The sequence below is a fragment of the Gemella haemolysans genome (assembly GCF_901873445.1).
Classification (GTDB): Bacteria; Bacillota; Bacilli; order Staphylococcales; family Gemellaceae; genus Gemella; species Gemella haemolysans_C.
Genome location: NZ_CABFLN010000077.1, coordinates 1 through 57,671 on the forward strand (window position 1 = coordinate 1; position 57,671 = coordinate 57,671).

Genomic DNA, 57,671 nt, shown 5'->3' on the forward strand with positions numbered 1-57,671 from the left:
TACATAATTTATATATCTATTTTTTTACATTCTTATTTATTCTTCTTAATATTTCACCACTAAACACCATTCCATATTTATCTTTTGGATTTAATACCCTCTTTATTGATTTACTCATTAAAATTCTAACTAGTTTGTTCATCATTATATCTCCTTCTCTTCTAATATTTTTACGTTATCTCCTTGGCTATTAAGCCACATTTTTATTCCATCACCATAGCTTTCTGCTACTATCGTATGAACTTTATCCTCTGTTTTTATTACCTTTGCTGTCGGCAATCTATCTAACATTGCTTCAAGCGATGGTCCACTAAATTCAAATGTAAATTTCTTTAATTTCCCTCCGTACATAAACTGAATTCTCTTACGAAATTCCCCGTCTTCAAATCTATCTCTATATGGAATATAGAAAGTTTCGTCTTTATATTTAACATTACTCATTCTATCAATTCGAAAAACTAGTGGTACATCTTCCTTACTGGCTATTCCATAAGCTATTAAATAAAAGTAAAATTCTGAGAACATAATAGAAATAGGACGTACTTCTTTTTTAGTTTGTTTTTTATCCATTCGAGTATAATCAAAAGTTATAACTCTAGTTTCTCTAATTACATTCGACAGATTCCACAATACCTCTAGTAAATCTTTCCCATGCTGAAGTTCGGTATAATAATAATCTTCATTATTAATTAACTCTCTAACATGTATTTTGCTTTCTCGACTTAATTGATTCTGTAATTTTTTTAGCAATAAAGACATTTCTTTTTTATTAAATGCTCTACTTTCTAATAAAATCTTACTCAATGCTAATATATCCTGTTGAGTAAGTGTATTATCACTTTCACTTACAGCTGTATAAATATACTCTTTGTTCTTTACTATTATTTCAAATTCGCCAATTTCATCTTTTTTCTCAAATAGATAAACGCGTAATTCATCAATATCCCTTTGGATAGTTTTAAGTGAAACTCCATATTCATTAGCTAGATTTTCTTTTACTAGTCTCTCTCCTCGTCTAAGTCTATCGTATATTTCTAATCCACGAAACTTTTTATCTCTTGAATCATTCAAAATTATTCTCCTCTTCTCGTCAACCACTTAAAGTCTTATTTTTCATTATACATTATAAAATATTCACTTTCAACGAATTCTTTTATTATTATTTTGATAATAACAACTATACTTTTTAAACATATTTTACATTAAATATTGGACATATTTTGTCTGTTTTTTTAAAAAATGCTGACTTTGCTCCCCTTATCAAAATAATAATTTCAACCTTAATTTTTCAAATTATCAATAATAATCTTATTCTACGGAACATTTCCAGTAAAAAACTGCCCACGCTTACACGTGACAACATCTTAAAATTTATAACTACTGACAACGAAGCTAAATTCTCAACCCTAGAAGAATACTTCTCAAATGTGTTAGACATACATTTAGCACATATATATTCAAAAAAGTACACTTTGTTTAAATCTGCTAGTATTTTTTTCAAAACAGATACTATTATTACTTTAATTTAATCAGTTAACCTGATACATGAAAATCATTTAACTTTTTACTTCTTTAGAAATTTTTTTATTTTTACCATAAAACTTTTATTTTTTTAGAATTTTTTTACTAATTGCTTTACTTTCTAATTGAGAATGATTATAATTTATAATAGAACAAATATTAATATTGAAAGTGAGTATAAATTAATGAAGAAAAACAAATTATTTTTAGCCCTAATGGCTGGAACTATCGTAATTAGCGGATGTTCTGCTAAATCAGATAAAAAGGAAGAAAATAAATCAGCTCAAGTTGATACATCAAAAGGAACAAAAGAACAACTTAAACAAGCTACTGAGCTTTACAAAAAATTCGTAGAAAATCAAGTAGATACTCTACTTAAAGATACTGAAAAATTTGCTGAAACTATTAAAGCAGGAAATCTAGAAGAAGCTAAAAAACAATATCCACTTATTCGTATGGCATATGAACGTTCAGAACCAATTGCTGAAAGTTTTGGAGAATTAGACGTAAACATCGACTTCCGTCTTGCTGACTACTTAGAAGAAAACAAAACTGAAGACGGATGGCGCGGATTCCACAGAATAGAAAAGATCATGTGGGAAAAAAATACTACTAAAGGTACTGAAGAATATGCAGACCAATTAGTAAAAGACGTAAAAGAACTAAAAGCTAAAGTTGCTACTGTTGAAGTTACACCTGACTTAATGGTAACTGGAGCTGTTGACCTACTTAACGAAGTTGCAACACAAAAAATTACAGGTGAAGAAGAAATCTTCTCTCACACTGACCTTTACGACTTCAAAGCTAATATCGAAGGTGCTGAAGAAATCTTCAAAATCTTTAAACCTTTAATCGAGAAAAAAGACAGCAAATTAGCAAAAGATTTAGTTGAAAAATTTGCTACAATCAACGGTCTATTAGATAAATACAAAACTGATGACAAACACTATAAACTATATACTGATTTAACTAAAGAAAATACGAAAGAACTTTCTGAAGCAGTAACTAAATTAGGTGAACCACTTTCACAAATGGGTGTAATTTTAGACGAAGAGGCTAAGTAATATGGAAGAATCTGGTAAAAAATGGATTGATAAAAAAATAACAAGACGTGATTTCCTTAAAAAAGCAGGAATGACTGGAGCTGGAGCTGTTGTTGGAGCCTCTGCTCTTGGAGGATTTTTTGCAAACAAAGCCGAAAATAACAGAGTTATTGCTGACGGTGATGAAAAAATTAGTTTCTATGGTAAACACCAAGCTGGAATTACTACTCTAATGCAAAAATGCGTTTATTTCGTAGTATTAGATTTACACTCTACAGAACGTGACGATGTCATCAACATGTTTAAAGAATGGACTAAATATAGTGAAAAATTAATGAACGGCGAATTAGTTGAACCTGCTCTTAAAAACCATTATTTACCACCAAAAGATACTGGGGAAACGATAGGATTAAATCCCTACCGCTTAACTCTAACTTTTGGAATTAGTCCAAGTTTTCTAAAAAAAATGAAATTGGAAAACAAAAATCTTGAAGAATTTAAAGATTTGCCACCATTTGCTAGAGAGCAACTTAAAGAAAAATATACAGGTGGGGATATTTGTATCCAAGCATGTGCAGATGATGAGCAAGTAGCCTTCCATGCTGTTCGTAATTTAGTAAGAAAGGCTCGTTCTACAGTAACTATGAAATGGAGTCAATCAGGTTTCGCAGCAATCGGAAATCGTGTTGAAACACCTCGTAACCTTTTTGGTTTTAAAGATGGTACTGCTAATGCTACTAAAGAAGAGCAATTTGACAAAATCGTATGGTGCGATAAAAACAACTGGATGAAAGATGGAAGCTATATGGCTGTCAGACGTATTCAAATGCACCTTGAAACGTGGGATAGAACAAATTTAAATGAACAAGAAAATACCTTTGGAAGATATAAAGAAAGTGGTGCTCCGTTCGGTGAGACTGATGAATTCGCACCTATAGACCTTAACAAAAAAGGTCCAGATGGAAAACCTTTAATACCTGTAACTTCACATGTCCATTTAGCACATAAACCTGGTGTTGAATTACTTAGACGATCGTATTCTTATTCAGACGGCATAAATGAAACTACAGGTCAATTTGACTCAGGTCTCCTATTTATTTCTTTCCAAAAAGACCCAAAACAATTTATTACAATTCAAAACAGCTTAGGAACTGAAGATAAAATGAATGAATACATAACTCATATAGGTAGCGGCCTATTTGCATGTTTTGGAGGAATTAAGGAGGGTGAATATATTGGCCAAAAACTTTTTGACTAAGATTATTTTAGCCTTTATCGTACTTTTTAGCTTTAATTCCCCTTATTTAAAAACTATTATAGCTAAAGAGTCATACAGTAATCTTTTTATTAAAATCACTGATGCTAATACTGCATTAAAAAATAATGAAAGTGATAAAGCTAAAAAATTAATACAAGAATTTAAAACAGAATTTGAATCTACAAAAAATTCAGATTCCGAAGCTGGAAAAAAAGTTAAACAAACTTTAAAATCAAATGATATAAATGAAGAGCAACTGAGAGAGCTATCAACTGCCTTACTTGCTTTTGAAAATGAACAAAATCCTCTTGATATCGAAGCAGAAAAGAAAGCTTTTAAAACAAAACTCTTTCCTGCTTTTGATAAATTAGAAAAAGCAATTGATACTAAAAATGTAGAAACTATGAAAGCAGAGTATGTAAAATACAACGCTGCTTGGGTTAGAAATGAAGGTATCGTAAGAACACTTGAACCTGCCTACTACGGAAAAATCGAAACAACGATGTCATTTCTTCGTAGTTCAATGGAAGTTGAGCCTTACGACTATCAAACTACAAAAATGTATTTAACAGATTTAAAAAACTACCTTGATGATTTTCTAGCTGGTAAAAAACTAGAACAATCTTCAGATGTAAAAACACTTGAACAAGGTATAAAACTTCTAGAAGAGAGTTACTCAGCATTCAAAGATGGTAACAAAGCTCAAGGTTCTCAAAAAATGAAGAAATTCATTGAAGTTTGGCCTGTTATCGAAGGAGAAGTTCGTACACGTAACGCTTCGTTATATACTAAAGTAGAGAGTGAAACTCCTATTATAATGGTTAAAGGTAACGAGCAAAAATATCAAGACCAACTTAAAAACTTGATTTCAGAGCTTTCTAAAATCGATACGAAGTCTAACTATACTGCATTAGATTCTATGCTGATTTTACTTCGTGAAGGTGTAGAAGCACTTATTATCGTTCTTTCTTTAGCCAGCGCTTTAAAAGCAGCAAAACAAAGAAAAGGATTAATCTGGATATACGCAGGTGCTGTAGTAGGTATTCTTTCTAGTATACTTGCAGCTGTAGTCTTAAAATACTCTTTCCCTGCTCTGTCATCTGGTACTAACAGAGAGATTATTGAAGGTGTCGTTGGTATCTTTGCAGTAGTAATGATGATAGGTATCGGAATTTGGCTACATAGTAAAAGTTCTGTTAAAGCATGGAAAAAATATATGGACACTAAACTAAATCTAGTACTTTCAACTGGAAGTTTTATATCTATGTTCACACTTAGCTTCCTAGCTGTGTTTAGAGAAGGTGCCGAAACTATACTATTCTACGCTGGTATAATGCCATTAATTTCAACAGCTAACCTATTAGTCGGTATAGCTCTTGCTGTTGTTGCATTGATTATTATCGGTATAATTATGGTAAAAGCATCAGGAAAACTTCCTATCAGTAAAGTATTCCTAGTACTATCTTGGTTAATCTATATTCTAGGATTCAAGATGCTTGGAGTAAGTATACACGCTCTACAAATTACTGATATTGTTTCAAATCATATTATAGACTACTTACCTACTATCGAAATCTTAGGAATTTATCCTAGTTACGAAGTAGTCCTAGCCCAACTAGCTTACATCATTGTTGTAGCTATTAGTATATTTTATGAAAAATCTAAAAATAAATAGGTAACGAATGATGAAATATGGAGATAAAATTTCTACCGTAGATCATCTTACTGAACTACGAAAGAGACTAATACTAAGCTTTGTGTTTTTTATTGTCTCTTTCATAGTTAGTTTATTGTGGTCTGCAGATATTTATAAATTTTTAACAAGTAATTTTAATAATAAATTGATTGTTCTTGGACCTAATGATATACTATGGATATATCTAACACTAGCAGGAATTTGTGCCTTTACCTTTTCGATACCATTTATCTGTTATCAAATTTGGGCATTTATAAAACCTGCTTTAGAAGAAAAAGAAGCTCGTGCTTTACTTGCTTATATACCAGCAGTATTCATTTGCTTCACAGTAGGTTTAATCTTCGGGTTCTTTCTAGTAACCCCTGCTATTTTAAATGTGCTTCTTTCTATTGGTAATGACTTGTTCAATACACAATTAACAGCTCAAAATTACCTATCATTTGTCATTAATACAACAATACCGATAGCTATACTTTTTGAATTCCCAGTTGTTGTAGCTTTTTTAACATCACTAGGTATTCTAACACCTACATTTTTAACACGTAATAGAAGATATGCATATTTTATACTAATTGTAATAGCTGTTGTCATTACACCTGCTGACTTTATCAGTGATATCGTTATGTCAATACCATTAATTTTAATATATGAAATTAGTATCGTTATTAGCAAGTATATTTACAACAAAAGAGGTGAAAAATAATGGGATTTTTACGTGATATCGGGGCTCCTGGAGTTATAGTTCTTATTTTAGCTGCTCTAATCATCTTCGGTCCTAAACGTCTACCTGAACTTGGAGAATCAATAGGAAAAATGTTCACATCATTTAAAAAATCAATTTCAGGACTAACTGAAGAAGAAAATTCAACTAAACAAGACGATAAAAAAGACAACTAAAAATAGACTTTACAATATGTTTAAAGCATATCTGTAAAGTCTATTGTTTTGGCTTTATTTTGATAATTCAGTTAAATCATAAGGTGTTTGTTGATAAACTTGGTTTAACCAGTTGTGATAGAATAAGTAAGCAACACCTCTCCATCTATTTTTAGGAGTTTTTGTATCATCATTTCCTGGGTAATAATTCACTGGAACTTCTATAGGTAAGTTACTATTTTTATCACGAACATATTCATTATGAAGTGTATCAGCATCATATTCAATATGTCCTGTCACAAATATTTTTCTTAAATCTTTAGTCGCAACAAGAAGCGTTCCAACATCTTCTGATTTAGCAAGAATATCTAATTCAGAAATAGTAGGCAGCTTCTCTTCCTCTATCTTAGTATGTCTAGAATGAGGAGCTAAGAAAGTATCTGTAAATCCTCGTGTTAATGTATGATTTTCAATTAATACATCATGTTCAAAAACTCCAAATATCTTATCATTAACTTGCTCTTTTTTTACCCCATAATGATAATATAAACTAGCTTGTGCTGCCCAACAAATATTTAATGTTGAGAATACATGTGTTTTACTCCAATCGAAAATGCTATTCAATTCTCCCCAATAATTAACTTCTTCAAATTCTAAATGTTCAATTGGTGCTCCTGTAATAATAAGCCCATCGTAAAACTTATCTTTTATTTCATCAAAGGTTTTATAGAATTTCTCTAAGTATGATTGAGCTGTATTTTTTGCTACATGACTAGTCGTATGTAAAAATTCAACAGTTATTTGAAGTGGAGAATTTCCTAGAAGTCTTAATAATTGGCGTTCAGTTTCTTCTTTCTTCGGCATTAAGTTCAAGATCAATATTCTTAATGGTCTAATATCTTGATTCTTTGCTCTATTCTCCTCAATTACTACTACACCCTCTTCTAACAGCTTATTTTTTACTGGTAATTCATTTTGTATACATATTGGCATTGTTCGTCTCCTTAACTACTCTTTTTCTTAAATAAAAAAACTCGCCACTATTACAAGCTTATGTAATAGGGACGAGTTTATCGTGTTACCACCCATGTTCGTGAATGAATTTATTCACCTTTATTGATACGTGTTCATATCGTTGTACTATATCGCGCACCTACGTAATTACCTATTAGATAATTATTACTCCGAGACCATTTCAATTATATCTTTTCTTACTTTCTTCCACCAACCGAAAGTTCTCTGCCTTGAATCAATTATAATCTACTTATCTCTTCAATGTTTTACATATTAATTTACTTAATAGTATAAAGAATTTAACACTATTTGTCAATAGAAACTACCTTAAAATTCTCAATTAAAAAAACTATTTTATTACTAAAAGTAAACTCCACTATATAGAAAAAATTAAAAATTACTTTAAATACTTGTCTTTAAAAAATATACCACTATGATTACTTATTAAACTCTATGAGTTCAAACTTCTCTCCATCATAGTCAAGAACACTAACAGAAGTATTTACTATTACTCCACGCCCTACCTCTTTAATACCTTTTTGAGTTAAGAAAGAGCGAATTAATCCACCATGACATACTGCCAACATAGTTTTATCTGGGTGTTCCTCATATTTTTCTTTAAAGAATGCTTCTACTCTGTCTGCGGCATCTGTATCTAATTCCATACCTCTTGTTTCACCCGCTTTAAGACCAGCACCATATTCAGCAAAAGATACGCCTTCATATTCTCCATATGATTTTTCTATTAATCTTTTATCTTTGATTACTGATAATTTCTTATTATCTTCACTATTTGAATTGTCTAGCATATATCTTGCTGTATCATATGCCCTACCTAAAACACTACTATAAGCTATATCAATATCATATCCTTCAATTTTCTTACCTGCAGCAATTCCTTGTCGAATTCCTTCTTCATTTAAAGGAATATCAGTGTGCCCTTGAACCATTTTATTCTTATTATAATCCGTCTCTCCGTGTCTCGCTAAAATTATACGCATATTCCCATCTCCTTTTAATAAATAAAGGAAACAACTAAATAAAATCAATTCCCTAAAAATCACGATTTTTCAGCCGTTCCCTACTTATATTTATATATTAAACTTCTCTAATATAAATTCTTGTCCATCATAGTGTACTACGTTTAATGCAGTATTGTTAATTAACATATTTGATTCAGGATATAATCCTAACGTGCGTAAGAATATACGGATTAAAGCACCATGACATACTACTAAAATTGTTTCATCTTTATGCTCTAAATATTGTTCATTGAAAAATGAACTCGCTCTTTCATACACCGCTTCATCTTTTTCAATAGACTCTAATCCTTGCTCAGCTTCAAGCGCAGAAAAATACTCTTCAAACGTACTACCTTCAAAATCTCCAAAGAACTTTTCTATTAAACGATTATCAGTAGTTATTTCTTTGGAAATATTTTGATTATTATTTGAGTTATCAAGCATAAGTCTAGTTGTTTCAACCGCGCGTTTTAACGGACTACTAAAAGCACAATCAATATTATGTTCAGTTAACTTTTTTCCTGCTTCTGTCGCTTGATTTCTACCAGTTTCATTCAATTCAATATCACTATGCCCTTGAATCAATCTATTTTTATTATAATCTGTCTCACCATGTCTTACTAATAATATTTTCATATCTTTTACCTATTCGAAAATGAAATCCTCATCTTCAATTGATTCCACATTCATACTAACTACGTATCCATCACCCTTAACACTGAAGAAGTCATGATTTTTAGTATTTGTATTCATCGCATTTTCAATAATTGGGTTAATCTCTTTATCTTCAAAGTACCCTGGGTATCCTAAATTCGCTAATGCACGATTAGCATTATACTCAACATAATCTTTTACTTCTTCATATAACCCTATTTCACTATATATGTCTTTAGTATATACTAATTCATTTTCATATAAATCTAATAATAATTTATACATTTCTTTTTCAGCACGTTCTTGTTCTTCTGGAGTTAAAGTTTTGAATAATTCTTGTGCATCAAATCCAGTAAAACTTCCGTGAATAGTTTCATCTAATAAGATTTTACGAATAATTTCTCCAGATGTCGTTACTTTACCTTGTCCAGCTAAATATAACGGGTAGAAGAATCCACTATAAAAAATATAACTTTCTAAGAATACTGAAGCAACACGAGCCATATATAAGTCATATTTAGGAACTTCTGGCTTAAATAACTTCATGTAATAATCTTCAATTAATTTCGCTTTATATTGAAGTTCTGGGTTACTAGGAACCCACTCATCTAATAAGTAGTCTGTTTCTTGTGAAGGGATTAAAGACGTGAATATTGTTGAGTAACTTTTCGCGTGAATTTGCTCCATCATTCCCATAAAGCTGTATACAGCTTGTTTTCTCATATCTTCAGTATGTAGAGATACAAGAGGCATACCTTTATCACCTTGTTGAGTATCAAGACCAGTTAAACCAGCTAATACTTTTTTGTAAGCTTCACGTTCTTTATCATTTAAATCTTCGTTCCAGCTCTTAATATCTTTTGACACTTTAAACTCAGTATCGACCCAAAATTGAGCAATATTTTGACGCCAATACATAAATGTTAAATCATCTTGTTTATTCCAGTTTACAGCTTTCATAATTAGTAATTTTTCCTCTCTTTTCTATATAGCACATGAAGTACATTCTTCTACAGAAAGTAATTTATTTCTTGTGTAATATAGTGATTTCAATCCTTTGTGATGAGCATAAATATAATATCTAGCAAGTTCTCTTGTTGTGATATCAGAATTTACGAATAAAATCACAGAAATACCTTGATCTACGTGTTCTTGAATAACTGCCATTAAATCAATAAGTTTCATTTGATCTATAGTAAATGCAGATTTATAGAACCATTGAGTTTTTGGACTTAAGTATGGCATTGGATAGAATGTTTCAGCATTCCCATAACTTCTACGCTCAATTTTATCAACAATCGGTAATACACTTGATGTTGAGTTTTGAACATAAGAAATACTTTGTGTTGGTGCAATCGCCATTCTATATGCGTGATATAGTCCATTTTCTTTTACTCTATTTTTTAGACTTCTCCAGTCTTCTCTTGTTGGAATGTGAATTCCTTCGAATAACTCTTTTACTTTATCAGTTACTGGTAAATAGTCATTTTCAATATATTTAGTGAAGTATCTACCATTGTAGTAATCTGATTTTTCAAAGTCTTTAAATGTTTCCTTACGTTTTTTAGCAATTTGCATTGAACGTTCTAATGTATAGTAGTTCATCATCATGAAGAATACATTTGCGAAATCTTTTGCTTCTTCGCTCTCATAAGCGATTAAGTTTTTAGCTAAGTATCCATTTAAGTTCATTGCTCCTAATCCAACAGAGTGGAACTCATCATTAGCTTTTACTACACCAGGTGCATTCTTAATCTTAGTAGAATTACTTACAAATGTTAATGAGTCCATACCAGAATAAATTGATTCTTTAATTTTCTTGCTTTCCATTACGTTTACAATATTTAATGAAGCTAAGTTACAAGAAATATCACGCTTAATAATATCTCCTTCACCATAATCCTTAATTACTGAAGTTTCTTGTAATTGGAAAATCTCAGTACATAAGTTACTCATCTTAACTTGTCCAATTTCACGAAGTGCGTGATTTTTATTAGCATTATCTTTGAACATTAAGTATGGGTACCCTGATTGTAATTGAGTTTGTGCGATTAAGTTAAGCATATCACGAGCATCAAATTTACGTTTCATGATGTTTTCGTTCGCTACAAATTCATCATAATATTTTGCAATATCAATATCATCAAGGACTAATCCATACTCTTCATAAATAGAGTGCGGTCCAAACATATAGAAATCTTTATTCTCACGAGCTAAATCGAAGAACAATGATGGTACGATAATACCTGTAGAAATCGTTGGAAGACGTAATTCTTCATCAGCATTAACTTTTTTAGTATCTAAGAATTCTAATACGTCATAGTGGAAAATGTTTAAGTAAACAGCTCCAGCTCCAGGACGTTGTCCAAGTTGATCAGCATATGCAAAACCTTGTTCTAAAGATTTAGCTACCGGAATAACACCTTTAGCTACTCCTTTAATACCTTTGATACTCTCACCACGTGCACGAAGTTTTGATAAGTTAATTGCAACCCCTCCACCAATTTTTGAAAGTTGCTTGGCTGTTGAATCGATGTAGTTGATTGAGTTAAGTGAATCACCGACTTCTAATAAGAAACATGATACTAGCTCACCACGACGACTTCTTCCTGAATTTAAAAATGTTGGTGTTGCTGGTTGTAATCTTTGTTCAAGCATAGAAATCATAAGTTCCTTAGCTAATTCTACATCACCATCCCCTAAATACATAGCTACAATAAATACATGTTGATTAAAGTTTTCTAAATATTGTTTTTTATCATTTGTTTTTAATGCATAATCTTTATAGAATTTACTTGCTGCCATATAACTTTTGAATTCAAATTTAAAGTTTGCAGCTAATTCTAAACATTCTAGAATTTCATCTTCAATATATTTATCAAAGATATTATAGTAGAAATTCTCCTCTACTAGATATCTAAGTCTTTTCATTTCTGAACTAAATTTTACAGTTCGAAAGTCTACTTCACGAAGAAATTCTTCAATAGCTTCAACGTCTTTTTCTAATTTGAAAAATCCATTGTCACCTCTTTTTGTTACTTCATTATTTAGTTCAATATGGTTAAATTTCTCCATTCTTTACACTCTCCAAATATATTTTTTTAAATTTTATTAAATCTTTTGTATTCCCGTGCAATTCAATCTTCATAAGTAATGGCACATTATACTTCTCGCTAATAATCTCTGAAGCCTTAGCAAATCTATTACCCCAGTTTTTATTACCGCTACCAACTACACCTTTTAAATGTTTGTGATTTAGTTCCAAAAACGCTTCTACATCTTCTGGAACTTTCCCAAATCCTATAGTTGGCGTTATTAAAATGTAGTCAAAATCAACTTCGTAATCTATATCCCACAAATCTATAATATCATCTTCAGGGATTTTACACATATTTACAAATCGCATACAATTCCCAGTCAATGAGAATACAATTATCTTCATTTTCCTCACACTCCCGCAAAAATATTTCCGAGAATATTTCCCGGAAATTTAAGAACTTATATCAATTATACACTTTATTTTATTATTTTTCAATGATTATTTTTCTTGTGAAAAGGCTTTAATTCTTTTTTGGAAATTTCTATACTTATTTAATATTTTAGAAATCTATTACCTAACTTAGGCATCTATAAACTAAAAAAATATTATAGTAAAAAAATTTTTTACCTTTCATTTTTATAATATTTTAAACAAAAAACTCTAAACAAAATTACTCTGTTTAAAGTTTTCTTCTATAATCGTATTAATTTATTCTATCGCTTTTTCTTCTCGCAAATTCAGAGAAATAGAACTTATCGACCCTATGTCGACTCTCTGTATAATGTAGGAAATCTGTTCCTTCTGTATACACATCACTTCGTAATACTGCAATATGCTTATGACCGTTTAAATCAATATATGTAGTATCTTCTTCATTAACAGGTTCAATTTTAAAATCTTTATTTCCATAAGAGATTTTAATTCCTAAATCCTTTTCTAGATATTCATATAATGATTCCTCTACACGATTGGTAGGTAGATCCCCTATTGTACTTTTTCTAATATAATCTTTATCTAGAATTACTGCTTCTCCATCCACTATTCTTTGGCGTACTAAGTAGATTAATTTTTCATCCGGTTTAACAAGACCAAGTCTTACTAAAAAATCTGGAGCATCTACTTCTTTATTCACTAACACTTTAGTAGTTGCATCTACATCTTGAAATTGGCGACGTTCTTTAAAACTTAAAATCCCTGTTACAGGTAATCTAAATCTATGAACATCTAGCACTATAGATCCTTTCCCTTGTATTTTGTGAATATAACCATTTTCTAATAATAGTAATAATGCTTTTCTTATAGTTTCCCTAGAAACATTATATTCTCTTGCGAGTTCATTTTCACTTGGTAAGAGAGAGTTAGACCTGTATTGCCTATGCTCTATTTTTTCTCTTAACTCTAAATAGATCTTAAAAAACTTATTCATGATTTCCCCCAAAGTAAATAACTATATGTGTATATTTTACCATAATTTACATAAATATTAAATGCTTTTTACTCAAAAACTTTTATAAATCCTTATATTTTTGTTAATTTGTGTAAATATGTAAACCAAATTTAAAGCAAACCTCATTTCTACAACTATGTTTATGTGTTATAATGTTTATTGGAGGTGCAATAATGAGAAAATATATTATACAGTTCCTTATTGTTATAGAAAATTTTTCACTATTTATTAGTAGCATACTTGCCATAATATTTTACAATTGTTTTAATTTAAATTCTTATAAAAATTTCTATAAAAAAGAAAATTTAGCCCCTAAAATTGGAACTACATATGAAGAATTAATAAAAAATACCACTAATTTACTAGATTATCTGAATCATAAAGCAATATTAAATCTTGACTGGTATACAGATAAAGATATACTTCATATGCAAGACGTAAGAACACTATATAGTTTAAGTTACAAAACAATGGTATTCTTCTTTGTATTATTCGTCGTTTCAACTATATTATTAGTGATTCTTTGCAAGAAAAAAATACTTTTTTATATCTCAAGAACATTTAATAAAGTACTACTATCGTTTATTATAGTAATTGGAGTTTTATCGTGTATTATTTCATACAATTTCACATCATTTTGGATAAAATTCCATCAGCTTCTATTTTCTAATGACCTTTGGTTATTAAGTCCTGATGAATCAAATTTGATTCAAATGGTTCCTGAAGAATTTTTCATAAGTCTAATTACTACAATAATCATACACATATTTATATTATTTATTACCTTATTTGTTCTAAATATTTTGGTGAGAAAAAGGTTTAAAAATAATTAGTCTTAAAGATGATATTTAAAATTTAATTTATTATGATTATGTGATATAATAAATTCTAGTTTCAAACGAATAAATTATGAAAGGATATAATATGGCTCAAAATGATAAAAATATTGTTACTGAAGATAAAGTAACATTTAGATTATGTGATGATTGCCTTGGTGTTAACCTTAAAACTTTAATTCCGAAATTAAAAAAGAAAGCACCAAATGCCGAATTTATCATAGGATGTCAATCTTATTGTGGACCTGGAAGAACTCAGACGTTTACACTTGTTAATAGTAGAATTTGTATAGCTGATACTGAAGTTGAGCTGATGCCTTTAGTTGATGAAAAACTTAGAGATCGAATGAGTGCAGAAGACGAAGAAAAATACAGAAAACGTCTTGAACGTCGACTTGAACGTACTTTCTACTTCATTATCCCTGAGAATGCAACAATAAAAGTTGGTGAAAAAGTAGATATTGACAAAGACGGAGTAATCGCTCGTAAAGCAGGAAAATCTTATTTAGATGATCTTATTATCGAAGGTGAAGTTGATAACACTAAACCTGGAACTTATGAATTAGTATACAAAGTAACTATAGATAATAAAGAACATAAACGAAAAAGGCTTATTACTGTTATTGATGAAAACGTATAATCAACATTCATAAATACATATAAATATAAACCTATGGGACAAACGTTGTATATACGCTGTCTCATAGGTTTTTTCTTAGTTTTTACAAATAATTTTTATACTGTTTTTTGAAAATAACGTTTACTTTTTTTGTAAATATGATATAATATAAGTAAAGACATAGAAGTCGGAGGTTATGATCATGGAAAATAAATATTCTAAAATTTTAGTCGCAGTAGACGGTTCAAAACAAGCTGAATGGGCTTTCAAAAATGCCGTTGCCATTGCTCAAAGAAATGAGGATGCAGAGTTATACATCGCGTCTGTTATTGATGCGACAATCGCAACTTCTGGTTTATCAGATCCTTACATTTTCAACTCTTTCTACAAACGTACTAAAGAATTAGTTGATAGCTATGTAGAATCTGCTAAAAAAGATGGGTTAACTAAAGTATTCGGTATCGTTGAACAAGGTATTCCTAAAATTGTTCTTAGTGAAGATATTGTTGACGAAAAAGGTATCGATCTTGTAGTTTGTGGATCTTCTGGTTTAACTGGATTCAAACGTATGCTTATGGGATCAGTGTCTGAAGGTATCGTTAGATATGCAAAATCTGACGTAATCATCATCAAACAACGTTCTATTCCAGCGGATTTCGAAGCAACTATCGCTAAAAAATTCCAAGAAGAACAAGATAAATAAGTATCTCTAAAAAAGATTTAAGTTAATATTCTTAATTTAAATTCATTTAAAATTTTTCCTTTTTTATAGTGAACGACGCATACATCGTATGCGCCGTTCATTTTTTATTAATAAATCTTTTTCACTTTTAAACTATCATAATTCAATGCTGCAAGTTGCACAGAATTCGGTCCAAAATACTTAGTATAATCATGAAGTTGTTGCTTATCATCATAAATATAAACCCTATCTCCGATACTTTCTCCTTCACCTATTTCTACTACTAAGTGACTCATCATCGTTGAGTAAATATTTCTCTCTTTACCCTTGATTAAACATGTTTTTCCTTTTAATCTGTCTCGTAGTATTCCATCGCCGTAGCCAATATTAACAACCCCTACTTTTTTATCAGCATCAGCTATATATGAATTAGAATACCCTATGCACTCACCTTTACCCAAGGTTACTATATTAATAATTTCACCATAAACAGTAATTGGGTTTTTAATAACTAAATTCTTAAGAGTAACTGGATTTTCCTTCACATTGTAAGGCATAGCTCCATAAAGAATTACCCCCAATCTCTGGTGTGTTGTTTTCTCAAACGCACCATCACGTAAAAACGAAGCACTATTTTGCAAGTGAACTACTTCAAAATCATGATGTTTCTGTGCTTCATCAAGAACTTTTAGCACTAATTCTTTTTCTTTTTCATAGAATCCATCAAACTCATCAGCAAATGAAAAATGAGACCAAAATCCTTTTAATTTTAGTTTGTTTTCTTTGCAGAAATTTATAATTTCTAGCACTTCTTCCAGATTTCTTGCTCCTGCACGTCTCATACTACCTGCAAATTCTAGCTGTAACGTTAAATCTCTCACATTATCAAGATTTTCTTTTAAATATTCAAGACTCGCAATATTTATCTCAACATTGTATTCTCTAACTAAATCAAAGTCATAAGTTGGATTTAGAAGAAAAATATTAACATCTTCTCCTAATGTTTCCCTTATTACTTTACACTCTTCTTCTTTTGTCGTTGCAAAGTAATTTATCCCTACTTCCGAGTACAATTTTACACATTCTCTTAAATCTAAATTATACGCATTGTTTTTAACTACAGCTATTATGTCCTGTGCTCGTTCTTTTAAATTTATTGCATTTTGTCGTATATTATTGTAATTTAACTCAATTGTTGCCATAAAAATCCTTTCTTAGATAAAAGGGAGTGACTCAAAAATTATGATTTCAAAGAAATCAATTTTGTAAAGTCACCCCCAAAATTTCATCAGATATCTATAAACCACTGCGTTTATGAATTCTCATACAAACTTTTTAGGACCTTTAAATCAGCCCTTTTTATTTTATTCAAAATCAACAAAGTTATTTGTTGTAATGATTCAATATTCCTAGGTAATATTTAATCCCTACTTTTAATATTTTTTCATCAAAGTTGAAAGTTGGTGTGTGTAATCCTGAAACATAGTTTTTCTCTTCATTTCTTAAACCTAAAAAACTATAATTTATAGGAGACAATCTACTAAAGAATGAGAAATCTTCTCCGTATAGATAAGCTTCTTCTAACTCAATATAATCAATGTTTTCTTTTTCTATAACTTCTTTAATTACTTTATAAGGAACTTCATCATTAATTACCGCTGGATAACCTTCAGCAAAGTCAACACGAATACTTGCTCCAGTAAGATGTTCAAGTCCTACACGCGTATTTTCAATTGCAGCTTTTATCGTAGCCAGATCTTCCATGCTGTATGTTCTAATAGTTCCTTCTAGGTAGGCATTCTCCGCAACAACATTCATAGCATCTCCGCCGTACATTTTACCGATATGGATAATATTAGTATTACGCGCTTTTGTATATAATGCATTAAGTTTTAACATCTCTTGGAAGAACATTGTAGCCACATTAAGAGCATCGATTCCAGTATTTTTCAAACCAACGTGAGCTGCACGTCCTTTAATATAGATTCTATATTCATTAGCACTAGCCATAATTTCTTTTGGTTTAGAAATTATATGACCTTCTGGATAATCTGGATTCATATGCAGGGCATAACTTGCTAAAATGTTATACGGTGAAAAATCAAAATCATTAATTAATAAATTACCACCACCGAAAGTTTCTTCAGCTGGTTGAAATACGAAAATACTATTCACCTTCGTATCATTATTTTTGTAATAATCTACCGCTTCTATAACACTACCTAAAAGCATAGTAGTATGTCCATCATGTCCACAAGCATGCATCACACCCTCATTATTTGATTTAAAATCAACATCATTTTCCTCCGAGATAGGTAACGCATCAATATCTGCTCTGAATAAAATCGTATCTTTAGTTTCTACGCTTGCTTTACAGATTACCACCAACCCTGTCTCAAGAGTTTCTTGATATTCTATACCATATTCTTTTAAGACACTAGCGATAAATTCTTTAGTTTTATGCTCTTCCAAAGATAGCTCTGGATTTTGGTGTAGGTGTCTACGCCATGATGTTAAATTCTCTTCAGTAATTACTTTCATCTTCTCTTCCTACTTTATTATAAGTTTCTTAATTCTGCGATAATATCTACTTTTTCTTCTGCAACTTCACTACGTGTTTTGATTACTCGTGCTGGAACACCCGCTACTACATCTCCACTAGCTACATCTTTCGTTACTACACTTCCAGCTGCAACAACAGCGTTGTCTCCAATTTGTACACCTTCTAAGATAACAGCATTAGCTCCGATAAGAACATTGTTACCTACACGTACTGGTGTAGCATTAGCTGGTTCAATAACACCCGACAACACAGATCCAGCACCAACGTGAGAGTTTTCTCCAACTTCTGCACGTCCACCTAAAATAGCATTCATATCGATCATAGTGTTTTTACCAATTTTAGCACCGATATTAATAACAGCACCCATCATAATAACCGCATTATCTCCGATACTAACGTGTTCACGAATCGAACACCCTGGTTCGATACGAGCGTTAAACTGAGTTAAATCGATCATAGGCACACCACTATTACGACGATCATTTTCCACACGGTGATTTACTACCACAGCTTTGTTAGCTTCGTAAAATTCCACCCAATCAGCAAAATCCGCAAAAATAACTCTTGAGTTTCCTTCACCATAAACTTCTAAAGTTTCTGGAAATTCTACATCAGCGTTAAAATTAACATAAACTTTAACCGGTGTTTTCTTTTTAGATGTTGCTATAAATTTAATAATCTCTTCTGTTGATTTCATTTCTTTCTCCTATTATCTATATGATTTTTTTCTATTTTATATCTAATTTTTACATATGTCAAACTAACTTTATTATAATATTCTTTGTTTAAGTGTTATACTAGATTACTTTCTTCATTTATCTAGATATAAACCGCTTAGAGATGACTCTGTTATCACCTCTATAGACTCATTTGAGTCGCTTCTGACTTTATTATTCTATACCTAGTACATCTTTCATAGAATATAATCTAGGTTCATCAACACTGTCAAGCCACTGTGCAGCTGTAACAGATCCTTTGGCGAACATTTTTTTACTTAGAGCTGTATGTTTAATCTCAATTACTTCATCCTCTCCAGCAAAAATCACTTCATGTTCACCTACTATAGTTCCACCACGAACCGCGTGTATTCCAATCTCTTTTTCTTGGCGTTTCATATCTCCGTGACGACCATAAACTCTATTATAATCTTCTACATCTTTAACCGCATCTACTAACATTTTTGCAGTTCCACTAGGTGCATCCACTTTTTTATTGTGGTGTTTTTCAATAACTTCGATATCATATCCTAATAACAATTCACTAGCTTTTTTCACTAATTCTACCAAGACATTTACTCCTAAGCTGTAATTCCCAGCGTAAACTACTCCAACATGAGTCGCTAGTTCATCGATTAATTCTAATTCTTCTGCAGTATGACCTGTTGTCGCTATTACAACCTTCGTTGTTGTACGTTTAGCGTACTCCACTAGTTCAGCAGTCCCAGCGTGATGAGAAAAATCAATAATCACATCAGCCACCTTTTCTAAAGGTTCATATGAAGTATAAGTAGGAAATTTCTCTTCTAATAATTCACGACCTACACCTGCAACAATTTCTAAATCAGTACTGTCTTGAATATAGTTTTTTAGAACTTGTCCCATAGTTCCATTATAACCACTTAATAAAACTCTCATTTTTACTCTCCTTGTAATGAATTAAGTCTTGCAATCTCTTGCTCTAATTTTGTCGCTAATGTTGGTGCAACGTGTGTCATTGGTAGGCGGTAGTGACAAGCTGATTTTCCAATTAATTCTACACATTTTTTAACTGGCATTGGGTTTGGTTCAGCAAATAACATGTGAATGAAGTCTAAATATTTAAGTTGAAGAGCGAAAGCTTTATCCACTTGTCTTTCTAAAGCATATTTACACATTAAGTGAGTTGCTTTTGGATAAATATTAGCTAAAACAGAGATTGTCCCTTTACCACCTGCTAAAATAATAGGTACGTTAATGTCATCATTTCCTGAGTAAATATCAATTCTATCCCCTACTAAGTTTCTAACTGCTAAAGTATGAGCAATATCCCCTACAGCATCTTTGTACGCCACGATATTTTTGTGTTGAGATAAGTGTAAAATAGTCTCAGGCGCCATAACTTGCCCTGTTCTTCCTGGTACATTATATAGTACGATTGGTAAATCAACACTATTAGCAATCGCTTCAAAGTGCTCGATTAAACCTTGTTGGCTAGTTTTGATGTAGTATGGAGTTACTACTAGTAATGCATCAGGTCCTAATTTTTCAATTTCTTTACTTAATCTAATTGAGTGAGCTGTATCGTTAACTCCACTTCCTGCGATAACTGGCACACGCCCTGCTACTCTATCGATAGCAAATTTAATAACCACTACTTGCTCATCGTCAGGCATAGTTGAACTCTCACCAGTAGTTCCAGCCACGATAATCGCATCTGTTCCCTCACTAATTTGGAATTCGATTAACTCTCCAAATGTTTCATAATCTACACTTCCATCCTCGAAAAATGGTGTTACTATTGCTACTCCGCTTCCTGTATAAATTGTCATAATCTTATTCTCCTTGTATCTATGTTATTTTTGTATATTTTTAATAATATTTTTTATGTTATTCTTTGAATTAAATATCTTGTCTAATTAAATCTTCTAAAGTCTCACCTTTTACTACTAGGCGACTAGTCCCATCTTTTACAAACACAACCGGCAATTTTGGTAATCTATTGTAATTACTACTCATACTGTAGTTATACGCTCCTGTAGATGATACTAACAGTAAGTCACCTTGCTCAGCTTTAGGTAATTTTGCATCCATTACTAACATGTCTCCAGACTCACAACACTTACCAGCAACAGTGTATGTTGTATCAGCTTCTTCATTCATCTTGTTAGCTAACATCGCCTCATATTTTGCTTTATACAATGCATAACGAGGATTATCTGCCATACCTCCATCAACGAACACATATTCACGACCTGCGAAAGTTTTCTTAACTCCACCTACACTATATAATGTGCTACCTGCGTTACATGTTAAACTTCTACCTGGCTCGATGACTACCTTAGTTAAATCTAAACCGAAATTATCACTTTCACGTTCCACTACTTCGATATACTCTCTTAAAAATTCAGCAAGTTCAAAAGGTCTATCTTCTTCAGTATAATAAACTCCGAACCCTCCACCTAGGTTAAGAACACTTATAGTTAAACCTAATTTTTCTTGAACTTTTTTCGTAAATTCCATAACCACTTTTACTGCTTCGAAAAATGAAGTTTTCTCAAAAATTTGTGATCCGATGTGTGAATGGAATCCTACGAAGTTAAGATTGCTTTGATTATTAATATCTGCGATTAAATCATAAATTGTTTCATCATATACTGAATAACCAAATTTTGAATCATCTTTTGCAGTTTTGATATATTCATGAGTATGCGCATCTATACCTGTATTAATTCTTAGAAGTACATCTACAGTATTCCCACTCTCTCTTACGATTTCATTAATCATTTCATATTCATAGTCATTATCTACAACGATAGTTCCTACTCCTACTTCAAGAGCATATTGTAGCTCCTCACGAGTTTTATTATTTCCGTGGAAATAAGCTCTCTTCATATTATATCCAGCTTTATATGCTGTGTGAATCTCACCAAGTGAAACCACATCTACACCTAAACCTTCTCTACTCGCAATTCTTAATACTTCTAAACAACTAAAAGCTTTCGATGCGTAAAGAACTTCTGTATTGAACTTCGAACTTTTAAAATTATTAATAAAAGTTCTACATTGGTTCACTAACATATTCTCATCATAAACATAAAGTGGTGTCCCGTATTGAGCCTTTAACTCACTCACCCCAACACCTGAAATATTCAGTTCACCATTTTCTACCGTCATACCATCAAATAATCTCATTACTTTCTCCTTCAAATAAGTTATAAAAAATAGACTACAAGAACAAAAGGTTCTTGTAGTCTAGCTTATAATTCTATCCTATTCCTCTTGCCCTTATTATAAAAAGCTCACCATGAAGAAAATGGGCATTTTCTAATGACAGTGCTATGCCTATTCGACATAACCCCAGTGAAATAAATCACTTCGGCGATGCTACCTTTTAAATTAGTCATCGCGGCCTCTTTTTATAATACTTATCTATTTACGTTATTAAAATAATATCACACACAAAAATTAATGTCAAGAGTTTTCAGAAAATTTTTATAATATTCTATTTTTAAACCATGTATATACACAATTAATAATAGTTGTAATTCCCCTTTAAAACATCTATAATATACACATATTAAAAGAAGACTGCTTACTACACTACTTCTTATATAAAAAATAAAGGATTATAAAATATGATTGACTTCACAAAAAATGACGACTTAAATAAAATCATCAATGACAATGACATAGCGATTATTCAATACGGAGCAGCCACATGTATGCCATGTCACTCAATAAAAAACAGAATTACTACTTGGCAAGAAGATCACAAAGACATTGCAGTATACTACATTTCATTAGAAGAAAATATGGAAATTGCTGCTCAACGAGGTATTCTTTCAGCACCAACTGTAGAAGTTTATATTGAAGGAAAACTATCTATTCAAAAAAGCGGATACTTCAGTCTAGATGAAATTCTAGAAAAAGTAAGTACTGTAAGTGAACAAATGAAATAAAAAACAAGAGCGATTCAAAGTTATTATTTTTGAATCGCTCTTGTTTTTAGTTATGGATTTATTAGGCTAATATATCAACAGGATCTCTTCCTAATAGTTGCTTAACTTGATTAATATCTATAATCCTAAATCCTTCAATATTTGACTCTAGCGCTCGTACAGCTTTCGTTACCCTCGATGTATCGATAAGTAATATCTTTTCATAGTCAGGTACTTTTTCTTCTGCCCTCTTAAGAAATCTTATAACATGCTCAGGATGTAAATGTGTCTGACCTTTATATGATTTTATTTCTACTACATATTTCTTACCATTCTTTTCAAGACATAAATCAAAATCACTACTTCTGTTTTTCGGTTCCGTAACTTTATAACCAACATTTCTAAAAGCATATGCAAGCAATAATTCTTTACCTATTGGCGAAGTTAATTTCTCTAAGGCTGCAAGTAATGGTTTAGGTTTAATCTTAATAACCGATTTCTTTAATCCTTCAGGATCTTTTGTTAATAGCTTTCTATTAAAACCAATAATATAATCTTCCACTATCGCAAAATGACCATGTGCTATACAATTTCTAATCGCTGTCAATAAAGCATTTATTTTTGAAAATGTAGTATACTTCGCAACTATTATTTTTTGACAATTAGAACAAATATTACTCTCGAAAAATCTCCATTCATCATCGCTGATAACATCCTTTGAGCCTATCCACTTCACATCACGACTTTCATTCATTCCCATTCGACTCATTACATAGGTAAATGAAAATTCATCGTAAATCTTATCAGAAATTAATTCATTTTTATCAGATTGATATGAATCAATATTCGGTGTATACCAAAGTAATTTTTTTATTACAGTATCCATTTCTTCTGAAAGCTTAATTGGTCTAGGGCTGTGGTGTATTTTATAATTTTTTTCACTTCTACTACTACAACATTTCTTAAACATATCCTTCTCCTAATATGAAATCAATTAATATCAACTTTATTATAGCATAGATCATGTACATAAAAAAAGACACCTATAGGTTATATACGTGTTTTTAAAAAGGAATACTAAATTTTCAAAATCCAGGAATTTTTAATTAGTTTTCATCTTTTATTTACATAATCTTAAAAATGTAATTTTAATTCTAAATATATTAAGAATATCTTTTCTGATAGGAGCTATAATGATATAATTAAAGTAGGCTACTTGCCCGGAAGGGAGGTGTTTATATGGTTGATATATTCATCCAAATCCTTGTTGGGCTATTTGTAGGAGTTATTCTCCTATTTATAGAATATTTTTATTTCCTAAATGATAAAAACAACAAGAAGAAGTAGTCTTATTTAGGCACGACGTATGTGTATCACTTCATGTATGAATATATATTAGCCTACTAAATTGAGTATGTTAATACATATAAAAAAGCAACTGAAACACCACTTCAGTTGCTTTTCGTGTTTATATGTGAATATATTCATCCAATTCACTTATCTACATTCTAACACATCCATTTTCTTCTTGTCAATTAATTTGAAGGATAGTATATAGTAAAATTATTACGCTATTTCCTAAATAAATTTCAGTTCAAATAAAAAACTGGAATTAAATCTGAAATTGGTTTTCAACTGAAGGCTACCTTGTATAATTAACCGAATTTGATAAAGAACAAAAATTTGTCCAAATTTTGAGGCAATTACCAACTTTTTCTATATTATCTTATTTTATTTACTCGACAACAAACCTACTCGCTAATTTGTAGACTTGTTTTATTTCTTTTGTTTCTAAATTCCAAGTTTTTAATTCTTCACTTATAAGTTCTGGAAATTTTCTACTTATATCTCTTAGTGCATTTCCTACTGATTTTCTTACATATTCACTAGCATCTTCTTTTAATGGAGCTATTCTTTTTATTGCTTCTTGTGGATTTTCTTTAAAATATGGTCTACTAGTCCATATTCGTAATCCTTCTGTAACTGCCCTTCTAGTATTTGGATTATCAGAACTTAACCACTCATCAACTACAGGGATTGAATTTTCATAACCTTTATTTTTACAATATTCATCAAATGCTTTCGCAAGAACTTCTTGTACTCTCCAATTATCATCTTTAGATACTTCATCTCGCATAAAAGTTAGGATATCACTATCGCCTGATAAATATCCGAAAAGAAATACACCATACATTCTAACTTGATATGCTTTTGACTCATAAGATAAGAAAGCTAACTTCTTAATATAAGCTCTATCATTATTTTTATAATCAGCTAATGCTCTATTTTCTTCTTTCTTAAATCCACTCTTTATTAGAGAAAATTCTTGCTCTAGGCTTTTAATATATTCGTTCATACTTAGACATACCTCTTTAATTTCCTTCTAATTCCTTTAAAGTCTGTCCATCTTTTGTTTTCCAATGCGTTAATCCATTAGCATTAGTCCCTAATACAAATGCTGCCGCATAAGAAGCACTTGTAAACAATTGATTTTCTTTTAGAATTCCATCTTTTATTATTCCAGACGTAACTAATTGATTACGTAATTTTTTTATTAATTTGGGCATAATTTTTAAATCTTCAAGAGAAATCATACTTCCTTTTAAAACTACAAATCCCTCATTCGTTCTTTTACATTTCGCTTCAATTTGAAGATTACTTTTCCTTATTTTTCTACTTAAAAATAATAGATCTTTATCTTCTACAACTTCCTCTTCAAGTGCATCTTTGTTTAAAGTTGGAATGAATAATTTGTGTCCTAATGTACCTATTATCATTTCACTATTAGAAAGAATTTCAATTAACTCAGATTCTTTTTCTTCTGTAACATTTCCTATATTCGGTTCATTTTGATTTTTCAATATATATCTATCTGAAAATTTAATTTTTTCAGCAAATTTATTTTCAAGATAATTCAATTCTGTAGGCCCAAAGATATTAGTATCCGTCGTTAAAACTATTACCTCATTAAAGAAATCCATCTTTCCATCTTTAGTATGCTCCAATAACCTTAATAAAAGTGCCTCTCCATTTTTCCTATTCCCAGCTTGACCGACATAAACAAGATTCTTATCCTCTTTATCACTTTTACCTATTAAGAAATATATTCCACTATACTTTAAATGTTGTCTCTGTCTAATCAATTCTGAATTTAGCTTTGTTCTTGGTATTTTATAAATTACACCAGTCCAATTAGATAGCGTACATTTAATAGAACTCGTTACATCGCCCTCCATTAAGAACATATTAATATTTTTTCCTCTTGACATATTCTCAACTCCTTTTCCTAAATCTATCTTCTTTTAAAAAAAGCATATAGAATGTTAGACACTCTATATGCTTAAGGATGATTTGCTAAAATTAGTTGTTAGCTTTTAAGAAATCAACAGTTTTTTGGATTACTAACTCACCACGTAAGTCTTCAACACTAATACGTTGTTTGATTCCTTCTTCAGTCATGTTGTACATAGTAGCAAGTTCTTTAACTTCTGCATCGATGTCAGCATCTGTTACTTCAACTTTTTCTACTTCAGCGATTTCACCTAATACGAATGAAGTTTTGATTTTGTTTTCTGCATCAGATTTCATTTCAGCTTTAAGTTCAGCTTCACCTTTTCCAGTGAATTGTTGGTATAAATCAAATGATAATCCTTGACGAGATAAGTTTCCAGTGAATTGTTCAAACATAGAATCAACTTCTTGTTCTACTAATTTTTCTGGTACAGAAAGTTTTGAATTTTCTACAGCTGTAGAAATTACTTTATCAGAATAAGATTTTTCTGCTAAGTTTTCTTTTTCTAATTTAATTTCTTCTTTTAATTTTTCTTTGTATTCAGCTACTGTTGAAGCTGCTTCTTTAGTGAATTCTTTAACGAATTCGTCAGTTAATTCTGGTAAAACTTTTTCTTTTACGTCGTGAACTGTAACTTCGAATTTAGCTTCTTTACCAGCTAAGTCAGCTACTTGGTAGTTTTCTGGGAATGTTACGTTAACTTCTGTGTCAACTGGTGCAACTTTTCCTTCTAATTGTTCTTCGAATCCAGGGATGAATGAACCTGATCCTAATTCTAATTCGTAACCTTTAGCTTCTCCACCTTCGAAAGCTTCATCTCCGATGAATCCTTTAAAGTCGATAACTACGATATCACCTTTTTTAGATTCTCCTTCTTTGATTTGCCATTCAGCTTGACGGCTTAATAAGCTATCTAATCTTTCTTCTACATCAGCATCAGTTACTTCTACTGAGTCTTTTTCTAATCCAAGGTTTTTGTATTCACCTAATTCAACGTTTGGTTTAACAGTTACAACTGCTTCGAATTTAACACCTTCTTCTTTACTGATTTCTTTAACATCGATATCAGGCATAGCTAATGGTGAAACTTCTAATTCATCGATAGCTTTAGTGTAAGCTCTTGGTAATACATAATCAACTGCATCTTGGTATAATGCTTCTTCACCGTACATTTTGTTGAATACGGCTCTTGGTAATTTACCTTTTCTGAATCCAGGTGCGTTAACACGTTTAACTGCACGTTTGAATGCTTGATCTAATCCTTTCGCAAATTCTTCTTTTGTTGCTGAAAAAGCGATAACTACTTTTCCATCTTCTTTATTTAAAATTTGTGACATTTATTTTTCCTCCAAAAATACTTTTAAGTATCATCAAAAATGTTAGTATAAAAATACTAAAAACTCTTGATTAATTATATAGTAAATAGCATAAAAAGTCAATAATTACACATCTAAATTATTGTTTTCAAAAGTAATTTCCATACTTTCAAAAAATTTTCAAACTACAGACAATTTAATACTAAATTACAAAAAAATTGTAATACTTCTTGCTTTTTTATTATCTACCTACTATTTTTTTACTGAATTCTTTTATCAATTTATCATTCTCTCTAAAGTTTGGATAATATTTTCCTAACAATGCATAAAATCTAGGTGTGTGATTTGTTTCTAGTAAATGAGTAAGCTCATGAACAACTATATGTTCTAAACACTCAATCGGATATTTTATAAGTTCATAGTTTATCCAGATTCTTTTCGCTTCAATATTACAAGTTCCCCAGCGGGTTTTCATCTTTTTAATTCTTAGTTGTTCAGCATGGATACCCATGATTTTTTCGTATTTATTAATAAACTCTAAAGCTTTGTTATAAAGAACTTTTCTCAGATAGCTCGTAACTATTTGTCCCCTGTCTTGATCTTTATCCTTTATAACTAAAATGATTTTATCATCGGATAATTTTACTACATTTTTATTCCCTAATATTACTTCTAAAACAAATTCTTTTCCAAAAATAATATGTTTTTCACCAGTTACATACTGTTTCACAGTATAGCCATTCGTTAATATATTGTTTCTTCTTAATTTGATTTCATCAATATTTTCTTGAATTAGTTTCTTTATAATATAATTAGGGGTCCTTGGAGGGGCACTTACTACTACATCGGCGTTTTTTTCGACTTTTAAATAAATGTTTTTCATATTTTTTCTGTATTTAATCATAACGACTAAATCATTCACATTTATTACTTTTTGCATACTACCCCTCCTTTATTTCTTATTATTTTAGCTCATTACCAACTAAAGCTGTACCAACTCTTATATGAGTCGCACCTTCTTCAATCGCGATTTTGTAATCATTACTCATACCCATAGATAAAAATTCACACGGTGCATATGGGAATTTAAGTGCTTTTACTTCATCACGAACTTGTCTTAATTTTCTAAAACAATTACGCAACACATCTTCATCATCAACAAAAGGCGCCATTGTCATTAGACCTACAACTTTAATTTTCGAATAATGTTCTAATGATTTTATAAACTCTACTGTTTCTTCCGCTGTTAATCCATGTTTACTTTCTTCACCAGAAACATTAACCTGCACGAAACAATTAACTTCTTTTTCCGCACGTTTTTCGATTTCCTTAGCTAAGCTATCTCTGTCTAGAGCATGGAAATAATCTACCTCGTTAATAACATCACGTACTTTTCTAGTTTGCAAGCTTCCTATTAAATGCCAAGTCTTATCAGAATATTTACTTTTTCTCTCAACATAATTTTGAGGACGATTTTCAGCAAAATCTGTAATTCCCGCTTCTATCGCTTCTTCAACTCTAGTATCTGTAACATACTTAGTTACAGCTATTAATTTCACTTCATCAGCATTTCTACCAACTTTTGCGCAAGTTTCAGCTATTTCTTTTGTTATAGTTTCAAAGTTTTCTCTAACGTTCATTTTCTCTCCTATTTATTTTCCATTTTACTGTTTATAATTTTATTATAACATGATGTTTATTATTTTGTTATTAATTAAATAAAAAAAGACACCTATAAAATAGATGTCATAACAAGTAGTCGGACGGATTCGCACCGCCATTTCTCTTTTCAGAGCGTATTCCTTCTTCAAACCACTGCCCTACTTGTTTCTTTTATTATATCAACTATCTTTCCATTATTCAAATTACTTAAGTTCATTAAAAGAAAATGACAAAAAATTTCCGAAGAAACTGAATTCCTCGGAAATTATGCTTCACGCTTATATTTTTCTGAATTTCTTATTAATATTATTCTTAATCCCAAGAAGAAATATATTATACAACTAATAAATAATATACCTAAACTAAAAATCAACAATAAGATACTGTACACTAAGAATAGAAATGCGACTATGTTGTGGTTTATACCTTTTTTAAAAATCACAAATAATAATAATAAAAATAAAACTATTAAAAGTGCGAAATATACCCAAGCTAGTTGCCCCATCACTTGGAAGATAAAGTGCATATCCTTCGTTGATACGTTAGCACTATCTTGTGTAAGACGTGTTTGTTCACGAATCTGATCAACAATCTTGTTTCTTAAATATTCATTTCCTGCATATTCTCGAAATAGGTTGATCATACTACCAACAAATCCGATATATGCAATATAAACTACACTAGAGATAAGTAATAATATCTTCTCTAATTTATCAAAAAACATTAATTTTCACCTTTATTTTTACAATTAGCGCAAGTTCCATAAAATGATAATGAGTTATCTTGCACTTCAAAAGAGTACTCTTTTTTCATATATTCAATAAGTTTGTTAAATATAGGATTAGATACTTTTTCGATGCTATTGCAGTTAGTACATATTAAATGATGATGAAGTTCGTCATCTACAGATTGTCTCAAATGATATTTAGAAACACCATTGCTGAAAGATATTTTTTCTAATATTTTTAATTCATAAAAAATATCTAGAGTTCTATAAACAGTAGCTATACCAATATCTGGTGTTTTTTCTTTCAGAATAAAATACAGTTCCTCTGCACTAAGATGTTTATCTTCATTTTCAACTAAAATCTCTACAATCTTTTCCCTTTGTGGAGTTAATTTGTATGAAGATTTTTGAATAATTTTAATTATTTCATCATAAATACTCATATACTATTTCGCGCCTTTCCTATTTTTTAAGTAAGCTAATGCAAGCATCGTCTTACTGTCAGTTATAACATTATCATCTAAAAGCTTGAATGCTTCTTCAATTTTATATTTTCTTAAATTAATAAATTCATCGTCATCCGGATCAATTTCTCCAGCATATTCTAAATTATCAACATAGTAGATTGTGATTAACTCAGAGCTATAACCTAATGCTACGTGAACATCGCATAGTTTTTCCAGTCTTTCTTCTTCTACTACATATCCTGTTTCTTCACGTAATTCTCTAATAGCAGATAATTTCTTATTATCTTCACCTGGTTCTAGTTTACCTGCAGGAATTTCTAAAGTTACTGCTTCTATAGCTTTTCTATATTGTTCAACAAGAACGACTTCATCATTTTTTGTTAAAGCTAATATTGCTACAGCCCCCCTATGATTTATCAGCTCACGTTTTGAAGTTTCTCCATTAGGTAAAGTTACTGTATGTACTTCTACATCTAAAACTTTCCCCTTAAATATTTTTTCAACTTCAATAGTTTTTTCTTCTAAATTCATTTTCACAATCTCCTCTATATTTTTACAAACTATATTCTTCTAAATCATGTGCTATCTTCACACTACATTTATCACGTAATGATTCTATAGCCTCTTTTTCAATATTTCTATCATATCTAGCACTAATATGTGTTAAATATAAACTCTCAACCTTACTTTGTGATATTATTTTCTCAATATCTAAAATACTTAAATGATAGTTTTTTCTCGCATGATGTGCATCTTCTTTAAGTAAATAAGTGCATTCTGAAATAATAATGTTACTGTTTTTAACAAACTCCCCTAAACCATTAAAGTACCTAGTATCTGGTATAATTGAAATCTCTTTTTCAGGTTTATCTTCAGATAAAAATTCGCTTGAATTATACACTTTTCCATTAAATTCAAAAGTATCTGCTTCTTTAATTTCTCTATAAAACGGCCCTGGCATAATTCCCAATTCTTTCAGTTTGTTTACATCCAAGCTCCCTTTTTGTTTTTTGAATAAAATTTTATATCCAAAACATTCAATATTATGAGCTAATGGGTAACTAAAAACAGCTACAGTTTTATTATCTATTATACACTGTTCACTAGAAATTTCAATATATTCTACCCTATAAGAAAGTGAACAATGTGTGAACATCATGTTATTTTCTATAAAATTTTTAATCCCGACTGGTCCATATATAGCAACATCCGAAGCATTTGTGTCTAAAAGGAAACTTCTAGATGATAAAAAGCCTATTAATCCAAGGACATGATCTGCATGAAGATGGCTAATAAAAATTTTAGTTATTTTTGTCGGTTTAATATTTGTTCTTAGAATCTGATGCTGTGTTGCTTCTCCACAATCAAACATCCAACACTCTTTCAATTCTTGCATAAAATTAAAAACAAAACTCTGTGTATTTCTAAACTTCGCAGGAAGCCCTGCTCCTGTACCTAAAAATTGTACTTCCATCATATTCCTCAATTCAATTTTCTAAAATAATAGTGGCCTAAAAAGAAATCCCATTTAAGCCACATTATGTAATTTATAGTTTAACTACAAAAATCTGTGCATCTTGTAGGCATGTAATCACATGTTCTACTCCTGCTGGAATTTCTAATAGTTCAAATTCATTTACAGGTTCTACTTTTTCTTCAAAAGAAACTGTAATTTTTCCGCTGATGTTTAATAATAAGATATTTTTATCATTACTATATGAGTCTGTTTGGTTCCCTGCTTTCAGATTCATATGAACTACTTGATATCTATCATTTTCTAAAACAATTCCACCTAATAATGCATTTTTATCTAATTTTATTTTTTTCATAGTCTTATCTTCCTTTACGTTTGTATAACCCATCTTCTTCAATCATAATTAATTTATTCTTGAACAATCTTCCTACCGCACGTTTAAAGCTTCCTTTACTCATTCCAAATACTGCTTTAATCTCTTCTGGATCTGATTTATCAGTAAATTCGCAATAACCGTTATTTTCGATATAGTCCATTATTGCCTGACCATCGCTATCCATTCTTTCGTGAGCACGTGGTAAGAATGAACCATTGATTTCTCCGTTATCTTTAACTCCTATAACACGTAGTGTCACTTTCTCACCAAGACGTGGTTCTTTCTCACGTTCACTTTCATGAACAAAAACTTTGTAACCATCTTTTGTCAGCAAGAATGTTCCCACACGCATTAAACGATAAGGATAAGCTTCAATATCCTTGTTCTTCATACTCTTAGTAGCTTTTGAATATAAAGATGCTACGATTGTTTCTGTCGCTAAACGAGCGAATAATTGTCCGCTGAAATCACGACGAAGTGTAATAAACAGCTCGTCCCCTTCTTTTGGCCATACACTTCTTAACTTAGGTAAATCTTCTCCTAAAAGTGGGATTTCACGAGAGAACCCAATATCAAGCCCTACCCTATCTTCCTCAACTTTTACAACTTTACTAAATGCATAATCACCATAAGTTACTTCTGGTATATTTGGTGTAGCGAATAATTTCCCACTACGTGAAGGATATACGAACATTGAATACTCTTCTCCAATTTCGTAATCATCTAAACTTTCAACATCAGATTCGTTACAGCTTATTTCTTCATCATTCGGTCCTTTAAAAACTAATGATGAACTTTTCTTTTCTACTAACTCTAAGAAATGAATCTCTCCTGTAATAAATTTAATATCTTCTTTTTCCATTAAGTACCTCTTTCTTTTATTTTTGTTAAATACTTTACAGTATTATTGTTGAGTAACTTCTCATAAAAAAAGGCTGATACCTAATATCAACCTTTAAATTAATCGGTAAAAGTAGTATCAGGGCGTACTTACTTAACCATATTTTTTATTTGTTTTAATTGATTTACTCTTATTTCCTTTGGAAGGAATCTTCTTATTTCATCTTCATTATACCCAACTTGTAATCTCTTATCATCAACAATGATAGGTCGTCTAAGCATTCCTGGATTATCTTGAATAACTTTATATAACTCCTGAATAGACATACTTTCGATATCCAAGTTTAATTTTTGGAACGTTTTTGATCTAAAGGAAATTATATCTTCTGTTCCGTGCTCTGTGATAGATAAAATATCTTTAATTTCATCTGTTGTTAGAGCTTCTGAAAAAATATTTCTTTCCACAAAGTCTATATCATTTTCTATAAGCCAAGCTTTTGCTTTTCTACAAGAAGTACAACTAGGCGATGTAAACAACGTAACTACCACCAGCACTCACACTCCTTTATAAAAATAACATTAATATTTTTATAATTCTATATACTACTATATTATACTACATATATTATCGTTTTACAATATACTATTAGAAAAAATATTTTAATTTGTCAACTAAAAACACTTATTTTACATTGTTTCACACTTGACTATCCTTGTAAACACAAGCACAATGTTGTACCCTTACATTTTTTATTTGATTAGTTAAAATAAATTATATAATAATAAACTCATAAAACACTTCTTTACATAATCTAACTATCATATTATACAATCTAAAACTAAAACATAAATAAAATCTATCAAAAATCCCTATTATTTATCAAAAATTATTATCTAAAACCCTACTTTATACCTTGTACTGAAATTGACAAAGTATTTTATGTGTGTTATCATAGACATATGCCAGCATGGCGGAATTGGCAGACGCACTGGACTCAAAATCCAGCGATGGCAACATCGTGCCGGTTCGACCCCGGCTGCTGGTATTTTCAATACGTAGACACCAAGTTTTCTTGGTGTTTTTTTATTCATAAAGTTAAAGTATACTCTATTCCTTAAAACACATTTTTTTAAACAACTATTTTGCTTTACAAGACACCTTTGATATGGTACTATTATGTTTAACAAGATAGCGCGAATTTTTAACTTTCATATTAATAACTATAAAACCAAGAAAGGAGGTTTCAAAATGGAGATTAACACTTCTCAAATACTAAAAGGTACATTAGAAGCATGCATATTACAGCTAATTAAAAACAAAGAAATGTATGGCTATGAAATAACTGAACAGCTCTCTAATTATGGACTTGATATGGTTGCTCAAGGAACTATATATCCCCTACTATTAAAATTAGAAAAAGAGAATTTAGTCACTAGTTATTTGAAAGAAAGCAACTTTGGACCTCCTAGAAAATACTATTCTATTACTAATCAAGGTAAAGAATATATAAATTCATTTAAAGATATATGGGGCAATATAAGTACAACAATCACAGAGATTATGAAAGATAAATAATATTAGCAAGGAGGATGCACTATGAATACAGCTAACCTACTAAAACACAATAACGAACTTAGATCACAACTTAATGAAGATAACAAGAAATATTATGAAGAACTTTTAGTCGCTTGTCGAATAAAAAATACTACAAAAAATGAATCTGCTCTAGAAATTCAATTACTAGAAATATTACAAGATTTGATTCTATATCAAAAACAAGGAAAAAACTTTACAGATGTTTTTGGTAATGATATAAAAAAATTATCTTCATCAATAATTGCAGAACTGCCAAAGGAAAACAAAATGAAAATATTTAGATTTTCTCTAGTTTATCTTTTAATATTAATTATTAGTTCTCTAGTACCTTCTGTATTCACTAGAACTATACAACCAATTATAACAATGTTCTCTATATTATTATTAGCTTTAGGATCAGCAGTTTGCTTATATCTATTAATTTATAAAAAAACAGATAAAAATAAGTGGTTTATATATATTTCTTCGTTAATTATATTTGAAATTTCTTTTATTCTAATACCTATTCTAAATAAACTAAAGCTACTTCCAGAGTATCTTTCTCTAGAAGTAACAGTATCAAGTAACATCTTATACTTATTTGGAATTTTTAGTGCACTTTCTTATATATACATTTTTTTAACTTTCAAAAAATACTACTCTAAAAAAATATAATAAAGCTACCCGACTAAATCTTTAGTCGGGTGTTTCTTCGCTAAAGTTCACCTTAGTGAAATAATTTTAATTTAAAAATAACATTTTTTCTATTGAATAATTTTTTTAAACCTGTTATAATGGTAAAACATTATTTTAGGAGGAAGCCATGAATAATTCTATTTTCGATAAATTAAAACGTGCTGAACAAGGTGCCAAACTTAGTATTCTGTCATATTTATTGCTGACCGTTTTAAAACTTTGTGCTGGTCTATTTTTTAAATCTTCAGCCTTAGTTGCCGATGGTATTAACAACGCTACCGATGTAATTTCATCAGTATGCGTACTTATCGGTTTGAAAATTTCTAGAAAACCAGCAGATGAAGATCACCTTTATGGTCACTTTAGAGCCGAGCTTATATCTACATTAATAGCTTCATTTATTATGCTATATGCAGGGATCGAAGTAGTAATGTATGCAATAAAAAAAATTATAACAAAAAATTTCGAACAACCTAACCTACTTTCTGCAGTTGTCGCTTTTATAGCGAGTGCTATTATGCTTGGGGTTTATTTCTATAATATTCGTCTAGCTAAAAAAATTGGAAGTAAATCTCTTAAAGCTGCGGCTCTTGATAATCTTAGCGATGCTTTTGTTTCTATCGGAACATTAATAGGGATTATCGCTACATATATCGGACTTCCAATAGCTGATTCAGTAGTTGCAATAATTGTCGGATTACTTATTATTTACACTGCTGTTAGTATTTTCAAAGAATCTACACACGTTCTTACTGACGGCGTTGATACTGAAGTGATAGATAAAGTTAACGATATTGTAAATGATATTAAAGGTGTTACATCAATAGTAGATACGAAAGGTAGAACTCATGGCTTACTATACTTTATCGATATTACTGTTACTGTCGAACCATCATTAAATGTTAAACAAAGTCACGACATCACCGTAAAAATAGAAAAAGCACTATCTAAAGAATTCTATTATTGTGAAACTTTAGTACACTTAGAACCACATGGTATTGCTTGCCATTCATATTAAAATATTTCAAGATGAAATTATACTTCTTTTAACTTAAGTTATTTCTAGTATAATTTCATCTTTTTTACTGCACCGATGTTTGACAAAAACAAATACTAAAAGTATAATTATTGTACGTATAAAAGTATTTTTAACTATTAATTATCTTTTAATTAAATAGTATAAAATACTACTTAATTATAAAAATTGGAGTTTTTAAATTTATGACGCACGCAAAAGCAATATTCTTCGGTGAACATGCAGTCGTTTATGGATATAAAGGGATTACTATTCCACTTCCACAAATGAGTGTCGAGGTCACTTTAGAAGAAACTGATACAATTCAACAAAGAGATGAGATTCTTAGCTTTATAGCTAATACATGTGGAATCGATAATAAAACAAAAATTAATATTACTAGTACCATCCCTGTAGGGCGTGGACTAGGTTCTTCTGCTGCGCTGAGTAGCGCTATTGCACGTGCAAAAAAACTCCCAAATGTTAGAGAAATTGCTAATAAATGCGAGAAATTTATCCACGGAAATCCTAGCGGTATTGATGTAAATCAAGTACTTAGTGACACTCCCCTTTTATTTTCAAAAAAAGAGGGAGCTAGTGAGTTAACTTTCGATTTAAACAGTTATTTACTAATTATCGATACAGGTGTTGTTGGAATCACTAAAGAAACTCTAAAACATATAGAAGATAATTATGTTGAATACGAGAAATATATTGCTGAATTAGGTGAAATCACTGATTTAGTAATCGAACCATTAAAAAATAAAAAAATCGACCTTGTCGGACAATATATGTATAAAGCTCATGATTTACTGCGCAAACTAGGAGTAAGTCATGCGAGCAACGATGAGGTTGTGGAAATTTGTAAAAACAATAATGCAATTGGTGCCAAGCTAACTGGTGGTGGTGCTGGTGGTTGTTGTATTAGCCTTAGCAAAACAAAAGAAAATGCACTGGAAATTCAAAACGCACTAAAAGAGAAAGGATATTCATCATGGATAGTTACAGTTTAGGTTATGCTAATATTGCCTTAGTTAAATACTGGGGAAAAAAATCTAAAGATCCTGTCTTACCTTATAATCCTAATATTTCTTTAAGATTAGACAATCTTTTATCAAAAACAAAAATAGAAAAAAATAACAATAATGTTGATGAATTTTATATCAATGACGAAAAACAAAGCCAAGAAGAAGTTGATAAGATGATTAAATTCATCTCTAAATTTACACCTACTGAACGAGAAGCTATAACTATAAAAAGTTATAACACCGTACCTACTGCTGCTGGACTTTCTTCAAGTTCTAGCGGTACTATGGCGTTAGTTCTTGCTTGTAATGAATATTTCAATTTAAACAAAACTACTAAAGAATTAGTTGAAATAGCTAAAGAAGGATCTGGTTCTTCATGCCGAAGTTTCTATAAACTTGCTGCTTGGCTTGAGGATGGAAGTGTTGAAGAGTTAGAATGCTCTCTAGACTTCGGAATGATGGTTCTTGTAGTTAATGAAGATAGAAAGAAAATTTCTAGTCGTGTCGCTATGGAGCGCTGTGTTCAAACATCAACAACATTCAGTGCTTGGGTAGAAAAAGCTAAAAACGATTTTGTATTAATGAAAGAAGCTCTAAAAGAAGCCGACTTCGAGAAAATTGGTGAGATTACAGAAAGTAACGCACTAGCTATGCATGGTACAACTTCTACATCTACTCCAAGTTTTTCGTTCTTAACTGAAGAAAGCTACATGGCTATGGATATCGTAAAAGAACTACGTTCTAAAGGTTATAGATGTTACTTCACTATGGATGCTGGCCCAAATGTGAAAGTACTATACTTAAGGGAAGATCAAGACAAATTATATGAGGAAATTTCAAAATTATGGAAGAAAAAAATAATTTTGTGCATGGAGTAGCATACGGTAAGCTCTATCTTGCTGGTGAATATGCGATTTTAGAAGATTATGCTTCTGCACTAATAACAAGTGTCCCTAAAAAAATTACAGTATTTGTAGAAGAAAGTGATAAAACTACTATCTTCGATACAATTAATAAAACTTCTGTTGGCCTTTTTGAAGAAAATAGTAACTTCACACTAGTTCAACAATTTATCCAATTTTTAACAGAATATACAAATAGTGATAAAACATTTTCTCTTACTATTTTCAATGAACTTCATAGTGATGATAAAAAATACGGTCTAGGCTCATCTGGCGCTGTTCTTGTCGCTATAGCTCGAGCAATATTATCATTCGAAAATATTACATATAGTGATCTAACTATTTTCAAATTGGTTGCCCTATTTAATATTAAACACAATCTAAGCGGATCTATGGGAGATGTTGCTGCGAGTATCAATGATGGAATCACCTTCTATCAAAAATTCAATGCCAAATTCGTTAATGAAATGATTCTCCAAAACAAGTCTGTTAAAGAAATAATTAATACAAATTGGGATGGACTTCTTATTGAAAAAATACATCCTAAAGCTGATTTAAGCATCTTAGCACGATGGACTGGTGAAGCTGTTGATACGAAAGAGCACGTTAAACTTTGGAAACAACATAAAGATAATTACAAAGAAGAATTTAGAGTTTTTGTAGAGACTTCTAATCACCTTGTAAAAACATTAAAAGAGAATTTAGTAGAAACAGATGCATCAAATGCTCTTAATACGATAAATAAACTTAGAGAAAATCTATTGTATTTAGAAAGTTTCTCTAAAATACCTATGGAAACTAATGCAATGAAAAATTATATCGACTCACATTCTGCTGGTAAACAGAGTGGTTCTGGTAGTGGTGATATTGTATTAGGATTTGAAAAAAATAACGATAAGTATCAGCTACAACTGAACTTAGAAAGATTATAATACACTACGAAAGGATTAATTATGAGAAAAAAAGATCATATTAGATTGGCGCTTGCTGATAAAACAAAAGTAACTAGCTTGGACTCATACGCAATTGATTACAATAGTATTCCACTTTTCGGATTAGATGATGTGGATACTTCTACATCAGTTTGTGGGGATCGTTGGGAATATCCATTCTTCATCAATGCTATAACTGCTGGTGGAGAAGATTGTAATAAAATTAATCAAGATTTTATGGAAGTTAGTAAAAAATGTGGAATTAAATTTTTTCCAGGATCATATTCTCCAGCTCTTAAGAGTAAAGAAGACGAAGAAGCTTATCCTAAAGGCTATTCGGTAAACTTAGGATTAGATAAAGATCCAAAACTTATTTTAGAAGCAATTGAAAAATCACAAGCAAAATATATTCAACTTCATACTAATCCTCTTCAAGAAATAGTTATGCCAGAAGGTGATCATAACTTCGAAAGTTGGTACACTAACCTAAAAGAAGTCAGCTCTAAATCTCCTATTCCTGTAATCTTAAAAGAAACAGGTTTTGGCATGAACGAAGCTACTATTAAACTAGCAATCGATTTAAATATTCCAGCCGTGGATATCAGCGGTATGGGTGGAACAAACTTCGCTAGAATCGAAAATGGACGAAGAACTGATAAATCAACTTACCTAGAAGCAATTGGATACACTACAGCAGAAAGTCTAGAAATCGCCTACTCTTATAAAGATAAAATAGATATTATCGCAAGTGGTGGTATTCGTAATCCTCTAGATGTTGTAAAATGTCTAGCTTTAGGAGCTAAAGCAGTTGGTGTTTCTAAAATTTTCTTAGAAATCCTTGTAAATGAAGGAAAAGATGCCCTAATTCAAGAAATTGAAAAATGGAAAAAAGAAGTTAAGTTCTTGATGATACTTATGAATGCTAGAAATATAGCTGAATTAGATAAAAAAATAAGAAAAATAGAATTCTAAAAAAAGAAGATTCCGTCCGTCTTGGATGGAATCTTCCTTATTATTTATGCTCAGGAAGACTCAAAAGACCTAAATTCTAACAAAGTGTATATGATAACTCATAGACGCAGTGGTTTATTGATATCTAAATTCGCTTTATAAAAGCTTTTTAGATATCTAATAAACTTTGCGGGGGTGACTCGACAAAATCGATTTCTACGAAATCACGATTTTTGAGTCACTCCCTCTTCTAATGCTGCTAGTCTTTTAATTGCTTTATTTAAATCATCTTGTAAATCATTAATTTTATTTTTATTCTTCTGATTTTCAGCAATTAAGTACCAACATGAAATTAATAACATAATATTTAAACAAATTATTGCAAACATACTATTCTCCTAGTGATAATAATTAAAATAAGAATAACACAATTTCTTTCTTTTAACAAGAGCAGTCCTACTCCATTATATAAAGATATAAAAAAACCTCATCTTGCGATGAGGTCCTTATTTTTTAAATAAATCTAAAAGAGGGAAAGTTTTTTAGATTTTATTAATAAATTGCCTGATAATTACCAATTATTAATATTTACGTTTTCTAGCCGCTTCAGATTTTTTCTTACGACGAACGCTTGGTTTTTCATAAAACTCACGTTTACGAACTTCTTGGATAGTTCCGTTTTTAGAAACAGCACGTTTGAAACGACGTAGTGCATCTTCTAGTGATTCATTTTTACGAACTACAGTTTTTGACATTGGATTTCCCTCCCTCCGATACTACAAAATCTTAATTTAATACTTAATTAAATGTTTAAGATATAAAATAAATACAAAACATTCAATCAATAAGACTGCTTTTAAGCAATCTACTTACATATTGTATTATATTCTTACGTTCTTGTCAACCTTTAATAGCAATTTGTTAACATATTTCTACGAAAATAATCTTTTCATTTATACATTAATGATGCTATTTTTCTGCTAACCAATTTTTAAATTCTTCAATAAAATTAGCATAACCTTCTTTATTTTTATGACTAGGTACTTGAGCTAAAAATACTTGATTTGGCAATTTAGTTTGACCTTTTTTAGTTATTAAAATAATAGCTTTTTGTTGAGATGCATTTTTGAACATCTCATCAGGTAAAGTAATTACCGCATTTAAATTAATATCTTCTTCTAAAAATTTCTTGAAATTATCTTCAAGCTCAAGAACTTTTTTAGGCACTACTAATACTCCTACACCATTATCATTTAAATAATTAGATGCTTGCTCAATGAATAGTAAAGCATTTAAGCTATATCCTTCAGCACTACAAAGTTTATAGTTTAAGCTATTATCCTCATCAGCATAATAGCCAAAAGGTACATCACTGATAATAACATCTTGTTTTTTAATATTTAAAGGTTTAAGTGCATCTTGATTAATGATCTCAACATTAGTTTCTAATAAATTGAAAATATTTTGTTGTAATCTAGCATAATTATTATCAACATCAACAGAAGTTAATTCGTAGTCACCTTTTGATAAGGCAGCTAAGTTAATTAAGAAGTTTCCACTTCCACTAGCAAAATCAGCTACAGAAATTTTCTCATTATTGTATAAACACTCTAAAATATGAGATACATACATAGTAATAACTTCTGGTGTAATGTCGTAACTTGGATTATTTAACTCTTTAAGAGCTTTTAAAAGTAAAAACTGATAAGCTTTTTTAATATCCTCTTTAGAGAAATTGTCGACAATATCAAAATACTCTTCATCATTCTCTAAAGTTAAGTATTTCACTAAAGAGTCAAAATACAACCCTTCACCTTTATTCTCTTCTACCTGTTTATCTATCTTAAAAAATAATTTTTCTAAATCTGACATGGTTCCTCCTATATATTATTTTTTAAACAAATCAAATAAATATCCTTGTTTTAACATTTCTAAATTAAAAATATTGTCTATATGTCCAAAAGCTTCAGATAAAGGATAACGTGCCGTATGCCATCCTTGTCCATCAGTTACCCATGAAAAACTCACATCATCTTTAGCTGTTTGAATTAATTTACTTAGTTCCGTAAATTCACCAGAGACGGATTTCAGTTTACTTCCACCGCCACCATAGTAGTTAGTTTCAATAAGCCATACTTTATTTTTTTCTTTTGAAAATACTGCAATATCAAAACGACGTTCCGATTTATCTACAGGTACTTCAATTCCCCAAGAACTTCTTATATAATTTGCTGTTGCTTGAGCCTTATAAACTAAATTTTGTTCAATACAAATTTTTTCTACATTTCGCTCTAAAATATTCTCCATAGTTGTTCCACTGCGATTTTTTCTCGCATTACTGTCTAAACCAGCTTCCACACCATAAACATAATCAACCAATGAACGATTCGCATCTTTCTGTAAAAATTCTAAAAGACCTGCATCTTTCATGAAATCTACATACTTTCCTAATTGACTACTATCAATATTTTTGAAATCTAATTGGTAAAAATTCATAATATCATCTACGTCAAAAAATAATATATCTAAAACTTTTTCTCTACTTGCTATTAAACTAGGAATAGCTTTTAAAAGTTGTGGTTGCTTCTGAAATAACCCTAAAGCCTCATTATAAATATCTTCTTTTCCTATTAGATAATTTAAAGTGTGTAACTCTAATTCAAATGCTTTTGTTTCTCTTCTTACTTTATCCCAATTCACATAATATTCTGGAGTTCTATTAGTAACTGATAGTGTAGAAAAGAAATAATTTAATTTGTCTTCTACTTGGCCGGATAAATATTCCCTAAACTTCATCTATACATTCCTCCTCTACTGGTAATCCCAAAGCACTTAATGGTATGTAATTAAAATAATATCCACAACCTACTGAAATAATATAATCTAATACATCCTTATATTTTCGTTGTGAAAACCATTCTTTCTCTAATAAATAATAATATTTAACTTCTTTATTTAACGGAGAAAATAGCTTTCTGTATTGTTTTAATTTAAAATCACAAGTTTGTAATTTTTCATCTACACTACCACTTCCACTTTGAGTTTTCTTCTCTATTATAAATACTGTATTTTTTTCTATCACAAAAATTGCATCATCTGGTAATAATTTACTAGATATTATTTTTGTATAGTCGTAACCATCTATTTCGTCAAAATATCTATATAAACCCTCTTTTCTAAAAATTCTAGCTACTTCTTCTTGTTTATATAATACTATCCATCTTGCAGTTTTTTCTCCCGAGCGCAACTTTCTCCCTATAATAACTTTTCCGTTCTTTCTAGAAGTATCAAAATCACAATTTTTCACTTCATAATTCTTCAATCTAGAAATAATTTCTTTTAAGTCTGTCTGCAATTCAAATTCCAAACCAGTCTTCGTATTTACTCCACCTATTCCGTCTTTAATCATTTTACTGCCTCCAATCTTCTTTTAGCAATATCTAGATATTCTTCTTTAAAATCTATTCCTACAAATTTACGCTCTAATCTTTTAGCTACAACTCCTGTTGTCCCACTTCCTACAAAAGGATCTAAAACATAATCTCCCTTTTCTGTACTTGCTAAAATAATTCTTTCCAATAAATATTCTGGTTTTTGAGTAGGATGTTTCCCTGCCCATTTTTCACTAATTTTTGTTAAAGGACCTGTCCAGACATCTTTCATTTGCTTTCCATTATTGATTTCCTTCATCAAATCATAATTATAGTAATGTCTGGCATATTTATCAGCTTTTCTTGCCCATAATATAGTCTCCGTAGAATGCGTAAAATATCTACATGATAAGTTTGGTGCTGGATTAGTTTTTTGCCATGTTATATTATTTAATATTTTAAATCCTTCTTGCTCTAGAGCCATACCAACTGAATAAATATTGTGTAACGTTCCCGAAATCCAAATTGTTCCATTTGGTTTTAAAACTCTTTTAGCTTTTCTTATCCATTCTCGATTAAAGTTATGCTTTTCTTCAAAAGATGATATTTTATCCCAATCACCTTTATTAACAGAAACTACTTTTCCTCCAGAATTTGAAAAACCATCATTACTTAAAAAATATGGTGGATCAGCAAAAATCATATCAATACTTTCACTTTTAATTTTTTCGATAACCTCAAATGTATCACCTAAAGCGAGTGTACAGTTATCTTTTTTATAATATATGTCCATAATGCTTCCTCCCTTAATAATTTGTAATTATAACTTCTTTCACTACTCCCCTACTAGTTGATTTCGCTCCATTAGTTCTAGTTACATCTACATAATGTACATTAAACTCTCTATATAAATCTATTGTTAGTTCACTCGAAGAATTTGACACCATAACCTTTACACCTTTTTCTGTTAATTTTCTAACTGTATCTCGTAAACGTACTTGATCCTCATAAGAAAATCCTTCATGTGTATATGATGTAAATGAGCTAGTTTCATTTAAAGGAATATATGGTGGATCAAAATAAACAAAATCTCCCGATTTTACTGTATCTAAACTATCTTCAAAATCTCCACTCATAATTTTAATTTCATTTGAATTTAAATAATCACTGATACTATTAATTAATTCTTCATCTACAATCTTAGGATTAGAATAATTCCCATATGGGACATTAAATTGATTTTTTGAATTAACCCTGTATAACCCATTAAAATTAACTCTTAACATATACATTATTCGAGCTGCTCGCTCTATACCTGATAGATTACTAAAACAATCTAATCTATCTAATCCTCTTATCTCTAAGTAGTACTCTTTACTATTTTTTTCTTTATGCTTCCTTAGAGACTCTATTAATTTATTAGGATTATTTTTTATTTGAATATAACAATTAATTAACTCATTATTGAAATCATTAATAATCGCATTTTTAGGAGCTAATTCAAAAAATAGAGCTCCCCCTCCTACAAAAGGTTCATAATAATTATTATAATCTACCGGTAATAACTCTTTTAGTTTAGGAAGTAACTTTCGTTTTCCTCCTGTCCATTTTGTAAATGGTTGTAATTTTTCTAGTTTATCATTCATAATTTAATTATATCACATCTTCCTATCTTATATAAATCAACAATTTAAATTCTAATATTTTACTATTATAACCTAATATTACAAAAGAGGAAACATTTTGTAATTAAAACCTTTATAATTTTTATAAAGCTTCATCTCTAATAAAATTCTCATGCGAATTCATGTGGAGCTAGTGCAGAATTTTACATCTATCTATTTTCTCTATAAACCGAAAACAAACGAAAAAGATTTACATAATCAAACACTTTACACTTGATTATATAAATCTTATTTTAAACTTTCTAAAAGTAAGCTAAAACGCTAAAACTTCTGTTTAAACACTTTTATTTTAATACTTTTATAAATCTTTTTTGAACTTTATCACAGATATACCCGATATGTTCATAGAATTTATGCGCTTCTTCACGTTTCATGGCAGAATTTAATCTAATAAAGCTAATATTATTGTCTACGGCATAGTCTTCTAACTTATTCATAAGTTTTCTACCTATTCCCCTACCTTGAAAATCAGGATTAACAGCAAGTCCTAAAATATTTAATCCTAGATCACTATAGAAACTTTCATACATTTGAGCATGAACGAATCCTATAATCTTCCCTATATTTTCATCTTCATAACCGATAATAATATGTTGTTTCTTATCATTAGTTAGTTTTTCTATTTGTTTTTTTACATTTTCAACATCTACATCATACCCTAATGCTACTTTACAAATTTCTGCTACATCTTGTGTATCTTCTATATTTATTTCCCTAAACATATACTCACCTTCTAGTTTTATCAAATATTATTTAATGTATGCTTAAATTCTAATCTACTTCGCGACTTCTATTAAAGCTTGTTTAACTAAATCGAATTCTCTAGTGCGAAGAGTTCTCATATCAAGAATTAATTCATTATCTTTAATTCGTGTAATAATAGGTATTTCTACTTCTAAAAGACGACGTTCTAGTTCTGTAGCACTTAGTCTTGGATGTTCTAATTTTACTACAACACTTTCTAAGTAACTTGCTGGATAGCTTCCTCCACCGACTTCTGCCTTATCTTCAGCTATTGTAATCTTGAAGTCTAAGTCACTAAGTCTTATTTTTAGAACATCTGCTTTTTCAAATAAACGTTCTTTTGATAATGAAATCATATGTAACGTTGGAATGTGTTCTAACGCTTCTTTCTCGTCTAAGTATAGTTTTAAAGTAGCTTCTAATGCAGCTAAAGTCATCTTATCTACACGTAACGTACGAGTAAGCTGGTTCTTTTTCATTTTTTCTATATATTCTTTTTTACCAACGATAATACCTGCTTGTGGTCCTCCCAGAAGTTTATCCCCACTGAAAGTTACTATATCAATACCACTATCAAGCACTTCTTTTACAGTTGGCTCATAAGGTAAACCATATTTAGAAAAATCAACGAACTGACCGCTTCCTAAGTCATTTATAGATACTAGTTCATTTTCACGAGCAAGGTAAGATATCTCTTCATTAGATACTTCTTTAGTAAATCCTACAATCTTATAGTTACTAGTATGCACTTTTAACAATGCTCCTGTATTGTCATTAATTGCATTCTCGTAGTCTTTTAAGTGTGTTTTATTCGTAGTACCTACTTCAATAGGAGTACCACCACTTAGTTTTATAATTTCAGGAATTCTGAATGCCCCACCGATTTCTACCAGCTCTCCACGAGAAACTACTATTTCCTTGTCTTTAACTAGTGTATTTAATGTTAATAGTACAGCCGCAGCATTGTTGTTAACTACAAGGACATCTTCTGCACCTGTTAATTTTTTGATAATATCAATAAGATGGACATAACGACTTCCACGTTTTTTATTATCAATATCAAACTCAAGATTAGAATAGTTAAATGCTACACTCTCAATATTTTCTTTAATCTTCTGACTCAGTAAACTACGACCTAAGTTTGTGTGTAAAATTGTCCCAGTTGCATTTATAACTCGACGTAAAGAATTTCTGTCTTCTTTTTTTACTATTTGTGTAACTTCTACTACAATTTTCTCTAAACTTGGAACTTCGAATAATTCTTCATTTAGTATTTCTTGTTTAATTCTATCAATATATTCTTTTATCGCTGATTTTACCGCTACTTCTGCATATTCATTTATTAGTGCTTTTACTTCATCTAATAATAAAATTTTATTTATTGCGGGAATTTGTGATAATAATTGTTTTGACATAATAATTCTCCTAAATTTCTTTTGCTAATGTTTTTATAGCATTAATAGCATAGTCTACTTCTTCTTCTGTATTCATACTAGAAAAAGAAAATCTCACTATACCTTGTTCTTTTGTCCCTAATACCTCATGCATCAGAGGTGCACAGTGTGCTCCAGGTCTAACAGCAATGTCATATTCTTCAGCAAGTACATCTGCAACATCCGAAGCTGAAATTCCTTTGAAGTTCAATGAAACTACTGCTGTACGTTCTTTTGTAAAATCTCCATAAAACTCTAAACAATCTAAGTCTTTTAATTCGTTATAGAATTTGTTCGCAAAATTCATCTGTTTTTTATAAAGATTTTCTATTCCCTGTCTATTAATATATTTTATTCCCTCATGCAAACCTAAGATTCCTGCAGTATTAAGCGTACCTGCTTCTAAGCGCAGTGGATATTCTCCTGGATGTTTCTCATCGAAAGTTCTAACTCCACTTCCACCGACTTTAAATCTCTTAATTTCAGGTTCTTTAAGTCTTACACATAGTCCACCAATTCCTTGTGGTCCGTACAGACTTTTATGCCCAGTAAAACATAATATATCTATTCCTAGTTCATCTATATTGATAGGCACTACCCCAGCAGTTTGCGAAGCATCAACAACTGAAATAAGATTGTGTTTTTTACATATAGCCGCAACTTTTTCCAAGTCTACTATATTTCCTGTAACATTCGAACCATGAGTGATAGCGATCATTTTTGTATTAGGTTTGATAGCTTTTTCTAACTCCTCATAGTCGATTAATCCTGTTTTTCCAGCTCTAACAATCGTATAGTCACATCCTATTATTTCATGAGCTAAATAAACTGGTCTTAATACTGAATTATGTTCCATTGAAGTCGTAATTACATGATCATCTTTTTCTAATAATCCTAGTATTGCTATATTTAGACTTTCTGTAGAATTACTCGTAAATACTACTCTATCTTCATCTTTCATACCAAAAAATTTTGCAATATCATTTCTTGCTTCAAACACTTCACGAAAAGCGTTATTCGCTTCATAATAACTGCCCCTTGATGCATTTGCATATTTCGCCGATGATAGTACTTCATAGACTTTGTCCGCTACTTCCTTAGGTTTTTTTAGCGATGTTGCTCCATAGTCGAAATAATAACTCATATCCCTTACCTTATCTAAGTCAATTTTGTACGATGACTTAGCTCCCTTCTTTATTTATTTTTTCGCCAATACTCGATAATTTTCTACACGTTTAGTAATTCCTAGCTTATCGATATATTCTAAAATAGCCATAGAATATTTTCTACTAGACCCTGTCATATCTCTAAATTCAGCTAATCCCATTTGTTCATTCGCACTAAAGTGATCTTCTACTTTTTGAATAGCTTCTTTTAATACATTAACATGTAATACTAAATCAGTATCTAATCTAACTATTGTATTGTCGATTAGAGATTCTAATATCTCAACTTTCGGTTTTTCTCCGTTTGTTAAATCTTTAATAGTCGGTGGTGTAAATCCTCCTTCTAATAAAGCCTTCTCTATTCTTTCTTTTTCAGCCAATTGTTTCTTATCATAATTAACTACGAAATCTTTTTCAGCTACTAAGTTACCTTCTAGTCGAATTTCGTTGTTCGCTATAAATAGATCAAGTAGCTCTAATGTTTCTTTTTGAGAAAGTTTAAACTTAGAAAGTACCTCAATTTTAGGAATACCAACTTTCAATTTGAATCTATTATGATATTCTACTAATAATTTTTTCAGTTTTTCTAATACTTCTTCATATTTTTTCTTATGAATATATCCTAACTTAGTCTCATAAACTGTAGCTGTTTCTATTAGTTGTGCCAGTGATTCCACTATCTCTTCTTCTGGAAGTTGTAAATCTTTTACGATACTATCTTTAGAAACTAAATAGTTATTGTGTGATAGTATATAATTAGCTATTAAATCTGATATATTCCCTTCAAGTTGCACTTTAAGTTTTTCAAGAATTTCTTCATTAAATCTGCTATGTTTTTTTGGACTAGCATCAAGAATTACTCCTCCACCTATTGTAATCATTGGTGAATAAGTACGAATGATAAATTTATCATAATTTTTAACTGCTATTTCATCTTCTAGTCTAAGTTGAGCAAAACTACTCTCTCCTGCTTTTAATAAGTCAGTCCCAAGTGGTACAACCCTTGCCATAACTTCTTCAGTACCTATATATACACGCACTCTATCCCATAGTTCAAGATTAGCTCTCTCATCATTGATTAATTTAATCTCACTATCTAGCATATAAGTTTTTGTTAATGAATCTGCAGTCGCTAAAGTGTCTCCACGTTTTACATCATCAAACTTGATATTCGCTAAGTTTATGGCTGTTCTTTGACCTGCGTAGGCTTTTTCTACATCTTTTGCGTGAACTTGTATATTTCTTACTTTTGTTTTTATTCCTTTTGGATAAATAACAAGTTCATCCCCTACATTTACTACACCTTCCGTAAGAGTTCCTGTAACAACTGTGCCGAATCCTTTTACCTGGAATGAACGATCGATATTAAGTCTAGCATTTTTCTCTATATTTTTCGCTTCGATATCTTCTGTTTTCTTATCAATTGTTTCTAATAGATTGTCTAAACCTTTTTTACTAATTGAGTCTACTTCTATAATTGGAGAATTCTCCAGAACTGTTCCAGCGATGAATTCTCGAATATCTTCTTTAACAAGTTCTCGATATTCTTCTTCAACTAAATCTATTTTCGTCATTACGATAATGTAGTTTTCAATTCCTAGTAACGTTAAGATATCAATATGTTCTTTCGTCTGAGGCATTATACCTTCTCTTGAATCAACTAGTAATAATACTAAGTTTATCCCACTAACTCCAGCTAGCATATTTTTAATAAATTTTTCATGTCCGGGAACATCAACTACACCGCATCTTTTTCCACTTGGTAGATCAAAATAAGCAAATCCAAGATTTATTGACATTCCTCTATCTTTTTCTTCTTGAGTAGTATCTGTTTCAATACCACTTAGAGCTTTTATCAGGGTCGTCTTCCCGTGATCTATATGCCCTGCAGTACCAATAATTACATTGTTATTCATACAATTCACCTTTACACTTTATATTAAGAATAGAGATTATGAGAGAGAACTTTACAAAATAGATTTTAAACTTTCTCTATAATAACCTCTATCCAAAATTTTATTTTAATTTATAATCTTTTAATTCTGTTATTATTCTTTTGATTCCAGCTTTTCTAGAATAATACAAACCACGATATTCGATTTTTTCATCCTCTAACATTCTTACAACATTATCGAAATTATCCCAAGCTGTTTTTAGCATAAATCCACAACCTACACCTATAGATGGATGTGTTGGAATAAGTGATGCTCCCATTTCTCTTTCTAGACAAATGTTATCCGCCTTTATTGAATCGTGTGTACTATTAAAAACTACTAATCCTTCTTCTACCATGCTTCCTCCTACGGTTGAATTACTTTGTTAGCTTTTCTCATGTCTTCTACGATGAAGTACATGTTAGTTGGATTTCCAACCGCTAAATCAATATTGTGGTAGTCGATACATGCTCCACAACAAACTATCTCTACTCCACCTTCTTCTAGTGTTTTTAGCTCTTCTAGTACGTGGCTTCGAGTTTTATCTACTAAAATTCCACCATTATTGTAGAAAATAATTTTTTTAGGAAGAACTTCTTGTTCACCTAAAGCATAAAGATATGCTTTAATTAATCTTTTACCTAGTTCTTCACTACCATGTCCCATTTGATCTTTGTTAATCACAACGATATAGCTGTCATCTTTAACTACTGGTAAAGCTTCTAATTGCGGAGTTTCTTCTCTTGTAATTTCAACTTTGAAGCCACCTTCAATATCAGAAACTTTGAACTCATAACTGTTTTTATCAGCAAATTTTCTAAGACTTTCTACACTATCTTCAGTTTTTACTAATAAAGTTACTTTCGTATCTTCTTCTAGTGCACGTGTAGCTTGAGTTACAGGAACAACGCATTTATCACACAATGTATCCACAACTACTCCTTCATTCACTTCTCCCTTAGAAATAGTAACGATATATTTATCTTTTGTTTCTTCTTTTACCGAGAAATTGAAGCCTAATTGTGTAGCCATTTTTTCTAAGTTTTGAGTAGCTATAACATTGTCTACGATTGTTTCTACTACATCATTTTCTAGTAATAATTTTTTTGTTTGAATAACTGGCATTGGGCAAGCTAAGCCTTGTGCATCTAAAATTTCTTTTTTCATACTTATATTCTCCTATTGTCTTCCGAGTTATTTAATAATAACTGCTTTTTCTTGTTTTTCTATAACTTTACCTACTATAGAACTCTTAATTTCAAGAGTGTTTAGTTTTTCTAATAATTCGTACGCTTCACTTTCTGGTAAACTTATTAAAAGTCCTCCTGATGTTTGTGGATCATACATTATTTCTTCTAATGCAAAGTCTTTAATCTGATATTCTACATTTGGCTCAACGAATGTTCTGTTAAGTTGACCACCTGCGGTAATAACAAATTCATTTGCACATTTATACGCTTCTTCAATATATGGAATATCTTTCGAATATACTTCTGCTGAATATTTACCATCCAACATTTCTACAAGATGTCCTAAAAAACCGAATCCTGTAATATCTGTACAACTATTAACATTAAAATCTTTCATCATTTGAGCAGAATATTTATTAAGTGTTGTCATTTGCTTAACGCTTTGAGCAAATGATTCTTCTGAACATTCTTTTACCATATGAGCTGTATTAATAATACTCACTCCTAATGGTTTTGTTACGATTAATAAATCTCCTACTTTACAATTGTTATTTTGTAATATTTTATCAGGATGAACTATTCCTGTTACTGATAATCCGTATTTTGGTGTTGCATCATGAATAGAGTGCCCTCCTGCAAGAACCCCTCCTGCTTCGTGAACTTTCTCCGCTCCACCTTTTAATATTTGATGTAAAATTTCTAAGTCCATATTCTCTGGGAAAGCTACTATATTTAATGCTGAGATAACTTCTCCACCCATTGCATAAACGTCACTAAGCGCATTAGTTGCTGCAATTTGCCCATATAGATATGGATCATTTATCATTGTTGTAAAGAAATCTAATGTTTGAATAATCGCCTTATCTTCGGAAATTTTATAAACGGCTGCATCATCCGAAGATTCATAGCCAACTACTAAATTTTTATCTTCTTTTTTTGGAAGGTCTTTTAGTATATCTGATAAGGCTCCCGGCCCTATTTTCGAGTTTCAACCTCCACACACAATCATGTTCATTTTCTTCTCTGACATATTTACCTCCTATACTACTACTTATCTATAATTATACTACTTCACACTATAATTTAAAAGCATTATTTAGTTTTTTAATGTAAAATAGACAACTAACAGATAGTAATTTTCATCTGTTAATTGTCTATAATTTTGTTTATTATTTTTTGAAACTCACGTGAACGTGGTCATAGTGGTTAGCAGTTACTCCACCACGGTTAGGCATTATGTTCCATGTATTTGCTGGTCCATAAATGTTTTGTTGTGGCATATAGAATCTTTGTTTCCAGATAATATAATAAACTCCAAGTTCATCCATGCGCTTAGTTAAGTACTCTGCAAGTTGGTCACCTTGTGCTGAGTTTACAGGCACCATGAAGTCCACAGCCATACCAGAGTTATGTCCGTGACCAGTACCATCGTTGTCTCCCGCTCTAAATAGTGAGAAGCTTGTTATTCCGAATTTCTTCGCTAAAGCTACTTTCATCTTTTTAGTATGAGGAGTTAATCCATTCATCGCAGGATCTACCAATTCTGCAGCAGTTACTTCTGGTAATCCACCAGCTACTGTAGTTACTTGTTTTGCTTCGGCTTCTTTCGCATCTGCTTCTTGTTTTGCTTTTAGCTCTGCAGCTTTCTTAGCTTCTGCTTCTTGTTCTAATTTAGTATCTGCAGTTACTTTTGTTTCTGTTGCTTTCTTGGCTTCAGCTTCTTTTTCCGCTTTAGCTTCCGCTTCTTGTTTTAATTTTGCATCCACCACTGCTTTTTCTTCAGCAGCTTTTTTAGCTTCTACTTCTTCTTTAGCTTTTTGCTCAGCAGTTACTTCTCTCTTCTCAGCAAGTTGATCTAGAGTAGTTTTCTTTTCAGTATTTTTATCTACTGGTTTAGCTGCTTGTTCTTGAGAATCAGCAACTTCTACATCATAACTCACTACGGCGTTGAAAGTGTGATCTCCTAAATTTACAACAGATTTAATAGTTTCTCTTTTAACCGCAGTGTGTGGTAATTTTCTAGTAGGTACATTTGCATTTAAGTCAATTTCATACTCTACTACTTCTTCCACTTTGATAGTTTCTTTTTAAACTACATATTCTTTTCTATCTTCTGTAGTTACTCGTGCAACTACATTAGTAACATTTTTAGCTGTTGTAAGTTTTACGTAGTAGTGTCCATTTTTTTCATAAACACTAGCTTTTACATCTTTTTTATTAACATTAACTGCCACATTATTAACTTCATTAGCAACTGTAACTGCTCCAAATGCTCCAACTAATAATACTAACCCTGTTAATATTCTTCTAGTCAATTTCGTTTTACTCATTAAATTTCTCCTAAAATTTATTGTTGTGTTAATTATATCTGATTTACATATTTCAATCAATAGGATTCCTAATTTGTAATAAACCCCAACTTTCATTACAACATTGTTACAAACTTTTATTTAGTTACATTAGCACCATAGTAAGCTTTTTTATAATATAATAAGTTACATTTGTAGATGCGTCCTTCAATTTCTTAATAAATTTGTAACAATAAAAAAAGCCAACTAACATCTAGATTTAAAAATCTAATTAGATTTTCTATAATTTTGATGTTAATTAGCTTAATATTCTTAATTTATTATCTTATACTGGTCGACCATTTCTATAAATAGTATTTGATCCATCTAAATATTTACCTGCTTTTGGAGTACTTCCATTGAATGCTGCATTAGAGCTTTGGTGCTGTACAAGATATACTTGACCATTTTTTATTGTTACTCCTGCACCTACATCTTTAGCAGTTGCATCTAATAAGGTATTTCTGTGCCCGTATGGATATCTAGCTACTACATTTCCAACCTCTTTAAATAAGATATCAAATAATTGTTGTGCAACTTGTTCTGGTGTTCCAGAATCACCTGTTATTGCAACATTTGCTAAAATAGAATTAAAGTATCCTGCTGCTTTTGCTGCATCTGTTTCATATTTGATAGTTCCATTTGGTCCATGAAGATTTCCATCTATTTCACGAGTTGGCACATCATTACTTCTATTTTTAGAAGAAGTATTTAATGCTGTATTTTCAGATAATGCTGGTAATCCATTAATACTTCTTAATTTTGCAACTTTATCTAAGAATGCTTTTCTTATTTGCTCTTCTCTACTTCCTACTGCTGAGGTTTGTTGATTCGGTTTTTCAGCTTCTGTTTTTGTAGCTGTAGCTGCTTTTTCTTCTTTAGCTACTTGTGCTTTAGTTTCAGTAGCCTTAGTCTCTTCTTTTGTTGGAGTTGCTACTGCACTTCTATCTGTTCCAGCTACTGGTGTTGTTGGTTGTTTAGCTAAATCAGCTTGTTTTTCGTTATCTGAAGTATTTGGCCTAGCAACTGTTGTCTCTGCTGCCTTTGATGCTTCAACTGATTTTTCATTTTCTGCAGGTTTTGTTGTATTTTCTGCAGAAGCTGTTGCTGCCGGTTGTTCTGTTTTAGCTTCAGTTCCTTTTGTTTGATCACTAGTTGCTGAAGTTACTGACGTATCTTCTTTTTTAGGTTCGTTCACTGGTTTAGGAATTTCTTTTTGTTTTGCTTTTACTTCATCAGTCGCAATTTCATAACGAACATCAACTTTGAATGTGTGCCCACCTACTTTATTCTCTGCAGTAAAGCCTTCTTTTTTTACAGTTGCTGTATGAGGTAATTTTCTTGTTGGAGCTTTTGCTGTCATATCTAATTCTACTACAACTTCTTCCCCAGCTTTAATAAGTTCTTTTTTCAATACAAACTCTGCTTTAGTTTCAGTTGTAATACGAGCAACTACATTTGCTACTTCTTTATCTGCTACTAGTTTTGCATAATAATGACCATTTAATTCATATACTTTTGCTTTTACGCTAGCTTTATTTACATCGACTTCTGCAGTTTTAACTTCTACTGCATTTGTTGGAAGTGATGTTATTCCTGTTAATAATACCAAACCTGCTAAAACTTTACTCGTTATCTTTATCCCTTGTTTCTTCATTGTATATTATCCTCATTTCATCGAAATCGTTTTAATTCTTAATTTAATAATTACTTCTCCTTAATTATAATCATTCTAAATTTTATTATCAATAGATTTTCTATTTTGTAATACAAAATACATTTTGTAACAATTTAGAAATATTTAAAAATGAAGAGCATAATTCAAATCTGTGCAAACAATTTAATTACTTTATTTTTATTAGTTACTTTTAATTCCCATTTCTTTTAAAAATAATAAATATTCTCCATAAATACTTTTAAATAAAACTTTTATGTATTTTTTCAATCTTTTTACTTAAAACTAAATTTAAAGTATATTTAAGGTTCGAAGATTATAATGTATTCATAACTAGTAAATAGTTATAAACTTCATAAACTTTCCTTTTCTATAAGAGACCGAGACAAATGTGCTCGGTTTTTTTTGTTTAAAAGAAGGATAGGCGCTGATTTCATCAACCACTATCCTTCTTTTTTATCGTACAAATCCTCTTCTAATATTATACTTTGTCTTATCTCTATTTCAGAATTTTCTATTACTATTATATTTAACTTACCTCCATAAACACAACCACCATCAATATTTATTCGATTATCCTTTATTTCATAATATGGATTTTCTTTAACAGGGCTGTGTCCATGGAATACTTTTTTATTATATTTCATCTCACTCGTTAAAAACGGTTCTCTTATCCAAACCATATCACGATGTATTTGATCCCAAAAGTTTTTATTAAAATCTACACCAGCATGTACATAATAATAATTTTCACTTTCATATCTTGTAGGGAGGTTCTTTAGCCATACTCTTAAATATTTTTGTTCTTTAGCAAATTTTTGGAAGTATTCTCTTCGTGATTCCGTTGTTGCTTCTGGATAAAACGACTGTAATGTTGTTAATCCATTATTTCTAAAATAGTGATTTTGTCTTTTTGAAGATGTATTGTCATACATTGCTTCTTTTATTGCTAAATTAAACATGTCTTCATGATTTCCCAATAAAACTACGTGTTGTTTGTGAACTTTTTGTAAATTATAAAAATATTCCCAAACTAACTTGGTATTTTCCCCTCTATCACACATATCACCTAAACAAATCAGTTTATCTTCATTACAATCAAATTTTACTTCATCCAGTAATTTCTTCATCGTATAAAAACATCCATGTATATCTGAAATTACTATTGTTCTCATAAAAACACCTACTCTTTATTAATTCTTATTTTCTATAATAATAGAAAACATCGGCAATGTAAATAGTGTTGTTTTATTAATACTATTAAATTACACCGCTTTCAATTTAATGTCAATTCTTTAGGTTATCATTTTTATTTAAACTTTTTGCATGATATAATATTAGTAAATTACTATGAAAGGCGCAACTTATGGAGAATAATTTACTTTGTTTTAAACGCACTTCAAACATTACTGCTCTATCACTCCCAAAAAACTATAGAGAAGGATTTTATACTAAACAAGGCGTTTGGACAAAACTGATAATAGTTAAAGGGAAAATGAAATTAAGTTTTCTAGATTTAGAGAACAGCGTAATTAAACAATGTTCTTTAAATAAAAAGAGTGAAATTAACCTTATAGAACCAGAAAGTATATTTAGAATCCATCCTAATTCAACTGATTTACAGTTTCATTTAGAATTTTACTGTACCGCAGAGGACTACTTCTTTAACAAATACGATTTAAGTCCAGCTCATCCAGAAGTTGTTGCTGCAATGAAGTATATAAAGCCCTGTAAAGCATTAGACTTAGGAGCAGGTCAAGGAAAAAATTCTTTATATCTTTCTTCATTAGATTTTAAAATTACCGCAGTTGATATTGATGCAAAATTTTTACAAGACCTTGCTGACATATCAATTAAAGAAAAGCTAAATATAAATGTTTTTAAACATGATATTGTCGAGGCTAATATAAAAGATACATATAATTTTATCTTTGCTACTGATGTATTCATGTATCTAAACCCAA

63 protein-coding genes, 1 tRNA gene, 1 pseudogene, 1 riboswitch and 1 other annotated feature (1 of these 67 running past the window's edge) are annotated in these 57,671 nt (G+C 30.5%); of the genes and pseudogenes, 19 read left to right on the plus strand and 46 right to left on the minus strand.

Features of this window, described 5'->3' with window-relative positions; all coding sequences use genetic code 11:
• Positions 1–16: 16 nt before the first annotated feature.
• Both JX287_RS09060 and JX287_RS08530 read right to left on the minus strand, forming a co-directional pair.
• Positions 17–142, minus strand: coding sequence for a hypothetical protein (locus tag JX287_RS09060; RefSeq protein ID WP_275576651.1), 126 nt, complete (start codon positions 140–142; stop codon positions 17–19).
• A gap of 2 nt (positions 143–144) precedes the next feature.
• Positions 145–1,071, minus strand: coding sequence for a helix-turn-helix transcriptional regulator (locus tag JX287_RS08530; RefSeq protein ID WP_204644451.1), 927 nt, complete (start codon positions 1,069–1,071; stop codon positions 145–147).
• 635 nt (positions 1,072–1,706) lie between these two features.
• Here JX287_RS08530 and efeO point away from each other — a divergent pair.
• From efeO to JX287_RS08555, 5 genes are read left to right on the plus strand one after another with little or no spacing between them, the layout of a single operon-like run.
• Complete coding sequence (gene efeO, locus JX287_RS08535) at positions 1,707–2,585, plus strand: iron uptake system protein EfeO (protein ID WP_204644452.1); 879 nt, start codon at positions 1,707–1,709, stop codon at positions 2,583–2,585.
• 1 nt (position 2,586) lies between these two features.
• Positions 2,587–3,822 carry an iron uptake transporter deferrochelatase/peroxidase subunit gene (gene efeB, locus JX287_RS08540; RefSeq protein WP_204644453.1) on the plus strand — a complete coding sequence of 412 codons (1,236 nt, stop codon included), beginning with the start codon at positions 2,587–2,589 and terminating at the stop codon, positions 3,820–3,822.
• Positions 3,791–5,497 carry an FTR1 family iron permease gene (locus tag JX287_RS08545; RefSeq protein ID WP_239650382.1) on the plus strand — a complete coding sequence of 569 codons (1,707 nt, stop codon included), beginning with the start codon at positions 3,791–3,793 and terminating at the stop codon, positions 5,495–5,497. Before efeB ends, JX287_RS08545 begins: the two co-directional genes overlap by 32 nt.
• 10 nt (positions 5,498–5,507) lie before the next feature.
• Complete coding sequence (gene tatC, locus JX287_RS08550) at positions 5,508–6,221, plus strand: twin-arginine translocase subunit TatC (protein ID WP_204644508.1); 714 nt, start codon at positions 5,508–5,510, stop codon at positions 6,219–6,221.
• Entirely contained in the window at positions 6,221–6,415 is a 195-nt protein-coding gene (locus JX287_RS08555; RefSeq protein WP_204644455.1) for a twin-arginine translocase TatA/TatE family subunit, read from the plus strand. Before tatC ends, JX287_RS08555 begins: the two co-directional genes overlap by 1 nt.
• Before the next feature lie 54 nt (positions 6,416–6,469).
• Here the strand turns inward: JX287_RS08555 and JX287_RS08560 are convergent, their stop codons facing one another.
• The 7 genes from JX287_RS08560 to treR all read right to left on the minus strand — a co-directional run bounded on the left by JX287_RS08560 (position 6,470) and on the right by treR (position 13,550).
• Entirely contained in the window at positions 6,470–7,387 is a 918-nt protein-coding gene (locus JX287_RS08560; RefSeq protein WP_204644456.1) for a homoserine O-succinyltransferase, read from the minus strand.
• A gap of 64 nt (positions 7,388–7,451) precedes the next feature.
• Positions 7,452–7,679: a binding site (T-box leader), on the minus strand.
• A gap of 166 nt (positions 7,680–7,845) precedes the next feature.
• A complete protein-coding gene (locus JX287_RS08565; RefSeq protein ID WP_204644457.1) occupies positions 7,846–8,409 on the minus strand; it encodes a histidine phosphatase family protein in 564 nt (187 codons plus the stop codon).
• Positions 8,410–8,499: 90 nt separating this feature from the next.
• Positions 8,500–9,066 (minus strand): histidine phosphatase family protein, encoded by a 567-nt coding sequence (locus JX287_RS08570; protein ID WP_204644458.1) that lies wholly within the window; start codon positions 9,064–9,066, stop codon positions 8,500–8,502.
• Between the two features lie 9 nt (positions 9,067–9,075).
• Positions 9,076–10,044: a class 1b ribonucleoside-diphosphate reductase subunit beta gene (gene nrdF, locus JX287_RS08575; RefSeq protein ID WP_204644459.1), complete on the minus strand. Its 969-nt coding sequence runs from the start codon at positions 10,042–10,044 to the stop codon at positions 9,076–9,078.
• Positions 10,045–10,068: 24 nt separating this feature from the next.
• On the minus strand, positions 10,069–12,159 hold the full coding sequence (gene nrdE, locus JX287_RS08580; protein WP_204644460.1) for a class 1b ribonucleoside-diphosphate reductase subunit alpha: 2,091 nt from the start codon (positions 12,157–12,159) through the stop codon (positions 10,069–10,071).
• A complete protein-coding gene (gene nrdI / locus JX287_RS08585) occupies positions 12,146–12,526 on the minus strand; it encodes a class Ib ribonucleoside-diphosphate reductase assembly flavoprotein NrdI (RefSeq protein ID WP_204644461.1) in 381 nt (126 codons plus the stop codon). The genes nrdE and nrdI overlap by 14 nt, the downstream gene beginning before the upstream one ends.
• 301 nt (positions 12,527–12,827) lie before the next feature.
• Positions 12,828–13,550 carry a trehalose operon repressor gene (gene treR / locus JX287_RS08590; protein WP_048802866.1) on the minus strand — a complete coding sequence of 241 codons (723 nt, stop codon included), beginning with the start codon at positions 13,548–13,550 and terminating at the stop codon, positions 12,828–12,830.
• A gap of 194 nt (positions 13,551–13,744) precedes the next feature.
• Between treR and JX287_RS08595 the strand changes: the two genes are divergently transcribed.
• The 4 genes and pseudogenes from JX287_RS08595 to JX287_RS08605 all read left to right on the plus strand — a co-directional run bounded on the left by JX287_RS08595 (position 13,745) and on the right by JX287_RS08605 (position 15,729).
• The gene (locus tag JX287_RS08595) at positions 13,745–14,404 is read left to right on the plus strand and encodes a TIGR01906 family membrane protein (RefSeq protein WP_204644462.1); all 660 of its coding nucleotides are present in this window, start codon (positions 13,745–13,747) and stop codon (positions 14,402–14,404) included.
• A 91-nt stretch (positions 14,405–14,495) separates the two neighbouring features.
• A pseudogene (locus JX287_RS09145) lies at positions 14,496–14,810 on the plus strand (immunoglobulin-like domain-containing protein); the annotation flags it as partial.
• Positions 14,811–14,843: 33 nt separating this feature from the next.
• Positions 14,844–15,047, plus strand: a complete 204-nt coding sequence (locus JX287_RS09150; RefSeq protein ID WP_430537389.1) for an immunoglobulin-like domain-containing protein — start codon at positions 14,844–14,846, stop codon at positions 15,045–15,047.
• Between the two features lie 181 nt (positions 15,048–15,228).
• The gene (locus JX287_RS08605) at positions 15,229–15,729 is read left to right on the plus strand and encodes a universal stress protein (RefSeq protein WP_204644463.1); all 501 of its coding nucleotides are present in this window, start codon (positions 15,229–15,231) and stop codon (positions 15,727–15,729) included.
• 107 nt (positions 15,730–15,836) lie between these two features.
• On the opposite strand, the gene JX287_RS08610 is transcribed toward JX287_RS08605, so the two are convergent.
• The 6 genes from JX287_RS08610 to lysA form a co-directional block, all read right to left on the minus strand.
• On the minus strand, positions 15,837–16,910 hold the full coding sequence (locus tag JX287_RS08610) for an alanine racemase (protein ID WP_204644464.1): 1,074 nt from the start codon (positions 16,908–16,910) through the stop codon (positions 15,837–15,839).
• A gap of 181 nt (positions 16,911–17,091) precedes the next feature.
• Positions 17,092–18,249: a M20 metallopeptidase family protein gene (locus JX287_RS08615; RefSeq protein ID WP_204644465.1), complete on the minus strand. Its 1,158-nt coding sequence runs from the start codon at positions 18,247–18,249 to the stop codon at positions 17,092–17,094.
• Positions 18,250–18,266: 17 nt separating this feature from the next.
• Positions 18,267–18,968 carry a 2,3,4,5-tetrahydropyridine-2,6-dicarboxylate N-acetyltransferase gene (gene dapD, locus JX287_RS08620; protein WP_204644466.1) on the minus strand — a complete coding sequence of 234 codons (702 nt, stop codon included), beginning with the start codon at positions 18,966–18,968 and terminating at the stop codon, positions 18,267–18,269.
• Positions 18,969–19,161: 193 nt separating this feature from the next.
• The gene (gene dapB, locus JX287_RS08625; RefSeq protein ID WP_204644467.1) at positions 19,162–19,905 is read right to left on the minus strand and encodes a 4-hydroxy-tetrahydrodipicolinate reductase; all 744 of its coding nucleotides are present in this window, start codon (positions 19,903–19,905) and stop codon (positions 19,162–19,164) included.
• A 2-nt stretch (positions 19,906–19,907) separates the two neighbouring features.
• Positions 19,908–20,798, minus strand: a complete 891-nt coding sequence (gene dapA / locus JX287_RS08630) for a 4-hydroxy-tetrahydrodipicolinate synthase (protein WP_204644468.1) — start codon at positions 20,796–20,798, stop codon at positions 19,908–19,910.
• A 70-nt stretch (positions 20,799–20,868) separates the two neighbouring features.
• The gene (gene lysA / locus JX287_RS08635; protein WP_204644469.1) at positions 20,869–22,161 is read right to left on the minus strand and encodes a diaminopimelate decarboxylase; all 1,293 of its coding nucleotides are present in this window, start codon (positions 22,159–22,161) and stop codon (positions 20,869–20,871) included.
• A gap of 95 nt (positions 22,162–22,256) precedes the next feature.
• A riboswitch (Lysine riboswitch) is annotated at positions 22,257–22,392 on the minus strand.
• A 212-nt stretch (positions 22,393–22,604) separates the two neighbouring features.
• On the opposite strand from lysA, the gene JX287_RS08640 reads away from it, so the two are divergent.
• Complete coding sequence (locus JX287_RS08640; RefSeq protein WP_204644470.1) at positions 22,605–22,928, plus strand: thioredoxin family protein; 324 nt, start codon at positions 22,605–22,607, stop codon at positions 22,926–22,928.
• A 61-nt stretch (positions 22,929–22,989) separates the two neighbouring features.
• On the opposite strand, the gene JX287_RS08645 is transcribed toward JX287_RS08640, so the two are convergent.
• The 13 genes from JX287_RS08645 to spxA form a co-directional block, all read right to left on the minus strand.
• Positions 22,990–23,877 (minus strand): restriction endonuclease, encoded by an 888-nt coding sequence (locus JX287_RS08645; RefSeq protein WP_204644471.1) that lies wholly within the window; start codon positions 23,875–23,877, stop codon positions 22,990–22,992.
• A gap of 765 nt (positions 23,878–24,642) precedes the next feature.
• On the minus strand, positions 24,643–25,263 hold the full coding sequence (locus tag JX287_RS08650; protein ID WP_204644472.1) for a DNA alkylation repair protein: 621 nt from the start codon (positions 25,261–25,263) through the stop codon (positions 24,643–24,645).
• A 16-nt stretch (positions 25,264–25,279) separates the two neighbouring features.
• The gene (locus tag JX287_RS08655; RefSeq protein ID WP_204644473.1) at positions 25,280–26,176 is read right to left on the minus strand and encodes a GIY-YIG nuclease family protein; all 897 of its coding nucleotides are present in this window, start codon (positions 26,174–26,176) and stop codon (positions 25,280–25,282) included.
• A gap of 91 nt (positions 26,177–26,267) precedes the next feature.
• Positions 26,268–27,536, minus strand: a complete 1,269-nt coding sequence (gene tig, locus JX287_RS08660; protein WP_204644474.1) for a trigger factor — start codon at positions 27,534–27,536, stop codon at positions 26,268–26,270.
• Between the two features lie 220 nt (positions 27,537–27,756).
• A complete protein-coding gene (locus JX287_RS08665; protein WP_204644475.1) occupies positions 27,757–28,455 on the minus strand; it encodes a M48 family metallopeptidase in 699 nt (232 codons plus the stop codon).
• A gap of 22 nt (positions 28,456–28,477) precedes the next feature.
• Positions 28,478–29,155, minus strand: a complete 678-nt coding sequence (locus JX287_RS08670; RefSeq protein ID WP_204644476.1) for a YggS family pyridoxal phosphate-dependent enzyme — start codon at positions 29,153–29,155, stop codon at positions 28,478–28,480.
• A gap of 287 nt (positions 29,156–29,442) precedes the next feature.
• Positions 29,443–29,901 carry a DUF4064 domain-containing protein gene (locus JX287_RS08675; protein ID WP_204644477.1) on the minus strand — a complete coding sequence of 153 codons (459 nt, stop codon included), beginning with the start codon at positions 29,899–29,901 and terminating at the stop codon, positions 29,443–29,445.
• Positions 29,901–30,347, minus strand: coding sequence for a Fur family transcriptional regulator (locus JX287_RS08680; protein ID WP_204644478.1), 447 nt, complete (start codon positions 30,345–30,347; stop codon positions 29,901–29,903). Before JX287_RS08680 ends, JX287_RS08675 begins: the two co-directional genes overlap by 1 nt.
• 3 nt (positions 30,348–30,350) lie before the next feature.
• Positions 30,351–30,902 carry an NUDIX hydrolase gene (locus tag JX287_RS08685; RefSeq protein ID WP_048802844.1) on the minus strand — a complete coding sequence of 184 codons (552 nt, stop codon included), beginning with the start codon at positions 30,900–30,902 and terminating at the stop codon, positions 30,351–30,353.
• A gap of 22 nt (positions 30,903–30,924) precedes the next feature.
• Positions 30,925–31,845, minus strand: coding sequence for a ribonuclease Z (gene rnz, locus JX287_RS08690; RefSeq protein WP_204644479.1), 921 nt, complete (start codon positions 31,843–31,845; stop codon positions 30,925–30,927).
• Positions 31,846–31,918: 73 nt separating this feature from the next.
• Positions 31,919–32,200 carry a hypothetical protein gene (locus JX287_RS08695; RefSeq protein ID WP_204644480.1) on the minus strand — a complete coding sequence of 94 codons (282 nt, stop codon included), beginning with the start codon at positions 32,198–32,200 and terminating at the stop codon, positions 31,919–31,921.
• Positions 32,201–32,204: 4 nt separating this feature from the next.
• Positions 32,205–33,083, minus strand: coding sequence for a CvfB family protein (locus JX287_RS08700; RefSeq protein WP_204644481.1), 879 nt, complete (start codon positions 33,081–33,083; stop codon positions 32,205–32,207).
• Between the two features lie 128 nt (positions 33,084–33,211).
• Positions 33,212–33,610 carry a transcriptional regulator SpxA gene (spxA, locus tag JX287_RS08705; protein WP_172497960.1) on the minus strand — a complete coding sequence of 133 codons (399 nt, stop codon included), beginning with the start codon at positions 33,608–33,610 and terminating at the stop codon, positions 33,212–33,214.
• A 413-nt stretch (positions 33,611–34,023) separates the two neighbouring features.
• Between spxA and JX287_RS08710 the strand changes: the two genes are divergently transcribed.
• From JX287_RS08710 to fni, 8 genes are all read left to right on the plus strand, one after another.
• Positions 34,024–34,107, plus strand: a tRNA-Leu gene (locus JX287_RS08710).
• Between the two features lie 203 nt (positions 34,108–34,310).
• Entirely contained in the window at positions 34,311–34,637 is a 327-nt protein-coding gene (locus JX287_RS08715) for a PadR family transcriptional regulator (protein WP_204644482.1), read from the plus strand.
• 21 nt (positions 34,638–34,658) lie between these two features.
• A complete protein-coding gene (locus JX287_RS08720; RefSeq protein ID WP_204644483.1) occupies positions 34,659–35,312 on the plus strand; it encodes a hypothetical protein in 654 nt (217 codons plus the stop codon).
• Between the two features lie 148 nt (positions 35,313–35,460).
• Complete coding sequence (locus JX287_RS08725; protein WP_204644484.1) at positions 35,461–36,351, plus strand: cation diffusion facilitator family transporter; 891 nt, start codon at positions 35,461–35,463, stop codon at positions 36,349–36,351.
• Between the two features lie 203 nt (positions 36,352–36,554).
• Positions 36,555–37,361, plus strand: coding sequence for a mevalonate kinase family protein (locus JX287_RS08730; protein ID WP_204644485.1), 807 nt, complete (start codon positions 36,555–36,557; stop codon positions 37,359–37,361).
• Entirely contained in the window at positions 37,343–38,254 is a 912-nt protein-coding gene (gene mvaD / locus JX287_RS08735; RefSeq protein ID WP_204644486.1) for a diphosphomevalonate decarboxylase, read from the plus strand. The genes JX287_RS08730 and mvaD overlap by 19 nt, the downstream gene beginning before the upstream one ends.
• Positions 38,221–39,210 carry a mevalonate kinase family protein gene (locus JX287_RS08740; protein WP_204644487.1) on the plus strand — a complete coding sequence of 330 codons (990 nt, stop codon included), beginning with the start codon at positions 38,221–38,223 and terminating at the stop codon, positions 39,208–39,210. The genes mvaD and JX287_RS08740 overlap by 34 nt, the downstream gene beginning before the upstream one ends.
• Before the next feature lie 21 nt (positions 39,211–39,231).
• Complete coding sequence (gene fni / locus JX287_RS08745) at positions 39,232–40,182, plus strand: type 2 isopentenyl-diphosphate Delta-isomerase (protein ID WP_204644488.1); 951 nt, start codon at positions 39,232–39,234, stop codon at positions 40,180–40,182.
• A 203-nt stretch (positions 40,183–40,385) separates the two neighbouring features.
• Here the strand turns inward: fni and JX287_RS08750 are convergent, their stop codons facing one another.
• The 18 genes from JX287_RS08750 to JX287_RS08835 all read right to left on the minus strand — a co-directional run bounded on the left by JX287_RS08750 (position 40,386) and on the right by JX287_RS08835 (position 56,882).
• Positions 40,386–40,550, minus strand: coding sequence for a cytochrome C biogenesis protein (locus JX287_RS08750; RefSeq protein ID WP_204644489.1), 165 nt, complete (start codon positions 40,548–40,550; stop codon positions 40,386–40,388).
• A 192-nt stretch (positions 40,551–40,742) separates the two neighbouring features.
• The gene (gene rpsU, locus JX287_RS08755) at positions 40,743–40,916 is read right to left on the minus strand and encodes a 30S ribosomal protein S21 (protein WP_003147339.1); all 174 of its coding nucleotides are present in this window, start codon (positions 40,914–40,916) and stop codon (positions 40,743–40,745) included.
• Positions 40,917–41,130: 214 nt separating this feature from the next.
• Positions 41,131–42,033, minus strand: a complete 903-nt coding sequence (locus JX287_RS08760; RefSeq protein ID WP_204644490.1) for a class I SAM-dependent methyltransferase — start codon at positions 42,031–42,033, stop codon at positions 41,131–41,133.
• Between the two features lie 15 nt (positions 42,034–42,048).
• Positions 42,049–42,957, minus strand: coding sequence for a type II restriction endonuclease (locus JX287_RS08765; RefSeq protein ID WP_204644491.1), 909 nt, complete (start codon positions 42,955–42,957; stop codon positions 42,049–42,051).
• Positions 42,947–43,570 (minus strand): hypothetical protein, encoded by a 624-nt coding sequence (locus tag JX287_RS08770; protein WP_204644492.1) that lies wholly within the window; start codon positions 43,568–43,570, stop codon positions 42,947–42,949. The genes JX287_RS08765 and JX287_RS08770 overlap by 11 nt, the downstream gene beginning before the upstream one ends.
• Positions 43,567–44,325 (minus strand): DNA-methyltransferase, encoded by a 759-nt coding sequence (locus tag JX287_RS08775; protein ID WP_204644493.1) that lies wholly within the window; start codon positions 44,323–44,325, stop codon positions 43,567–43,569. Before JX287_RS08775 ends, JX287_RS08770 begins: the two co-directional genes overlap by 4 nt.
• 13 nt (positions 44,326–44,338) lie before the next feature.
• Complete coding sequence (locus JX287_RS08780) at positions 44,339–45,178, minus strand: DNA adenine methylase (protein WP_204644494.1); 840 nt, start codon at positions 45,176–45,178, stop codon at positions 44,339–44,341.
• A gap of 323 nt (positions 45,179–45,501) precedes the next feature.
• Entirely contained in the window at positions 45,502–45,939 is a 438-nt protein-coding gene (locus tag JX287_RS08785; RefSeq protein ID WP_204644495.1) for a GNAT family N-acetyltransferase, read from the minus strand.
• A gap of 54 nt (positions 45,940–45,993) precedes the next feature.
• Positions 45,994–47,376 carry an L-seryl-tRNA(Sec) selenium transferase gene (selA, locus tag JX287_RS08790; RefSeq protein ID WP_204644496.1) on the minus strand — a complete coding sequence of 461 codons (1,383 nt, stop codon included), beginning with the start codon at positions 47,374–47,376 and terminating at the stop codon, positions 45,994–45,996.
• A gap of 10 nt (positions 47,377–47,386) precedes the next feature.
• The gene (locus tag JX287_RS08795; protein ID WP_204644497.1) at positions 47,387–48,538 is read right to left on the minus strand and encodes an aminotransferase class V-fold PLP-dependent enzyme; all 1,152 of its coding nucleotides are present in this window, start codon (positions 48,536–48,538) and stop codon (positions 47,387–47,389) included.
• Positions 48,539–48,592: 54 nt separating this feature from the next.
• Positions 48,593–50,476, minus strand: a complete 1,884-nt coding sequence (gene selB / locus JX287_RS08800; RefSeq protein WP_204644498.1) for a selenocysteine-specific translation elongation factor — start codon at positions 50,474–50,476, stop codon at positions 48,593–48,595.
• Positions 50,477–50,576: 100 nt separating this feature from the next.
• Entirely contained in the window at positions 50,577–50,852 is a 276-nt protein-coding gene (locus JX287_RS08805; RefSeq protein WP_048801896.1) for a DUF3343 domain-containing protein, read from the minus strand.
• 8 nt (positions 50,853–50,860) lie between these two features.
• Entirely contained in the window at positions 50,861–51,661 is an 801-nt protein-coding gene (yedF, locus tag JX287_RS08810) for a sulfurtransferase-like selenium metabolism protein YedF (protein ID WP_204644499.1), read from the minus strand.
• A 27-nt stretch (positions 51,662–51,688) separates the two neighbouring features.
• Positions 51,689–52,663, minus strand: a complete 975-nt coding sequence (gene selD, locus JX287_RS08815) for a selenide, water dikinase SelD (RefSeq protein ID WP_204644510.1) — start codon at positions 52,661–52,663, stop codon at positions 51,689–51,691.
• 190 nt (positions 52,664–52,853) lie between these two features.
• Positions 52,854–53,756 (minus strand): hypothetical protein, encoded by a 903-nt coding sequence (locus JX287_RS09005; RefSeq protein ID WP_239650384.1) that lies wholly within the window; start codon positions 53,754–53,756, stop codon positions 52,854–52,856.
• A 15-nt stretch (positions 53,757–53,771) separates the two neighbouring features.
• Complete coding sequence (locus tag JX287_RS08825) at positions 53,772–54,014, minus strand: hypothetical protein (protein ID WP_204644500.1); 243 nt, start codon at positions 54,012–54,014, stop codon at positions 53,772–53,774.
• 304 nt (positions 54,015–54,318) lie between these two features.
• On the minus strand, positions 54,319–55,689 hold the full coding sequence (locus tag JX287_RS08830) for a CAP domain-containing protein (protein WP_204644501.1): 1,371 nt from the start codon (positions 55,687–55,689) through the stop codon (positions 54,319–54,321).
• 461 nt (positions 55,690–56,150) lie between these two features.
• Positions 56,151–56,882: a metallophosphoesterase family protein gene (locus JX287_RS08835; protein ID WP_204644502.1), complete on the minus strand. Its 732-nt coding sequence runs from the start codon at positions 56,880–56,882 to the stop codon at positions 56,151–56,153.
• A gap of 191 nt (positions 56,883–57,073) precedes the next feature.
• On the opposite strand from JX287_RS08835, the gene tehB reads away from it, so the two are divergent.
• Positions 57,074–57,671, plus strand: the 5' portion of a protein-coding gene (gene tehB / locus JX287_RS08840) for a tellurite resistance methyltransferase TehB (protein WP_204644503.1). Its footprint extends 236 nt past the window's final position; 598 of the gene's 834 nt are visible here — the first part of the coding sequence; it begins with the start codon at positions 57,074–57,076; the stop codon falls past the right edge of the window.

Bases quoted from the DNA above. Each gene is read 5' to 3' on its own strand.
- JX287_RS09060 (WP_275576651.1), bottom strand. From the start codon at position 142: ATGAACAAACTAGTTAGAATTTTAATGAGTAAATCAATAAAGAGGGTA.
- efeO (WP_204644452.1), top strand. From the start codon at position 1,707: ATGAAGAAAAACAAATTATTTTTAGCCCTAATGGCTGGAACTATCGTA.
- efeB (WP_204644453.1), top strand. From the start codon at position 2,587: ATGGAAGAATCTGGTAAAAAATGGATTGATAAAAAAATAACAAGACGT.
- tatC (WP_204644508.1), top strand. From the start codon at position 5,508: ATGAAATATGGAGATAAAATTTCTACCGTAGATCATCTTACTGAACTA.
- JX287_RS08555 (WP_204644455.1), top strand. From the start codon at position 6,221: ATGGGATTTTTACGTGATATCGGGGCTCCTGGAGTTATAGTTCTTATT.
- JX287_RS08560 (WP_204644456.1), bottom strand. From the start codon at position 7,387: ATGCCAATATGTATACAAAATGAATTACCAGTAAAAAATAAGCTGTTA.
- JX287_RS08565 (WP_204644457.1), bottom strand. From the start codon at position 8,409: ATGCGTATAATTTTAGCGAGACACGGAGAGACGGATTATAATAAGAAT.
- JX287_RS08570 (WP_204644458.1), bottom strand. From the start codon at position 9,066: ATGAAAATATTATTAGTAAGACATGGTGAGACAGATTATAATAAAAAT.
- nrdF (WP_204644459.1), bottom strand. From the start codon at position 10,044: ATGAAAGCTGTAAACTGGAATAAACAAGATGATTTAACATTTATGTAT.
- nrdE (WP_204644460.1), bottom strand. From the start codon at position 12,159: ATGGAGAAATTTAACCATATTGAACTAAATAATGAAGTAACAAAAAGA.
- nrdI (WP_204644461.1), bottom strand. From the start codon at position 12,526: ATGAAGATAATTGTATTCTCATTGACTGGGAATTGTATGCGATTTGTA.
- treR (WP_048802866.1), bottom strand. From the start codon at position 13,550: ATGAATAAGTTTTTTAAGATCTATTTAGAGTTAAGAGAAAAAATAGAG.
- JX287_RS08595 (WP_204644462.1), top strand. From the start codon at position 13,745: ATGAGAAAATATATTATACAGTTCCTTATTGTTATAGAAAATTTTTCA.
- JX287_RS08605 (WP_204644463.1), top strand. From the start codon at position 15,229: ATGGAAAATAAATATTCTAAAATTTTAGTCGCAGTAGACGGTTCAAAA.
- JX287_RS08610 (WP_204644464.1), bottom strand. From the start codon at position 16,910: ATGGCAACAATTGAGTTAAATTACAATAATATACGACAAAATGCAATA.
- JX287_RS08615 (WP_204644465.1), bottom strand. From the start codon at position 18,249: ATGAAAGTAATTACTGAAGAGAATTTAACATCATGGCGTAGACACCTA.
- dapD (WP_204644466.1), bottom strand. From the start codon at position 18,968: ATGAAATCAACAGAAGAGATTATTAAATTTATAGCAACATCTAAAAAG.
- dapB (WP_204644467.1), bottom strand. From the start codon at position 19,905: ATGAGAGTTTTATTAAGTGGTTATAATGGAACTATGGGACAAGTTCTA.
- dapA (WP_204644468.1), bottom strand. From the start codon at position 20,798: ATGACAATTTATACAGGAAGCGGAGTAGCAATAGTAACACCATTTTTC.
- lysA (WP_204644469.1), bottom strand. From the start codon at position 22,161: ATGAGATTATTTGATGGTATGACGGTAGAAAATGGTGAACTGAATATT.
- JX287_RS08640 (WP_204644470.1), top strand. From the start codon at position 22,605: ATGATTGACTTCACAAAAAATGACGACTTAAATAAAATCATCAATGAC.
- JX287_RS08645 (WP_204644471.1), bottom strand. From the start codon at position 23,877: ATGTTTAAGAAATGTTGTAGTAGTAGAAGTGAAAAAAATTATAAAATA.
- JX287_RS08650 (WP_204644472.1), bottom strand. From the start codon at position 25,263: ATGAACGAATATATTAAAAGCCTAGAGCAAGAATTTTCTCTAATAAAG.
- JX287_RS08655 (WP_204644473.1), bottom strand. From the start codon at position 26,176: ATGTCAAGAGGAAAAAATATTAATATGTTCTTAATGGAGGGCGATGTA.
- tig (WP_204644474.1), bottom strand. From the start codon at position 27,536: ATGTCACAAATTTTAAATAAAGAAGATGGAAAAGTAGTTATCGCTTTT.
- JX287_RS08665 (WP_204644475.1), bottom strand. From the start codon at position 28,455: ATGCAAAAAGTAATAAATGTGAATGATTTAGTCGTTATGATTAAATAC.
- JX287_RS08670 (WP_204644476.1), bottom strand. From the start codon at position 29,155: ATGAACGTTAGAGAAAACTTTGAAACTATAACAAAAGAAATAGCTGAA.
- JX287_RS08675 (WP_204644477.1), bottom strand. From the start codon at position 29,901: ATGTTTTTTGATAAATTAGAGAAGATATTATTACTTATCTCTAGTGTA.
- JX287_RS08680 (WP_204644478.1), bottom strand. From the start codon at position 30,347: ATGAGTATTTATGATGAAATAATTAAAATTATTCAAAAATCTTCATAC.
- JX287_RS08685 (WP_048802844.1), bottom strand. From the start codon at position 30,902: ATGAATTTAGAAGAAAAAACTATTGAAGTTGAAAAAATATTTAAGGGG.
- rnz (WP_204644479.1), bottom strand. From the start codon at position 31,845: ATGGAAGTACAATTTTTAGGTACAGGAGCAGGGCTTCCTGCGAAGTTT.
- JX287_RS08695 (WP_204644480.1), bottom strand. From the start codon at position 32,200: ATGAAAAAAATAAAATTAGATAAAAATGCATTATTAGGTGGAATTGTT.
- JX287_RS08700 (WP_204644481.1), bottom strand. From the start codon at position 33,083: ATGGAAAAAGAAGATATTAAATTTATTACAGGAGAGATTCATTTCTTA.
- JX287_RS08715 (WP_204644482.1), top strand. From the start codon at position 34,311: ATGGAGATTAACACTTCTCAAATACTAAAAGGTACATTAGAAGCATGC.
- JX287_RS08720 (WP_204644483.1), top strand. From the start codon at position 34,659: ATGAATACAGCTAACCTACTAAAACACAATAACGAACTTAGATCACAA.
- JX287_RS08725 (WP_204644484.1), top strand. From the start codon at position 35,461: ATGAATAATTCTATTTTCGATAAATTAAAACGTGCTGAACAAGGTGCC.
- JX287_RS08730 (WP_204644485.1), top strand. From the start codon at position 36,555: ATGACGCACGCAAAAGCAATATTCTTCGGTGAACATGCAGTCGTTTAT.
- mvaD (WP_204644486.1), top strand. From the start codon at position 37,343: ATGGATAGTTACAGTTTAGGTTATGCTAATATTGCCTTAGTTAAATAC.
- JX287_RS08740 (WP_204644487.1), top strand. From the start codon at position 38,221: ATGGAAGAAAAAAATAATTTTGTGCATGGAGTAGCATACGGTAAGCTC.
- fni (WP_204644488.1), top strand. From the start codon at position 39,232: ATGAGAAAAAAAGATCATATTAGATTGGCGCTTGCTGATAAAACAAAA.
- JX287_RS08750 (WP_204644489.1), bottom strand. From the start codon at position 40,550: ATGTTTGCAATAATTTGTTTAAATATTATGTTATTAATTTCATGTTGG.
- rpsU (WP_003147339.1), bottom strand. From the start codon at position 40,916: ATGTCAAAAACTGTAGTTCGTAAAAATGAATCACTAGAAGATGCACTA.
- JX287_RS08760 (WP_204644490.1), bottom strand. From the start codon at position 42,033: ATGTCAGATTTAGAAAAATTATTTTTTAAGATAGATAAACAGGTAGAA.
- JX287_RS08765 (WP_204644491.1), bottom strand. From the start codon at position 42,957: ATGAAGTTTAGGGAATATTTATCCGGCCAAGTAGAAGACAAATTAAAT.
- JX287_RS08770 (WP_204644492.1), bottom strand. From the start codon at position 43,570: ATGATTAAAGACGGAATAGGTGGAGTAAATACGAAGACTGGTTTGGAA.
- JX287_RS08775 (WP_204644493.1), bottom strand. From the start codon at position 44,325: ATGGACATATATTATAAAAAAGATAACTGTACACTCGCTTTAGGTGAT.
- JX287_RS08780 (WP_204644494.1), bottom strand. From the start codon at position 45,178: ATGAATGATAAACTAGAAAAATTACAACCATTTACAAAATGGACAGGA.
- JX287_RS08785 (WP_204644495.1), bottom strand. From the start codon at position 45,939: ATGTTTAGGGAAATAAATATAGAAGATACACAAGATGTAGCAGAAATT.
- selA (WP_204644496.1), bottom strand. From the start codon at position 47,376: ATGTCAAAACAATTATTATCACAAATTCCCGCAATAAATAAAATTTTA.
- JX287_RS08795 (WP_204644497.1), bottom strand. From the start codon at position 48,538: ATGAGTTATTATTTCGACTATGGAGCAACATCGCTAAAAAAACCTAAG.
- selB (WP_204644498.1), bottom strand. From the start codon at position 50,476: ATGAATAACAATGTAATTATTGGTACTGCAGGGCATATAGATCACGGG.
- JX287_RS08805 (WP_048801896.1), bottom strand. From the start codon at position 50,852: ATGGTAGAAGAAGGATTAGTAGTTTTTAATAGTACACACGATTCAATA.
- yedF (WP_204644499.1), bottom strand. From the start codon at position 51,661: ATGAAAAAAGAAATTTTAGATGCACAAGGCTTAGCTTGCCCAATGCCA.
- JX287_RS08825 (WP_204644500.1), bottom strand. From the start codon at position 54,014: ATGAGTAAAACGAAATTGACTAGAAGAATATTAACAGGGTTAGTATTA.
- JX287_RS08830 (WP_204644501.1), bottom strand. From the start codon at position 55,689: ATGAAGAAACAAGGGATAAAGATAACGAGTAAAGTTTTAGCAGGTTTG.
- JX287_RS08835 (WP_204644502.1), bottom strand. From the start codon at position 56,882: ATGAGAACAATAGTAATTTCAGATATACATGGATGTTTTTATACGATG.